Annotated in this window: 51 protein-coding genes (1 of these 51 running past the window's edge); 28 read left to right on the top strand and 23 right to left on the bottom strand. The window is 37.0% G+C overall.

Annotated elements, in window-relative coordinates:
• The 4 genes from HX005_RS15915 to HX005_RS15900 form a co-directional block, all read right to left on the bottom strand.
• Positions 1-1370: the 5' portion of an aromatic/alkene/methane monooxygenase hydroxylase/oxygenase subunit alpha gene (locus HX005_RS15915; protein ID WP_286378107.1), read on the bottom strand. Its footprint begins 178 nt before the window's first position; the window shows 1370 of its 1548 coding nt (coding positions 1-1370); it begins with the start codon at positions 1368-1370; its stop codon lies beyond the left edge, outside the window.
• Between the two features lie 53 nt (positions 1371-1423).
• Positions 1424-1693: an MmoB/DmpM family protein gene (locus HX005_RS15910; RefSeq protein WP_107008820.1), complete on the bottom strand. Its 270-nt coding sequence runs from the start codon at positions 1691-1693 to the stop codon at positions 1424-1426.
• Between the two features lie 11 nt (positions 1694-1704).
• The gene (locus HX005_RS15905) at positions 1705-2706 is read right to left on the bottom strand and encodes an aromatic/alkene monooxygenase hydroxylase subunit beta (RefSeq protein WP_286378106.1); all 1002 of its coding nucleotides are present in this window, start codon (positions 2704-2706) and stop codon (positions 1705-1707) included.
• Between the two features lie 94 nt (positions 2707-2800).
• On the bottom strand, positions 2801-3085 hold the full coding sequence (locus HX005_RS15900) for a phenol hydroxylase subunit (RefSeq protein ID WP_107008818.1): 285 nt from the start codon (positions 3083-3085) through the stop codon (positions 2801-2803).
• Positions 3086-3454: 369 nt separating this feature from the next.
• Between HX005_RS15900 and HX005_RS15895 the strand changes: the two genes are divergently transcribed.
• The 4 genes from HX005_RS15895 to HX005_RS15880 all read left to right on the top strand — a co-directional run bounded on the left by HX005_RS15895 (position 3455) and on the right by HX005_RS15880 (position 7371).
• Entirely contained in the window at positions 3455-4705 is a 1251-nt protein-coding gene (locus tag HX005_RS15895) for a dienelactone hydrolase family protein (protein ID WP_107008817.1), read from the top strand.
• Between the two features lie 12 nt (positions 4706-4717).
• Positions 4718-5503, top strand: a complete 786-nt coding sequence (locus tag HX005_RS15890; protein WP_107008816.1) for an SDR family oxidoreductase — start codon at positions 4718-4720, stop codon at positions 5501-5503.
• Positions 5504-5592: 89 nt separating this feature from the next.
• Positions 5593-6831 (top strand): styrene monooxygenase/indole monooxygenase family protein, encoded by a 1239-nt coding sequence (locus tag HX005_RS15885; RefSeq protein WP_286378105.1) that lies wholly within the window; start codon positions 5593-5595, stop codon positions 6829-6831.
• Between the two features lie 12 nt (positions 6832-6843).
• Positions 6844-7371 (top strand): flavin reductase family protein, encoded by a 528-nt coding sequence (locus tag HX005_RS15880; protein WP_107008814.1) that lies wholly within the window; start codon positions 6844-6846, stop codon positions 7369-7371.
• 80 nt (positions 7372-7451) lie between these two features.
• Here HX005_RS15880 and HX005_RS15875 read toward each other — a convergent pair whose 3' ends face one another.
• The 4 genes from HX005_RS15875 to HX005_RS15860 all read right to left on the bottom strand — a co-directional run bounded on the left by HX005_RS15875 (position 7452) and on the right by HX005_RS15860 (position 11004).
• A complete protein-coding gene (locus tag HX005_RS15875; protein ID WP_174492785.1) occupies positions 7452-8474 on the bottom strand; it encodes an AraC family transcriptional regulator in 1023 nt (340 codons plus the stop codon).
• A gap of 229 nt (positions 8475-8703) precedes the next feature.
• Positions 8704-9777, bottom strand: a complete 1074-nt coding sequence (locus tag HX005_RS15870; RefSeq protein ID WP_286378104.1) for a nitrilase-related carbon-nitrogen hydrolase — start codon at positions 9775-9777, stop codon at positions 8704-8706.
• Between the two features lie 276 nt (positions 9778-10053).
• Entirely contained in the window at positions 10054-10518 is a 465-nt protein-coding gene (locus HX005_RS15865) for a MarR family winged helix-turn-helix transcriptional regulator (protein WP_286378103.1), read from the bottom strand.
• Positions 10519-10584: 66 nt separating this feature from the next.
• On the bottom strand, positions 10585-11004 hold the full coding sequence (locus HX005_RS15860; RefSeq protein WP_107008810.1) for a hypothetical protein: 420 nt from the start codon (positions 11002-11004) through the stop codon (positions 10585-10587).
• A 143-nt stretch (positions 11005-11147) separates the two neighbouring features.
• Here HX005_RS15860 and mobR point away from each other — a divergent pair, with 143 nt between their 5' ends.
• A complete protein-coding gene (gene mobR, locus HX005_RS15855) occupies positions 11148-12818 on the top strand; it encodes a phenol degradation transcriptional regulator MobR (protein ID WP_286378102.1) in 1671 nt (556 codons plus the stop codon).
• Between the two features lie 33 nt (positions 12819-12851).
• Here mobR and ppk1 read toward each other — a convergent pair whose 3' ends face one another.
• Positions 12852-14942, bottom strand: a complete 2091-nt coding sequence (ppk1, locus tag HX005_RS15850) for a polyphosphate kinase 1 (protein ID WP_286378101.1) — start codon at positions 14940-14942, stop codon at positions 12852-12854.
• Between the two features lie 178 nt (positions 14943-15120).
• Positions 15121-16566 (bottom strand): OmpP1/FadL family transporter, encoded by a 1446-nt coding sequence (locus HX005_RS15845; RefSeq protein WP_286378100.1) that lies wholly within the window; start codon positions 16564-16566, stop codon positions 15121-15123.
• 676 nt (positions 16567-17242) lie between these two features.
• Between HX005_RS15845 and HX005_RS15840 the strand changes: the two genes are divergently transcribed.
• Positions 17243-18130: a DMT family transporter gene (locus HX005_RS15840; RefSeq protein WP_286378099.1), complete on the top strand. Its 888-nt coding sequence runs from the start codon at positions 17243-17245 to the stop codon at positions 18128-18130.
• Positions 18131-18214: 84 nt separating this feature from the next.
• Here HX005_RS15840 and HX005_RS15835 read toward each other — a convergent pair whose 3' ends face one another.
• Both HX005_RS15835 and HX005_RS15830 read right to left on the bottom strand, forming a co-directional pair.
• Positions 18215-19573, bottom strand: a complete 1359-nt coding sequence (locus tag HX005_RS15835; protein ID WP_286378098.1) for a sensor histidine kinase — start codon at positions 19571-19573, stop codon at positions 18215-18217.
• Positions 19570-20241, bottom strand: coding sequence for a response regulator transcription factor (locus HX005_RS15830; protein ID WP_286378097.1), 672 nt, complete (start codon positions 20239-20241; stop codon positions 19570-19572). The genes HX005_RS15835 and HX005_RS15830 overlap by 4 nt, the downstream gene beginning before the upstream one ends.
• Before the next feature lie 110 nt (positions 20242-20351).
• Between HX005_RS15830 and dsbD the strand changes: the two genes are divergently transcribed.
• From dsbD to dsbG, 3 genes are read left to right on the top strand one after another with little or no spacing between them, the layout of a single operon-like run.
• Positions 20352-22295, top strand: coding sequence for a protein-disulfide reductase DsbD (gene dsbD / locus HX005_RS15825; RefSeq protein WP_286378096.1), 1944 nt, complete (start codon positions 20352-20354; stop codon positions 22293-22295).
• On the top strand, positions 22292-23134 hold the full coding sequence (locus HX005_RS15820) for a TlpA disulfide reductase family protein (protein ID WP_286378095.1): 843 nt from the start codon (positions 22292-22294) through the stop codon (positions 23132-23134). The genes dsbD and HX005_RS15820 overlap by 4 nt, the downstream gene beginning before the upstream one ends.
• A gap of 9 nt (positions 23135-23143) precedes the next feature.
• Entirely contained in the window at positions 23144-23902 is a 759-nt protein-coding gene (gene dsbG, locus HX005_RS15815) for a thiol:disulfide interchange protein DsbG (RefSeq protein WP_286378094.1), read from the top strand.
• A gap of 84 nt (positions 23903-23986) precedes the next feature.
• Here the strand turns inward: dsbG and HX005_RS15810 are convergent, their stop codons facing one another.
• Entirely contained in the window at positions 23987-24868 is an 882-nt protein-coding gene (locus tag HX005_RS15810; protein WP_286378093.1) for a LysR family transcriptional regulator, read from the bottom strand.
• 194 nt (positions 24869-25062) lie between these two features.
• On the opposite strand from HX005_RS15810, the gene HX005_RS15805 reads away from it, so the two are divergent.
• The 6 genes from HX005_RS15805 to HX005_RS15780 all read left to right on the top strand — a co-directional run bounded on the left by HX005_RS15805 (position 25063) and on the right by HX005_RS15780 (position 32540).
• Positions 25063-26580, top strand: a complete 1518-nt coding sequence (locus HX005_RS15805) for a CoA-acylating methylmalonate-semialdehyde dehydrogenase (protein WP_286378092.1) — start codon at positions 25063-25065, stop codon at positions 26578-26580.
• 38 nt (positions 26581-26618) lie between these two features.
• Positions 26619-27509 carry a 3-hydroxyisobutyrate dehydrogenase gene (mmsB, locus tag HX005_RS15800; protein ID WP_286378091.1) on the top strand — a complete coding sequence of 297 codons (891 nt, stop codon included), beginning with the start codon at positions 26619-26621 and terminating at the stop codon, positions 27507-27509.
• An 81-nt stretch (positions 27510-27590) separates the two neighbouring features.
• Positions 27591-29249, top strand: a complete 1659-nt coding sequence (locus tag HX005_RS15795) for an AMP-binding protein (protein WP_286378090.1) — start codon at positions 27591-27593, stop codon at positions 29247-29249.
• A 90-nt stretch (positions 29250-29339) separates the two neighbouring features.
• Positions 29340-30467, top strand: coding sequence for an acyl-CoA dehydrogenase family protein (locus HX005_RS15790; protein WP_286378089.1), 1128 nt, complete (start codon positions 29340-29342; stop codon positions 30465-30467).
• Between the two features lie 261 nt (positions 30468-30728).
• On the top strand, positions 30729-31502 hold the full coding sequence (locus tag HX005_RS15785; protein WP_286378088.1) for an enoyl-CoA hydratase: 774 nt from the start codon (positions 30729-30731) through the stop codon (positions 31500-31502).
• A gap of 12 nt (positions 31503-31514) precedes the next feature.
• Positions 31515-32540, top strand: a complete 1026-nt coding sequence (locus HX005_RS15780) for an enoyl-CoA hydratase/isomerase family protein (RefSeq protein WP_286378087.1) — start codon at positions 31515-31517, stop codon at positions 32538-32540.
• A gap of 50 nt (positions 32541-32590) precedes the next feature.
• Here HX005_RS15780 and HX005_RS15775 read toward each other — a convergent pair whose 3' ends face one another.
• Both HX005_RS15775 and HX005_RS15770 read right to left on the bottom strand, forming a co-directional pair.
• Positions 32591-33622: an LD-carboxypeptidase gene (locus tag HX005_RS15775; protein ID WP_286378086.1), complete on the bottom strand. Its 1032-nt coding sequence runs from the start codon at positions 33620-33622 to the stop codon at positions 32591-32593.
• A gap of 138 nt (positions 33623-33760) precedes the next feature.
• The gene (locus HX005_RS15770) at positions 33761-34198 is read right to left on the bottom strand and encodes a DUF2147 domain-containing protein (RefSeq protein WP_286378085.1); all 438 of its coding nucleotides are present in this window, start codon (positions 34196-34198) and stop codon (positions 33761-33763) included.
• Between the two features lie 495 nt (positions 34199-34693).
• On the opposite strand from HX005_RS15770, the gene HX005_RS15765 reads away from it, so the two are divergent.
• Together HX005_RS15765 and HX005_RS15760 are read left to right on the top strand one after the other, a co-directional pair.
• The gene (locus HX005_RS15765) at positions 34694-35605 is read left to right on the top strand and encodes a LysR family transcriptional regulator (protein WP_107008834.1); all 912 of its coding nucleotides are present in this window, start codon (positions 34694-34696) and stop codon (positions 35603-35605) included.
• Positions 35606-35876: 271 nt separating this feature from the next.
• The gene (locus tag HX005_RS15760; RefSeq protein ID WP_286378084.1) at positions 35877-36860 is read left to right on the top strand and encodes an AraC family transcriptional regulator; all 984 of its coding nucleotides are present in this window, start codon (positions 35877-35879) and stop codon (positions 36858-36860) included.
• 68 nt (positions 36861-36928) lie between these two features.
• Here the strand turns inward: HX005_RS15760 and HX005_RS15755 are convergent, their stop codons facing one another.
• The 4 genes from HX005_RS15755 to antA all read right to left on the bottom strand — a co-directional run bounded on the left by HX005_RS15755 (position 36929) and on the right by antA (position 41614).
• The gene (locus tag HX005_RS15755) at positions 36929-38275 is read right to left on the bottom strand and encodes an MFS transporter (RefSeq protein WP_286378083.1); all 1347 of its coding nucleotides are present in this window, start codon (positions 38273-38275) and stop codon (positions 36929-36931) included.
• Between the two features lie 393 nt (positions 38276-38668).
• Positions 38669-39700 (bottom strand): anthranilate 1,2-dioxygenase electron transfer component AntC, encoded by a 1032-nt coding sequence (gene antC / locus HX005_RS15750; protein WP_107008791.1) that lies wholly within the window; start codon positions 39698-39700, stop codon positions 38669-38671.
• A 10-nt stretch (positions 39701-39710) separates the two neighbouring features.
• Positions 39711-40202 (bottom strand): anthranilate 1,2-dioxygenase small subunit, encoded by a 492-nt coding sequence (antB, locus tag HX005_RS15745; RefSeq protein WP_107008790.1) that lies wholly within the window; start codon positions 40200-40202, stop codon positions 39711-39713.
• A gap of 2 nt (positions 40203-40204) precedes the next feature.
• Complete coding sequence (gene antA, locus HX005_RS15740; protein ID WP_107008789.1) at positions 40205-41614, bottom strand: anthranilate 1,2-dioxygenase large subunit; 1410 nt, start codon at positions 41612-41614, stop codon at positions 40205-40207.
• A gap of 242 nt (positions 41615-41856) precedes the next feature.
• On the opposite strand from antA, the gene HX005_RS15735 reads away from it, so the two are divergent.
• On the top strand, positions 41857-42243 hold the full coding sequence (locus HX005_RS15735) for a hypothetical protein (protein WP_107008788.1): 387 nt from the start codon (positions 41857-41859) through the stop codon (positions 42241-42243).
• A 207-nt stretch (positions 42244-42450) separates the two neighbouring features.
• Positions 42451-44643, top strand: a complete 2193-nt coding sequence (locus tag HX005_RS15730) for an OsmC domain/YcaO domain-containing protein (protein WP_286378082.1) — start codon at positions 42451-42453, stop codon at positions 44641-44643.
• Positions 44644-44729: 86 nt separating this feature from the next.
• Here HX005_RS15730 and HX005_RS15725 read toward each other — a convergent pair whose 3' ends face one another.
• On the bottom strand, positions 44730-45209 hold the full coding sequence (locus tag HX005_RS15725; RefSeq protein ID WP_107008786.1) for a MarR family winged helix-turn-helix transcriptional regulator: 480 nt from the start codon (positions 45207-45209) through the stop codon (positions 44730-44732).
• A 207-nt stretch (positions 45210-45416) separates the two neighbouring features.
• Here HX005_RS15725 and HX005_RS15720 point away from each other — a divergent pair, with 207 nt between their 5' ends.
• On the top strand, positions 45417-46469 hold the full coding sequence (locus tag HX005_RS15720; RefSeq protein ID WP_286378081.1) for a Rieske 2Fe-2S domain-containing protein: 1053 nt from the start codon (positions 45417-45419) through the stop codon (positions 46467-46469).
• A gap of 129 nt (positions 46470-46598) precedes the next feature.
• Complete coding sequence (locus HX005_RS15715) at positions 46599-47756, top strand: hypothetical protein (protein WP_286378080.1); 1158 nt, start codon at positions 46599-46601, stop codon at positions 47754-47756.
• Between the two features lie 36 nt (positions 47757-47792).
• On the opposite strand, the gene HX005_RS15710 is transcribed toward HX005_RS15715, so the two are convergent.
• Complete coding sequence (locus HX005_RS15710; RefSeq protein WP_286378079.1) at positions 47793-48572, bottom strand: AraC family transcriptional regulator; 780 nt, start codon at positions 48570-48572, stop codon at positions 47793-47795.
• A 97-nt stretch (positions 48573-48669) separates the two neighbouring features.
• Between HX005_RS15710 and HX005_RS15705 the strand changes: the two genes are divergently transcribed.
• Positions 48670-49884: an MFS transporter gene (locus tag HX005_RS15705; RefSeq protein ID WP_286378078.1), complete on the top strand. Its 1215-nt coding sequence runs from the start codon at positions 48670-48672 to the stop codon at positions 49882-49884.
• A 183-nt stretch (positions 49885-50067) separates the two neighbouring features.
• Here the strand turns inward: HX005_RS15705 and HX005_RS15700 are convergent, their stop codons facing one another.
• A complete protein-coding gene (locus HX005_RS15700; RefSeq protein WP_286378077.1) occupies positions 50068-50808 on the bottom strand; it encodes an SDR family NAD(P)-dependent oxidoreductase in 741 nt (246 codons plus the stop codon).
• Between the two features lie 179 nt (positions 50809-50987).
• Between HX005_RS15700 and HX005_RS15695 the strand changes: the two genes are divergently transcribed.
• The 5 genes from HX005_RS15695 to HX005_RS15675 all read left to right on the top strand — a co-directional run bounded on the left by HX005_RS15695 (position 50988) and on the right by HX005_RS15675 (position 56390).
• On the top strand, positions 50988-51797 hold the full coding sequence (locus tag HX005_RS15695) for an IclR family transcriptional regulator domain-containing protein (RefSeq protein ID WP_286378130.1): 810 nt from the start codon (positions 50988-50990) through the stop codon (positions 51795-51797).
• Between the two features lie 237 nt (positions 51798-52034).
• Complete coding sequence (locus HX005_RS15690; RefSeq protein WP_286378076.1) at positions 52035-53792, top strand: FAD-dependent oxidoreductase; 1758 nt, start codon at positions 52035-52037, stop codon at positions 53790-53792.
• Positions 53782-54111 (top strand): NIPSNAP family protein, encoded by a 330-nt coding sequence (locus HX005_RS15685; RefSeq protein WP_286378075.1) that lies wholly within the window; start codon positions 53782-53784, stop codon positions 54109-54111. The genes HX005_RS15690 and HX005_RS15685 overlap by 11 nt, the downstream gene beginning before the upstream one ends.
• A gap of 124 nt (positions 54112-54235) precedes the next feature.
• Positions 54236-55579: an MFS transporter gene (locus HX005_RS15680; RefSeq protein ID WP_286378074.1), complete on the top strand. Its 1344-nt coding sequence runs from the start codon at positions 54236-54238 to the stop codon at positions 55577-55579.
• A gap of 70 nt (positions 55580-55649) precedes the next feature.
• Complete coding sequence (locus HX005_RS15675; protein ID WP_286378073.1) at positions 55650-56390, top strand: SDR family NAD(P)-dependent oxidoreductase; 741 nt, start codon at positions 55650-55652, stop codon at positions 56388-56390.
• Between the two features lie 21 nt (positions 56391-56411).
• On the opposite strand, the gene pcaU is transcribed toward HX005_RS15675, so the two are convergent.
• A complete protein-coding gene (gene pcaU, locus HX005_RS15670; protein WP_286378072.1) occupies positions 56412-57236 on the bottom strand; it encodes an IclR family transcriptional regulator PcaU in 825 nt (274 codons plus the stop codon).
• Positions 57237-57530: 294 nt separating this feature from the next.
• On the opposite strand from pcaU, the gene HX005_RS15665 reads away from it, so the two are divergent.
• On the top strand, positions 57531-57671 hold a 141-nt coding region (locus HX005_RS15665; RefSeq protein WP_286378129.1), incomplete at its 3' end, for a CoA-transferase.

The raw sequence follows: 57671 nt of genomic DNA, 5'->3' as shown, positions 1-57671 counted from the left end.
TCAGGTTCACGTTCAAAAATGTCATGACAGCCATCTGAACAGGTGTGATAACGCTCACCTTTATAAATAGAATCACGGTAGCTAAATTGAGTTTGATCGCCATCCATTTCAGTAAAGGTCATTGGAACCTGACAGATCTGACACAGTTGTGGTAAGCCATCGCTATAGAAACGCTTGCCTTCGGCTTCCATTTTGCGTGCCAATTCCCACTTTGGACGGTAGTATTTGTCGAATGTGTCAGGGTATTTTTCAGAAAGCCAATCCATTTCTTCATCGGTTGGAATCCACGTATGGAAACCTGCTGCATGACCGAAGTTATAGAAAATCCACCATGCTTGATGTGAAACGTGTTCTTTCTCTTTTTCAATCACTTCTGAGTATTTCGGCATGCGGATACCGTAACGACTCAAGTCTTTGAACAATGCGCCGCCTGCTTCTTCAAAATAAGTTTCCCAAGCTTCTTTCCATGACATCACTTTGTTTGGCAACATGTAGTCCATCATCATGCCAACAATTGAAAGTAAACGCGTACCACGCCAGAACCATTTATCAATCCATTCCTGCACGATTGGTACGTTATCTTCATGTTGTTCAAGTAAGAATTTGACGATTTCCAAACCAAGCGTCATGTGACGCGCTTCGTCTGACTGCGCAGAGAAACCGAAAGTCACGGTTGCCATATCGCCGTTGTAAGCTGCTCCCGACATGAAGGGAACGAACAATAAGTTAGTCAGGACATATTCAAAGGCAAAGCTGATTGCCAATAAAAACTCAAATGGTCCTGCTGAACGTGCATCTTCAAAGAATGATTTTGGTACAGACAAATACCAAACACGGTCATGCATATGCGCCCAATCTTGGAAGCCATCAAAGAACTTGTTGTAATGGCTCATGGCATGGATTTGGGTTTGCACATGGCGCAATTCATCAATCGATTGCATTTGTGATGCAATACGTGCACCGATACCGCTAAACTGACGACCTACATGTGCATAGCCTTGATAAGCTTGATATTCGAGCGGTGTGACTGCGGTTAAAAAAAGTTTAATCGCATTTAAATAACGCTCATTGGAAACGTTTAATTGCCCATTATTTTGTGCAAAAGCATCAAAAATGGCATAGAGTTTTTTCTCTTTTTCCGCTTGGTATTTCCAGTAAGAATCCATGGTTAAGCGGAACGGATCTTCCCACTTTGACCAATCGGTGATCTTAATGCCTTCAAATTCTTCATAAGGAAAGGCATCTTTGCGGTCTGCATAGGAAAAATCCCAGTCCAGATCACGGGTCAGCATGCGATAGCGGTCTTTGGCATTGAGTTTTTTTGTTGCTGTTTTTGCAGCAGTTTTAGTATTTTTAACATCAGTATTCATGTTGATCATCCTGTTCAATATCGAAATTCAGTGGCGTATGGCTGCCTAAATTCTTAATTCCATTTCAGTGTAAAGGTGTCATCATCTTCATCGACGTTGCCACCCAATGTGATCATGTTGAGTTGTAATTCCTGAATGTCCCAGTCCTGTCCAAGTTTTTCAGAAACCGTTTCAGCACGAATCACCAATTCACCAACACTTTCCACACGGATCATGGCAGGGAGGTACTGAATGGTCGCTTCAGGGTTGTCTTGTTCAATCGCTTCAATGATGTAGCGTGAAGTGTCGTTGTCTTGTAGTGCTAAATAAACTTTTGATGTCATGGTGCAATTCCTTATGCAAGATTGAAAATGTCAGCTAAACCCGCTTTTTTACTGCGTTCAGCAATCACAGCCAGTCCTTGTTCGATTTCAGCATCATTCAAGGCTAAAGTTGCCCATGCACCGAAAGCTTCTTGGACTTGTGGTAACAGTTCAGCAACCCAGTTTTGAATCAGGGCTTTGTTTTCTTCTGATTCAGCAATTGCCAGTTTGAATACAGGGTCTGACCATTTGCGTAAATCGGTTAAACAGTCCTGCATAAACTCAGTCAGCATTGCCACATCACGTGCGCCATTTTCAACCAAGAGTTGGTCAAATGTTCCGTAAACTAGACTTTGCATTAAGCTATCAATCAGTAAATTTTGCAGCACAAACAGTTTGAACCAGTCTTGTTCAGTCAGGCTGAGTTCACACAGTTTGCGCAGGGGTTGCCAAGCGGCATCATTCATCCAAGCATTTTTTGCTTGTTGCAAAGACTCACCTGTATTGCCATCCAGCAATAGACCAATACGGGAAATGTACTGTGCCATACCAAGGCGATCCATGGCTGCAAACATACAGGCTTGGGTAATGACTGTGCCATAACCATAGGCACTGCCTGACATCATGTGCAGATTTGCCGTTTGTTCAACGTAGCGGAAAGGCAGTAGGCAAGTGATGATTTTTTGTTTGATTTCATCACTGATATTTTCCACCAAATGACGCTTTTCAAAGAATGCATAATTGCTTTCAGCCACATCCTGTAAACGCGCACGGTGTTGTACATAAGCCCCATAATAAAATTGGCGTGGGTCTTTAAATACATACCAGTCTTGCATGTGTAGCGCAGTATAGCTTGGGTCATTTAAGGTTTTTGACGGATTCCATAAAGGACGATAATGGAAGTTGGCTGCACCTTGAATATCAAAGCTGACTTCTTGATAACGTGTCGCAGGCTTAGTACCAAAACGGCGTTCGATATACGCATAAGTTTGGCGAATTGGCGCGACATTGGACGTTTTAATTTCTAAAGTCATCGTGATCTCCTTATAGATAAAACTCAGATCTTCTTGATCTGCATCATTACGGCTTAAATGGTTTTGAAACTGAATTTTCGAAGTCGAAAATGGCTTATTGGTCTTGCTTCAGTGCGTGTTGCGCAATCGGATTTAACACATCGGGTTCTTCGCCATAACGCCATTTGTCTTCTTGGGCGTCATTCCATGCTTTTTGTGCTTCGGTCATTTCAACCACTTGGTTAATTTCACAAAAATGTTGAAATGCTTGTTGCGGTAAAACCAATTCGACAAAAAGCGTCGGGTCTTGAATAGCAAAATCAAATTCAACAAATTTGGCATTGCGGTCACCTGTAACACGAATGTATTTGGTGAGTTGATCCTGAGTGGTCTGATTCATAACGATCATCCTTTTGTCTTTTACACTGAAATCATTTCAGTGGTGCAAGTGTGCATTTACTCTATACATTTCAAGAACTGTGCCAACTTTTATATTTATATATATTTCAATGGTTTAAAATTATATTGAATAAACTTGAGTATTTTGATCAAGATGAATTCATGATTTAATGAAATGAATTTTGCTGAATTTTAATGATTTGATGAAATTCTGAAAATGGTTTGAATAAATATCGCAATCGCTTAAAAATAAGATAAATTTTCAAAAAAATAAAAGCTGCAATTTTTGGATAGTGATTGCAGTTCTTGTCCTATCTGATTGTTTGGAATCTTTGCATGATGTGGAAAACAACAAGCAAGGATGAAGGAAATGTCAGGAAAATATATTCAAGTGACAACTGCAACAGGGAACCAATACAAAGCTTACTTAGCAACTTCTGTAGATGGTAAAGGTCCGGGTGTTGTGCTGTGCCAAGAAATTTTTGGCGTTAATCAAGCCATGCGTGACAAGGCAGATTTACTTGCAGAAGAAGGTTATAGCGTTTTAGTACCAGATTTATATTGGCGAATCGCACCTGAAACAGAGTTAGGTTATGGTGCTGAAGATTTTCAACGTGCATTTGAGTTGTATCAACAATTTGATGAAGATCTCGGTGTACAAGATATTGAAGAAAGTTTGGCTTTTTTAAAAAGTTTAGATGTATGTGATGATCAAGCACAGCAAGCGGTGGTTGGCTTTTGCTTAGGTGGAAAATTGGCATATTTAGCAGCGTGTCGTATTCCAAATCTGGCGTGTTCTGTAGCATATTATGGTGTTGGGATCGAAAAATCACTTGCTGAAAGTCAAAATATCCAAGGCAAATTGTTATTACATATGGCGGAACTGGATCAATTCTGTCCTGAAAATATTCGCCAAGACATTCAACAGGGTTTAGCGCAGATCAAAGGTACAGAAGTCTATGTTTATCCGCAGGTAGATCATGCTTTTGCTCGTCCAAGAAGTGAACATTTTGATAAAACTGCCGCACAAATTGCTCATGAAAGAACAGTTGCTGCATTACGTAAAACCATCGGTCCTGATTATGATTTAGCAGCTCTGTGGGAGGAACACATTCGCCATGAGTTTGATACACGAGATGTCCCTGCAACCATGGCAACCATGGTGGCTGAGCCTTATGTGAATCATATCCCAACCATGACGGGCGGTGTTGGTTATAAGCAACTGTCACGTTTTTATCAGCATCATTTTGTTCATCAAAACCCTAAAGATATGAGTCTGATTCCAATTTCTCGTACAGTGGGAGCAACCCAAGTTGTAGACGAGTTCATTATGAGTTTTACCCATGATGAAGAAATTGATTGGCTGATTCCGGGGATTGCACCTACAGGTAAAAAAGTACAAATCCCAATGTTAGGTGTAATCAAATTCCGTGGTCCAAAACTATGTCATGAACATATTTATTGGGATCAAGCAAGTGTGCTTGTTCAGTTAGGTGTTCTCAATCCACAAGGTCTACCTGTTGCAGGTGTAGAAACCGCACAAAAATTGATAGACGAATCTTTGCCTTCAAATACCTTAATGCCATCTTGGTCATCAAGTGAAAAGAAATCAGTCGCTTAATAGGAGTTGGTAATGAAGATTGAATTTAAAGAAAAAACAGTCATTGTGAGTGGTGGTGCAACGCTGATTGGTCAAGCTGTGGTTGATGCCTTTATACAAGCAGGTGCAAATGTTGCGATTTTAGATATAGATCCAGCAGGGCAAAAAATTGCAGATGCTTATACAGACCAAGCTTTATTTATTGAAACAGATTTAACCCATGATACGCAACTTAAGGATGCAATTTCCCAAGTTCAGCAAAAGTTTGGGCAAGTTCATGTTTTAGTCAATTTAGCATGTACATATTTAGATGACGGATTTCAGTCGAGTCGTCAAGATTGGCTCAAGGCTTTAGATATTAATTTAGTTTCAGCTGTAGAGTTAACTCGTGCTGTGTATACGGACTTAAAAGCAACACAAGGTTCAATTGTTAATTTTACCTCTATTTCAGCGCAATGTGCACAAACAGGTCGCTGGTTATATCCCGTATCTAAAGCTGCAATGCAAGCATTAACCAAAAGTATGGCAATGGATTTTGCAGCCGATGGTATCCGAGTCAATTCAGTTTCACCAGGTTGGACATGGTCACGTGTGATTGCGGAAGTGAGTGGACAAGACCGAGCAAAAGCAGACCGTGTGGCGGCAGATTATCATCTTTTAGGGCGTTTAGGTCACCCTGAAGAAGTGGCAAATGTGGTGCTGTTCTTAAGTTCTCAAGCTGCGAGTTTTGTGACAGGGGCAGATTATGCTGTAGATGGTGGTTATAGCGTGATGGGACCAGAGCAAAATCAACCCGCAATTCCACGTTTAGCAGATTAATTATTTTTTAGATAACGACAGCTTTTAGGTAAATACAGCTTAATTTTACCCAAAACAAAAATTTCATGGATTGAATAAGGAAATATCAAATGCGCAAAATAGCAATCGTAGGTGCAGGTCAGGCAGGCTTACAACTTGGTTTAGGGCTTTTAGATAAAGGCTATGAGGTTAGTATGTATACCAACCGTACTGCTGAGCAGGTTAAACATGGCAAAGTCATGTCGAGTCAATGTATGTTTCATAATGCATTACAAACCGAACGTGATTTAGGTCTAAATCAGTGGGAAGAGCAATGCCCTGCAGTAGAAGGGATCAGTGTCACGTTGGTAGAACCAGAGAAAAAAGAGAAAGTTTTTAGTTGGAGCGCACGTTTACAACGCTATGCTCAATCTGTGGATCAGCGTGTCAAAATGCCAGAATGGATGGGTGAGTTTGAGCGTCGTGGCGGAAAGTTAGTGATTCAAGATGTAGGTTTAGCTGAATTAGAACAACTCGCTGAACAATATGAGCTTGTTTTATTGGCAGCGGGTAAGGGTGAAATTGTCAATCAATTTGGTCGTGATGATACACGTAGTCCATTTCAACAACCACAACGTGCATTAGCTTTGACTTATGTTAAAGGCATGCGTCCAATGTCACCTTATTCACGTGTCGCTTTTAACCTGATTCCTAATATTGGTGAATATTTCTGTTTTCCTGCACTCACAACCAGTGGACCATGTGAAATCATGGTCTTTGAAGGGATTCCAAATGGTCCAATGGATTGTTGGCAAGAGGTTAAAACACCAGAACAACATTTGGCAAAAAGCTTAGAAATTTTAGAAAAATATATACCGTGGGAGGCTGACCGTTGCCAAAATGTCGAATTAACAGATGATGGTGGTTATATTGCAGGGCGTTTTACTCCGACAGTACGTCATCCTGTTTTAACTTTGGCATCAGGTAAAAAAGTCTTTGGTATGGCAGATGCTTTAGTGGTCAATGATCCTATTACTGGTCAAGGTTCAAACAATGCAGCCAAATGTTGCAAGGTTTATTATGATGCGATTTTAGCGCATGCAGACCAAGCATTTGATGAAGCATGGATGCAGCAAACCTTTGATCGTTATTGGGATTATGCACAGTATGTTGTGGACTGGACCAATAGTATGCTACGTCCACCTGAGCCACAAATGATAGATGCTTTGGTCGCAGCTTCTCAAAACCAACACATTGCTGCACAAATTGCTAACAACTTTGATGATCCACGAGGGTTTTCTCCGTGGTGGTTTGATGCAGAAGCGAGTCAGCAGTTTTTACAAGGCACTGATTTAAATCGTGTGGCATAAAGGAGTATGGCTATGAATCATTCAGTATCATCTTTAGGTTTAGCTGCAATTAATGTCAATGAACCACGCCACATTCGTAATTTGTTAGGGCAATTTGCGACGGGTGTTACGGTCATTACGACTACAGGACAAGATGGACGTAAAATTGGTATGACCGCAAATTCATTTTCATCTTTATCTTTAGAGCCGCCTTTAATTTTATGGAGTTTGTCTAAAACTGCACCGAGTTTACCCGATTTTGTTGCTGCACCACATTTTGCGATACATGTCTTAGGTCATCATCAGCATGAGGTTTCTGGGCATTTTGCGCGTGGTGCTGAAGATAAATTTGCCAATATTGATCATCAGATGTGTGATCTGGGTTTACCGATATTACAAGATAGTTTGGCTACTTTAGTTTGTCGAAATGTCAACCAATATGAAGGTGGAGATCATCTGATTTTTATTGGAGAAATTGAGCATTATCAGCAAAATGATGGTGATCCATTGGTTTTTCATGCTGGAAAATATCGTATAGCCGCACAGCATCCAAACTCATGATAATAAATGTTTAAAATGCCATAAAGGAGCTGATCAATCAGTTCCTTTTTTTATCTATAAAAAATAGAAAACTCAAATGATTAACGCAAAAATTTAACTTTAGTTTCTGATGGGCTATAGCCATAACGTTTTTTATATTCTTGGGAGAAACGTCCTAAATGCGTAAATCCCCATTTCAGTGCAACTTCAGTAATTGCTTGATTTCCTTGAATGAGTTCCTCATGAACTTGTTTAAAACGTAACTCTTTTAGATATTGCATAGGTGTCATATTGAGATACTTTTGAAAACCCAAAAATAAACTACGAACACTAATACCTGCGTGTTGTGCCAAGATTTCAATTGTTAAATTTTCATGTAAATGAGCATGAATATAGTCTTGAGTGCTTTTAATAAAATGCGGTGAAATCTGTCGTTGTTGGGTCTGCGATAATTGAGCTTGATAACTGTGTGTTTGACCATAGAGTAAAGCATTATAAATATTTGCTTCAAATTGTTGTAAAGCTAAAGGATGCTTCAATGGATGATGATCTGTATGAATTGCCTGTAAAAGTTGTTGGAAAAGTTGTAGAAAATATTGCCCACTGACCTGTGAAAAGTCGAGTTTTGGATCAAAAATAGGATGAGTTAAATTAAAATTTGCTAAATGTTGTTGGCAATGTAGCAATAAGCGATCTTTACTGATTTTTAAAATCATTTGTGGGGCGCGCGCTTTCCATTTCATTCTTAAAGGCATATCTGGAGATAAAAGCGCAGCAATTTGTGAATAGGAAATAAATTTTTGTTGTTGAAATTCAATTTCAGCATAACCTTCACAAGGAATTTGAATGAGATAAAAATCTGTTAAACAGTCGGGTTCAATATAAACGTCTAGACCATATTCCAAACGGCTCACTGATAAATGACCACAACGAATATGATGCATTGAAGAAAGCGTTGATGAAGACGAACAGGCTTTTAAACGATGAGGTTTAAGTACATGTGCGACATTGTGTTGAGTTTCAGCAAGATCTGAGTTTTTAAAAATAAGTGATTGTTGTGAAAACAAGGTATTCGAAAATGGCGATACAAATGCTGAATGTTCAGTCTGAGTAGGTGTAGACATAGCTGATTCCTTTAGCTAAGTACATTATTTTATTAAAATATAAAGATATAGCTCCTGCCAAAACCTCGATATTTTTGTACAAATGAATAGGGTAAAACATGAATAAATAAGAAGTTGACTGAATTAGTCAGAAAAATCAAGTGAATTTAGATAAAATAATCACATGAAGAAGTGCTATTGAATGGATAGCACTTCGAGTCATTATGATGTAGGTTTTGTCAGTCAAAACTTAGAGATCATAACTACTTTTTTTCCAAATACCCAAATCAATCATTTTTTGAATTTGTGGCTCAAGCACTTGCTCTTTATACGTTGCATGGTTGCTTTGTACACCATCAAGGTACAAATTTTTAGGATAAATATTGTTTTGATAAATTAATTGAGCACATTCAGAACGAATATCTTTCATCCAGTTTGACACTTGAGAATGCGTACGATGATAACGTAAAGCTTCAATGTCAATCACACCTGAAACATAAGTTGAGCCATTAGTATCACTTTGTTTTCCAATGATTCGACCTTTATAATCAATAACTTGTGATAATCCGCCGCCACAATCAATAGGTGCTAAAGTATTTTCATCTAAATACATTCCGCCAATATTCGGTGCAACAACATACATATTGTTTTCAAGAGCACGTGCGCGATTCGAAATTTCGAAAATATCATTTTGGGTAAAAGGTGTCGGTAGAGAAGCGCGATAAACCACTTCAGCACCATTCATGGCAAGCCCACGACCATTTTCAGGGAAGTTACCTTCCATTGCCATCATAATACCTAAGCGACCAATTTCAGTATCAACTACAGGCCAAAACGATTGTAAGTTATAACCGTATTTTTCTACCCAAGCATCAAATAAGTCATGAGGAGAAGCTGAACGTTCACAAGGCAGTAGAGCAGACATTTTGTGATGTTTTAGAATAATCTCACCTTGTGGATTAATAATAAAACCCACATTAAACATAATGCCTGACCAGTCTGGATCTTTGACTTTTGCTTGCGCCATAATAAAAACATTATGGCGTTTTGCGAGTTCACCTAAACGATCAGTTTCAGGACCCGGAATTTCCATCGCACCATCTGCAAGAAAATCTGCAATGGGTGTATCAAGTGCTTCATCGTTAAATCCTTGTAAAGCACCTTCAGGTAGTACTAATAGTCTTACAGGCAAATCTAGGGAACTTAACCATAATGCTCCTGCGGTCAGTTCCTCTAAATGAGAAATATTTTTCATAATGTCAGCACGACTTTTAATTCCCCAAATGGTTGGAACTAAACCAACAACTCCATAAGGTTTAACCATAATAAATATCCTTTTTAAAATAAAAGTGAAAAGACTGACAAAGCATTGTCATCAGCTTGCCTATTTAAGTTATCAGTATGCTGATAATATTTCAAATATTATCTGAGGAAAATCTAAAAAATGATCATCTGGCAGAAAAATGATGAAAATGAGAGAGCAAATAAAATTTGATATTTTAAAAAGCTAAAAAACCCCTGTCTTTTTCAAAAGATCAGGAGTTTTTAGGCAAATTTAAAAAAGTAAAACGATCATCACCTTAAAATGATGATGAGTTGACTATGATGACGGTGTTTCAATGTTTGGAATATAAGCAAGCCATTTACGTAAAGTTGCTATTTCTTGTTCAGAAAAGTCTTGCTCAAGTTTGTCTTCTAGCTGTTCAATGGCTTCGGTAGCATCCAACAAAACTTTTGAAGCATTTTCTGTGATTTCAATACATTGAACTTTTTTATTATGTGGATGGGCATTTTTGGTGACCAAATCCATTTTTTCCAATTTATTGATCATTAAGTTAACGGTTTGTGGTGTTAACGATGCATAACGAGCAATGTCTGCATTTGAACAACTTGGGTAAACAGAAACAATTTTTAAAATCGTAAATTGGGGCGGAGTAATGGCATATTCTAATAAGACTTTTTCCATTTTGAGATGGTAGGCATGAGCCGCTTGTCTGAGTAAAAAACCGAGATAACCCTGTTCAGGGCTAAACATATCTGTTGCTTGGTGAAATTGTTTTACCATAGTGCTAAAGTGCTTTCTCTTTAAAAATAATCATATAAAAATATAAAGCTATCTTAAATCATCTTTTTATAGACTTAGATAGGATTGTTGTAAGGCTTTCGCATCCGCTAAAGCATAATGAGGCTGTTCAGATAAAACCGCAGTTGTTCGTTGTTCTAGCCATAATTGCATGGTCAATGGTGGTGTGATCATACAACGACCCGCAGCTAAAATAAGACTACGGCTAAAAAGAGCAAGGTCTTCTGGCCAGTCTGCAATGATATTGATCTGTTCATATTGTAATAAATAATCATGTAAGCGCTGCTGAAAAACTGAATAAGAAACAGGGGCTTTTTGAGTAATAGGCAAAACATTTTGCTTGACCCATTCTACAGGTGTGGGGCATTCTAAAACTTCATAGAAAAATAGCCCGTGTTCGTCCACCAATGCCATGGAAATCAGTTCACCACCGAAACCATTAAACTCACAATCTAAAAATAAATTCATTTTTCTGCCTTATATTTTGAAAATTTAAATCAATATGTGAGTAAATACTCAAAAGGTATACTGATATGCTTCTAAGGTCATACAGTTTTATACACTAAAACCAGTATCATTATATATGGACATTGACCAAGGAATGGGATGCCATGCGAACAAAAGATGAAAAATCTTATAAACAATATTTTGAACAGAGTAAAGAAATTCAAGATTTACTCGAAAAAATCCATTTTGATACTGAGCATGGGCAAATTTGGTTCGATGAAAACCGTATGTTGCTGATGCATACCAGTATGATGGGATATTTACGCAAAGACTTATATGAAATGTTGGGTTGGGAGCGTACAAAACATTTTTTTATTCGTTGTGGCTATCAGTCAGGTATGCGTGATGCTGAAGTTACCTCTAAATTACGTCCAAATTTAAATGAAATAGAAGCTTTTATGGCAGGTCCACAAATGCACGGCATACGAGGCATGGTGCATGTGGAAGTCAATGAACTGAATTTAAGTCATGATTTAAAGCAATTTTATGCCGATTTTAACTGGAAAAACTCATTTGAAGCGGAGGTACATTTAAGTGAGTTTGGCATGGCTGAAGAGCCATCATGTTGGATGCTGTTAGGTTATGCTTGCGGCTATACAAGTTTTGTCATGGGGCAAACGATTATTTATCAAGAAACGCATTGTGTTGCTCAAGGAGATGAGTGCTGTCGAATTATTGGTAAGCCATTAGCAGAATGGGAAAATTCAGAGGAACTCATCCGCTTTATGTCACCCGATCCTGTATCAGATGAATTAATTGCTTTACAGGCTGAGCTGAATAAACTTAAGAAAAATATTTATACGGATGCAGAGTCTGATTACACCATGTTTAAAGCAGTAGGTGAATCAGCAGTCTACCGCAAGGTTTGTGATTTATTAAAAAAAGCAGCAGGAAGTAAAGTTGCAATTTTATTGCAAGGTGAAACAGGGGTTGGTAAAGAAGCTTTTGCACGTGGCGTACATGATGGCAGTCAGCGTCGAAATGAACCTTTTGTTGCTGTGAACTGTGCTTGTATTCCACCAGATTTAATTGAAGCTGAATTATTTGGTGTAGAAAAAGGAGCATTTACAGGTGCATCACAAACTCGAATGGGTAAATTTGAGCGTGCGCATGGCGGTACGATTTTCCTTGATGAAGTGATTGAACTCTCTCCTCGTGCGCAAGCTGCACTATTACGAATGTTACAAGAAGGTGAATTTGAACGTGTTGGTGATCAGCAAACCCGAAAAGTAGATGTCAGAATTGTGGCAGCTACGAATGAAGATCTAGAACAAGCTGTTAAGGATGGGCGTTTCCGAGCAGATTTATATTATCGTTTAAATATTTTTCCAGTGCGTATTCCTGCGCTACGGGAACGTCGTGAAGATATTCCTTTATTGGTCGAATATTTTATCAAGCGTTTTGAAAATTTATATGGCAAAACCTTAAAAGGCTTGTCTGATAAGGCTTATAGCTTTGTGATGAAATATGATTGGCCGGGAAATATTCGAGAATTAGAAAATTTACTGGAACGAGCAACACTCCTGACAGACCATCAACAAGACATTAAACTGAGTAGCTTATTTCCACAGCTTGATGAGCAGGAACACAAGCAAAAAACGGTTGTAAATCGTTTAGATGACTTGCTGGCAGATGGTTTTTCTCTGGATCAATATGAACAAGAAATTATTATGACCGCGATGAATAAGTGCAAACAAAATGTCTCAGAAGCTGCACGAGTATTAGGCATTAGCCGTGCAACTTTAGATTATCGTTTAAAGAAAATGGTATCTTAAAAGCGCATTTTAAAATAAAACTTTCATATAACATCAAGCAATGGTCTTTATAACACGCTGTTCCATTAAGTATTGCTGTGCAATAAATGGTGTTTCATGTTCTGCTGCTTGCAGTGCTGTCCACTGCCCATTGGCTGCAAGCTCCCAAGCCCGAACATTGTCTTTAAGATAGTTCAGTAATCCATCTTCAATGATTTGCTTACGCAGTTTAGGCGCTTCAATCGGGAAACAGGTTTCCACACGAGAAAATAAATTACGTCCCATCCAGTCAGCACTTGAACAATAAAGCTTCGCATCATCATTATTTTGAAAATAATACACACGAGTATGTTCTAAAAAACGTCCCACGATAGAGCGAACCGTAATATTGTCTGATAATCCTGCAACTTTTGGTCTTAGACAGCAAATAGAGCGAATAAGTAAGTCTACTTTTACACCTGCTTGTGAGGCTTTATATAAGGCAGCAATGAGTTTTGGTTCTGTTAGGGCATTGACTTTAATAATAATATGCGCTGAAAGACCTGCTTGAGCATGCTGAATTTCTTGATCAATTAAATTTAACAACTGTGCATGTAAAGTAAATGGCGCATGAAATAACTTTTGTGATTTTGCCATACGTCCCATGCCTGTAAGCTCTTGGAAAATTTTATGAACATCTTCACAAATATCTAAATCAGTCGTCATCAAGCCATAATCTGTATACATTTTGGCATTACCTGCATGATAATTTCCTGTGCCTAAATGTACATAGCGTTTCAATTTATCTGCTTCACGACGCACAATTAAAATCATTTTGGCATGCGTTTTATAGCCAACGATTCCATAAACGACAACAGCACCAGCTTCTTGTAAAATATTGGCGACGATGATATTTGACTCTTCATCGAAGCGAGCGCGTAATTCAATGATTGCAGTGACTTCTTTGCCATTTCTGGCTGCTTCTGCTAAAACTTGGACAATTTCCGAGTCTGGTCCGCTACGATACAACGTTTGTTTAATAGCGAGAACATTGGGATCTTTGGCTGCTTCTTTTAATAAACTAATGACAGGTGTAAAAGAGTCAAATGGATGATGCAATAAAACATCACGTTTACTTAAGACTTCAAATATTTGTGCGGTATTACGCACTACTTTAGGAATAACAGGTTGAAAAGGTTTAAAACGTAAGGCAGGAATATCAAAATTTGCCACGAGACGCGCTAAATTTACAGGACCATCGACTTGATACAAATGCATTGGGTCTAAATCGAACTGTTCCAGTAAATAATGGCTAATCGGTTTTGGGCAGTTTTTTGTCACCTCTAAACGTACTGCACGTCCAAAACGTCGAGAAGATAATTCATCTTTTAAGGCTACGGCTAAGTCATCTATATCTTCAGCAAGTGTTAAATCTGCATTACGAGTGACACGGAATTGATAGCAACCTGTTGCCACCATGCCCGGAAATAAATCACTGATATGTTGTTGAATAATCGCAGAAAGCAAAATGTAATGTTCTTCGCCATCAGTGAGTTCTGCTGGAAGTCTCACTAGTCGTGGTAGAGAGCGGGGAGCAGGGACAATCGCCAGTTCAATATGTCGTCCAAAAGCATCTTTGCCTTCAAGTGTCACGATAAAGTTCAGACTTTTATTGACTAATCGAGGAAAAGGATGCGCAGGGTCAAGACTAATCGGGGTAACTACAGGTTGAACTTGTTTGAAAAAGTAGTCTTTAATCCAATCTTTATGTTTTTCTAAAATATCTGCAAATTGAATATAACGTATGCCAAAATTTTGCAATTGTGGCAAAAGATCATCATTTAATATTTTATATTGTTCTTCTAGGGCTTGGTGAGCAAGTTCAGAAATCTGCTGAATAATAATTTCATTGGGAATACCATCAGGAGAGGTGGTAATGGTGTTCATATCTAATTGTTTAATTAGACCTGCTACACGGATTTCAAAAAATTCATCTAAGTTTCTTGAAAAGATAATCAAAAAGTTTAATCGCTCTAATAAAGGATGATTTTGATCGTTTGCTTGAGCGAGTACACGTTTGTGGAATTCTAAAAGAGAAATTTCACGATTAATATAAGTATCTGAACTGTGTTGAAAATTTTCTAAATCAGGCATGATCTTCGTCATTTTTAAAGGTCTGTGTAAGCTTGCATGGCATACTAAGATTTATATATGACAGTTATGTTACATTCTCCCCTGAATAAAAATTTATTTTTTTTCAAGGCTTAACAGAAGATCAAACTTGAGCATCATACAGACATATTCAAAGGAAAATATCTGTATGATTTTTTATCATTGTGCTGACTTAAAAACGATGATTTAACTGTAAACCAACGGTATGAGCCGTATTTTTATATTCAGCAGAATAGTTTGCGTTACTTTTTTCTTGATGAACACGTGCTGTATTTTCGAAAATATACATATAACCTGCATCAATTGAAGTATTTGCTGTTGCTTGATAGTTTGCGCCTAGGCTGACAATATTACGATTGCCTAACGGAAGACGTACTGTACGATGCTCAGTATCTACAGGGCTTTGGTCGTAGGCATAACCTGCACGAACTTTCCAATGCGGATTAACACGATATTCAGCCCCCACATTGAACATCCAATTATCTTTAAACTTTAACACTTCATCATGGTTGCCTGCCAGTTGAGCATCGACCATTTTTTTGATTTGATTGATTTCTTCAGGACTCAGTTTGCCAGAAGCAAGCATTTGCCCCAATAACCCAGCCAATTGTGCATTTTGTGCTAATAATAAATCGGCATTAAAACCTGTTTCTGGACTGAGTGTGCCTAAGCGACTCCAACGTGTCCAAGTCGCGCTACCTAGCAGGTTTAAGTTTGGTGTAACTTGATAAGAAACTGATAACTCAGCACTTTCAGGTGTTGTTACTTTTAAAGATGCATCTTGTGATGTCATATTTAAAGCATTTAATGGCGGTAATGCAGCAAGGTCAATCCCTTTTTGTGCCAACAACGCTGCTGCTTGTGGATTTGCCAACAAAGCCATTGGGTTTAGCCCTTTAAGATAAGCTGTATCTTTTAATTTATATTCAACTTTTGAATGATATGTTAAACCAACATGCGTTTTTTCAGTGGGATGTAATAATAGTCCGAGATTATAACCTCCTGCAAAATCCTCACCTTTTAAACCTGTACGGTCTGTTTGACCTGTTAAGCTTTGGTTAATTTCACCGTCCATACGGTTGATGGTCGCACCAAGACCTACAGAAATTTTAGGGTTAATTTCATAAGCAACAGTAGGTTGAATAGTCACCACTTTAACTTTGGTTTTATCGCCAAAAACAGAACCTTGGAAGTTGGTTTCATAATTACTCGAAATCCCAAAAGGAACGTAAATACCGAGACCTGCCGATAAACCATCAAGTAAATGATTGAGTGGAACAGAGGCATAGCTTGAACCTAAAATCACTTCAGGTACAAAGTCGCCATCATTGCTTCCTTGACTGGCTAAGCCTGAACCTTGTGTATTTTTTAGATCAGAATAGGCTTTTACAAAAGTAAGATTTTGGCTGATTTCAGCATGTTCTAATTGTGTAATCCCAGCAGGGTTGCCATAAAGAATAGAGGCATCTTGGACATTTGCCCCACGTCCTGCATAAGCTGAGCCCATTGCAGAAATACTTTGTTCATTTACAGCATAACCTTGCGCAAATGTTTGTGTTATAGAACCTACACTGATGAGCGAGATTGCAATAGTGATCAACTTAGGTTGCATACGCATGTATTTTTCATCCAAGACATTATCATTACAGAGGAGTAAAATCTAAAAAACAGATTAATTACTCTAAAATCAGCAGGCGTTGTAACATAATGAAATATATTGAACAATTCTCATAAAATAAGAAAATGTTGTTTTATTCTTCGATTTTTAGATAAATGAATACTGAATCAATAAGTTGTATTCCTTGAATAAAATCACATAAAAATAACCAAATGTTCGAAAAATAGTAGAGTAATTATTCTATTTTTATTGAAAGTGATATTTTTTAAAAAAACAAAGTCTGGAATTAATATCAATCTGTTAAATTAAATTTATATAACTTAGTCGCTTTTGCTTTTCTGCATAAATTGATTTAAACGTGGTGATGTTATCGTGAGGCGACATGGATGTCGCCGTTGAGCACAGGTACAGGGACTTACCTTGTGCTCAGCAAAGGATTTTTGTCACTTTTCATCCTTGAAAAGAGAGGTATTGACTACACAAAGCAATTTAAACTTTTCAAAGTATGTTGTGTCTGTGCAAACCCATAATTTATATTATCTAACTTTAATTAAATGGTATAAATTTTAAATTTAGTCAAAGTTATAAAAAGAAAGTAGATAAAATATTCAAAAATAAGGATTTCAATAAGATCAGGTGTATATTTGATAAACTGATTTTGACCAACCACATTTACATGTCTTCAATTTGGATTTTTTTTACTTTAATGGCTGCATTTATGCAGGCATGGCGTAATGCATTTCAAAAACAACTCAGCTTAACTGTTGATGTTTATGGCGTAACTTTAGCGCGATTTATTTTTGGTTTTCCATTTGCAATTTTATATGTATCTCTATTATCTCGGTATCAAATTGAATCAACACATGTTGTATTTACCCCAAGATATTGGCTGTATATTGTGATCGCAGGAACGAGCCAGATTGCAGCAACAGCTTTAATGGTACAGCTTTTTAAACAAAAAAATTATGCAATTGGCGTGGGATTAGCCAAAAGCGAAGCCATTTTAGCTGCCATGATTGCGGTGATGTTTTTAAGTGAACGGTTAACATTTTTGGGTTGGATTGGAGTTGCTTTAGGCGGTGTCGCTGTTTTTTTATTGAGTCAGGGCAGTCAAAAACAACCACTTTCTTTACAAACTTTGTTGATTGGAATAGGAAGTGGATTATGTTTCGCCATTACTTCATTGTTGGTGCGTGAGGCAAGTTTAGAGCTGACAAATTTATCTTATATGTACCGTGCTGCATGGGTTTTGTTGAGTATTATTACTTTTCAATGTTTAACAATGCTGTTTGTTTTAGCAGTTTGTCGCCCTAAAACTTTATTGGCAATGTGGCAGCAAAAAGGGCTAACTTTTAAAGTGAGTGTATGCAGCTTTTTGGCTTCTTTGGGTTGGTTTACGGCAATGAGTATGCAATCTGTTGCAATTGTAAAAACGCTAGGTCAAATTGAAATTTTATTTAGTTTATTGATTTCATTATTTTTCTTTAAAGAAAAATTAGCAAGAACAGAGCATTTAGGACTGATTTTGGTGGTGATTGCAGCAATTTTAGTCATCTGGGCTTGATTTTATGAATGGTAAATAGCCTAAGTGTTATATGTAATGGTAATTTAAAATTTATTTCTTAAATCACCATTGAACATAAATTTTTTAAATCTTGGAAATGACCACTTTCAAACCTGTGGGAATATTATGCATAAATTCAATTTGATAAGCGTGTTTATTTAACAATACACTGACTAAAGAAAGACCTAAACCATGCCCAGTATTTTGTGCCGATTTTCGCCAAAAACGTTTGGTTAATAAGTTTAATTCTACATCATTTAAACCTACACCTTGATCTTGAATAATCAAAGTTTCGTATTGCATAAAAATCTGAATGACTGTGTTTGAATGTGCATGTAAATAAGCATTTTCAATTAAATTTTTCAATACCATATAAATAGTTGAAGCGGGAAGTTGTAGAGATGTCAAACTTTCCCAGTCAATTTGAAGAAGTTGCGTTTGTGCAGCAGGGTGATGTGCTAACTCTGTGATCACCTGTTGTAAAATACGACCAATAGCACTATGTTCTAAATGTTGTTGTGTGTGTAATTCTGTTTTGCTCAATAATAATAATTGCTCTAACAATTGTTGATAACGCTGAATACTAGACTCTGCTTGCTCAAGGTTTTGAGTCAGTTTATCTGCTTTGAGATGGGGCTGTTTGAGCATGAGCAAACTTAGTTGTACATTGGTTTTAATGGCAGTGAGCGGACTGCGCAACTCATGTGCAGCAAAGGCACTAAAACTTTTTTCATTTTCTAAACTGTGATGTAAGTTTTGAATTAATGCAATTAAGCTTTCAACAAAAGGTTGAATTTCATGAGGAATATTTTGTGTTTCTAAACTACGTAAATAAGTCGTTGCATCTGATAAATGTTGTTTTTTTTCAGTAATATGTTGAGCAATCTGATCAAGCGGTTCAAATTCAATTTTGATGATCCACAAAATCAAAAACACGCATAAAATAAGTGTAAAAATCAATGGTATGAGCACTGATTTTAAAATTTGTGTGAGTAATGAAGCACGTAATTCTAGTTTTTCAGCAGAAACAACCTGTATTTGCCCCTTTTTTAAGGTATAGCTGCGCCATTCAACGCCGTGATATTGCCACGTGCTAAAGCCTGTATTTTGTGTACTCAGATTTTCAGGAGCATCTTGTGTTCGAGCAATCACTTTTTGATGGCTTGAAATTTGCGAACTAAAAAATGAGACTTCACAGGCAATTAGATTTTGTGCTGCTGTTTCAGCATTGACCGATTCCAACATATTCGGTAAATCTTCTACAGGTAAATGTTGGATTAAGCGCGCGACCATATGTGCTGATGCTGAAAGACGTTCATCAAGTGTGTGTTGTAAACGTTTTTGTAGATCATAATACAACCAAAAAAACACCATTGACCAAAGTAAAATAAAAACGATCAATAATGTTGAGACTAAACGCCATTTTAGACTATAACTTTTCATAGCTGATGAGCAGCAATTTTTAAAATATAACCCACACCACGAACCGTTTGAATCAAGTCAGGGTGTGTTTTATGGCGTAAATGATGAATATGGACATTGATGGCATTACTTTCGATACTATCTTGAAAACCATAAGTTTTATCAATTAATTGGTCGGTTTTTAAGACCTGATTCGGATATAACATAAATGTTTCGAGTAGGCTGTATTCTCGGCGTGACAGACTCAGTGCTTGCTGTTGATAATAAGCTTGTTGTGTTTCCTGATGAATTTCTAAATCACCTATAGATAAAATATTAGAAGAATAACCACGATGACGACGTGAAAGTGAGTGGATTCTTGCAATTAATTCTTCTAAATCAAAAGGTTTAGTCAGATAGTCATCTGCACCTGCATTTAAGGCTTCTACACATTGTTGTGTTTGATTACGTGCAGTCAGTACCAAGACAGGAACATGAAGTTGATCTTTACGCCAACTTGATAATAACTCCAGACCATCTTGATCAGGTAAGCCTAAATCTAATAAACATAAATCTACGGCACTTTGACGAATAAAATAATCCGCAGCTTGGGCAGTACTCACATGTTCAATTGAAATATTTAAATAATCCAAGGCGGCAACGATACTTTGTGCAATATAGGGATCATCTTCAACCAAGACTACAAACATGAATATTCCTCTCATAAAGTATATATTTTACAAAGAAAAACAAGTCTTAATGTTCTCTTAACTTTATTTCTACGATAATGCCATACATCAGATTATTTAGATGAGTTGATATGTTCATCAAAACCTTGACAGGTATGGTACTGAGCTTAGCCTCAGTTTCATTATTTGCAAATGAAGATTTTTTAGCGCCTGATCAAGCTTTCAAATTTCAGGCGAGTTCTATTTCTACACAAAAAGCTGAACTGAATTGGCAAATTGCTCCACATTATTATTTATATCATGAGCAATTTAAAGTCAGTGTGGGGCAAAAACCCGTCGCTTTAAAACTGCCCAAAGGTGAAGAAAAAGATGATCCAACCTTTGGTAAAACCAATGTGCATTATCACCAAGTCACAGCACAGATTGCCGTACAACCCAACAGCAAGTATCAGGTGGAGTGGCAAGGTTGCTCAGCAGATGGTTTATGCTATCCATTACAAAGTACAACGATTGAAACGGATGCTACAGGTTTATTGCCTCAGCAAAATTTTGCAAAAAAATTAGTAACAGCGGCTGAACCGACACTGACCGAAGAAAAAAATCAACTTACACAAAATAAAGACGTTGAAAATAGCCTAAATACAGAAAAGCAGATAAAAACCATACCAGAGGTTGACAATAAAACGACTGAAAAGCCAATAGATTCAACACATGAGTTGGGTAATGCAAGCACAGCACAAGCTTTAGAGCTTATACCTGAAGAGCAGCCCAAAACCACATCTGCACAAACTGCAACCACAACACAGCTCCAACCTGAATGGAACAATGACCAATTTTTCTTAGCTTTACTTTCACAACAAAATATTTTTTTTAATATTCTAGTTTTTATTGGTTTGGGTATTTTATTGGCATTTTTGCCTTGCTCTTTACCACTCATTCCAATTTTATCTGGCATTTTAATTCAGCATAGTAAAGGTTATCGAGCTGCAGCAATCGCTACGACGTTTGTACTTTGTATGGCATTGGTCTATGGCTTGATGGGCGTTGTTGTTTCACAGCTTGGTTTTGGTTTACAGCGTTGGTTCCAAAACCCAATTTTTATTGGCGTTTTTGCCTTATTGTTTGTGGTTTTTGCACTCAATTTATTTGGTTTATATCAATTATCATTACCACAAGGCTTGATGCAGCGTTTAGACCGTCTTCAGCAACGTCAAAAAGGTGGAACTTTAGTGGGTGCAGGCATGATGGGTGCGATTTCAGCACTCATTGTTGGACCATGTATGAGTGCGCCATTGGCAGGAGCATTGTTATATGTTTCTCACCTTGATCAGCCTTTGCTTAGTGGGTTTTATCTATTTTTATTGGGTATCGGCATCGGTTTACCTTTATTTATCGCCAGTGTTTTTGGTGCAAAATATCTACCTAAACCCGGTTTATGGATGGACAGACTGAAGTTTGGCTTTGGCTTTGTGATGTTAGCAATGGCGATTTATTTTGCACGCCCATTATTGCCATTAACTGCTTATTCAGTAGCATTTGTGATTTTATTTTTAGCAGCGCTTATTTATTTATTGAATATTTTACGCCATATTAAAAAATTTTCTTATAAAATCATTGTGTTAATATTGGTTGCTGTCATGGCTGTAGCAACAATTTGGCAAATGAATCAAGTTTATCAAAATATCAATGCAACAGAAAATACAACTTTACATTCATGGATTAAAGTCACCACCAAACAAGAGCTGACTCAGGCTTTGGCGCAAAATAGTCAGAAAAATGTAGTGATTGATGTTTATGCAGACTGGTGTGTCGCATGTCAACCCATTGAGCGTGAAGTTCTTCCTCGTGCTGATGTACAAGATGCGTTAACTGATGTTGTACGGATTAAATTAGATTTAACTCAATCAAATGCATCACAAAGTGAGTTGTTAAAAGAGTGGCAAATATTGGGTCCACCTACCATGATTTTCCTCAATGCACAGCACCAAGAAGTGCGTGATTTGCGTTTGACAGGAACATTTAAAGCCGCAGAATTACAACAACAACTTAAAACTTTGACTGAGGGCACAAAATGATGCTCTCCGCTGAGGCCATACATGTGGGACCATTTATGCTTCCTTTTGCTTTGGCTCTGGTCATTTTGGGTTTGATAATTGTTTATGGTGCTGGAAAAGTGTTGCAAAAAAAGCAGCAATGGTCGGCTGAAACTTGGCAAATTTTTTCTGATTCTTTATGGACAACATTGTGGGTGGGTTTGATCACAGCACGATTGGTTTTTGTGCTGTTAAATCTAGATGTGTATTTAGCATCTCCCATCGACATGTTTAAGGTTCAAGATAAAGGCTTTCATTTATATGGTGGTGTATGTGCAGGTGTGGCGTGGTTTTTATGGAAAAATCGTGCATTTAAAATTGAAAATAAAATTATTTTCGTCACCATTTTTAGCTTACTCTGTGCTGTAAGTTTGGGCTTAAAACAGTGGCAAAAGCCACACAGTTTTTATCCTAAAATGCAATTTTCTAGCCTTGAACAGCAACAAATTCCGTTAAAACAATTTGTAGGTAAGCCGACCGTTGTGAATCTCTGGGCGAGTTGGTGCCCACTATGTCATCGTGAGATGCCTGTTTTGGCACAAGCGCAAACTCAATTTAAAAATGTCAATTTTGTCATGCTGAATCAAGGTGAAAATGTGGTGACAATTCAGCAATATTTAAATAAACATCACTTTTCTTTTCAATATGTTTTGATGGATTCCAAAGGGCAACTTGCCAAAGAAATGAAGATGTTTGGTTTGCCTAGTACACTATTTTTTAACTCACAAGGACAATTGATTGATCGACATATGGGCGAACTGAGTCCTGCCATGCTGCAACAGTATTTAAAGAAAATTTCGAATTCTGATCATTTAAAATAGGTGGAAATTATGCAAAATATTCGTTATTTATCACAAAAAATTGCTTTAACTTTATGTGTATTTGGTAGTGCAAGTACAAGTTTTGCACTCACGCCATTGCAACAACAAATTGCAAATGAAGGCTTTGAATTTGTGAAGGAAATTCCTGCACCTGCAAATATGACAGGTTGGGCAGGGCATAGAGACCAATATCCTGCGACAGTGTTCATTTCAAATGATCAAAAATATTATATCGTGGGAGATTTATATAATGCCAAAGGAGAAAATCTATCCGTTGAAGCATTAGAAAAGCATGTCAAAGGCGCTGTTTTAGATGATGTATGGCAGTCATTGGAAAAATCAACGTATATTCAAGATGGTAAAAAAGATGCACCACGTGTTGTTTATGTTTTTTCTGACCCGAATTGCCCTTATTGTCATCAGTTTTGGCAAAAGGCACGTCCTTGGGTAAATTCAGGAAAAGTTCAATTACGTCACATTCAAGTGGCTGTGATCCGCAAAGAAAGTCGTGGGCAAGTGGCAACTTTATTAACATCGAAAAATCCTGAGCAAGTTTTTAGCCAACTTAATTTAAAATCAGGTGATCAATCCTTAAAACCAATGCAAAATATTCCTGCTGAAATTGCCAAAAAAATTGATGCTAATCAAGAACTCATGGATAAATATGGTTTCTTTGCAACGCCTGCGGTGATTTGGAAAGACAGTAAAGGGGAGTTTAAGTCTGCTCAAGGGATGCCGAAAGACTTAAAAGAAGTGTTTGAACAGTGATTTTAAAATCGTCACTTTTTGCAAGTATGTGAAATATAAGACCCTGAATTTAGGGTCTTATGCGAGTTGTTTAAAAATAAAAAATTAGTCCATCAATAAATGTTGATATTCATCTGCTTGCGCTCTTAGAAAATCCCAGACCAATTTAATGCGTGGTTCATGTTGTAAATCGACTAAAGTCAACATCCAAAAAGTATGTACAAAGCGCACTTCGTCATGCAAAACTTGTTCAAGTTCAGGCTGATCATTGGCTAAAAATTTGGGCAATATTGCCAATCCTGCGCCTGCATTGACAGCAATTTGCTGTGCCAAAATGCTACTGCTTCTAAAGTTGGCAGTGAGCTGTAACGGTAGCCGTTCTAAACAATATAATTCTGGGCTGTAGACCAAATCATCAATATAATTAACAAAGCGATGCTGCTTTAAATCTTCAAGTTTATGAATGGGTTGGGTTTGTGAGAGATAGTCTTTACTGCCATAAATTTTTAAACAATAGTCGGTCAAACGGGTGATGATATAAGGTCCAGATTTAGGGCGATCAATCGAAATAACAATATCAGCTTCACGATGTGAGAGCTTAATCATTTTTGGTACAGGGATTAAATCAATGGTGAGTAAAGGATATTTTTTGGACAATTCTGCCAATAATTTAGCTAAAAATGCAGTGCCAAAACCTTCAGGTGTGCCAATACGCACACGACCTTGTAAAGGTTGATGTGGTTTTTCGATTTGTAAAAAAGCGTGTTCCATTTGTTCTACACGTGGCACAAGTGCTAAACCTTCTATAGTCAGTTCATAACCTGTTGCTTCACGTTTAAATAATGGCGTTCCTAAAGCCAGCTCCAAAGCCTGTATTCTTCGAGAAACAGTACTATGTTCAACACCAATCATGCGTGCTGCATTGGTCAGTGTTTTTGCACGTGCCAAGACTAAAAAATACTGTAAATGATCCCAATCCACTTTCATTGTTGCTGTTCTTCCATGTGCATTTTTGCACAGCAATCGTGCGTGAATTTCTATTGGTCGTCAAATTTTTCTTTGTTAGTCTCAAATGAAACAGCAATACAGAAAATAGACTGAGTTAAGTTTCAAGTTATTTTCAAACAATGAAACAACTTTCAAAAGACGAAACAACAAAAAATAGTACCTATGGAGAGGTTATGAACAGCATCACAAATATTCAGTCAACGACGGCTAAATTATTAATTAACGGACAGTTTGTAGAATCACAAACTTCGGATTGGCAAGACATTGTTAACCCTGCAACACAGGAAGTGTTAGGTCGTGTGCCGATGGCAACACTGGATGAAGTTGATGCTGCCATTGCTGCTGCTCAAGAGGCTTTTAAAACATGGCGTTTAACACCAATACAAGCACGTATGCGTATCATGTTGAAGTTACAGGACTTGATCCGTGACAACATGAAAGACATTGCAAAAGTATTAACGGCTGAACAAGGCAAAACCTTGGCAGATGCTGAAGGCGATATCCAACGTGGTTTAGAAGTCGTTGAGCATGCGTGTTCAATTGGTACGTTGCAAATGGGTGAATATGTCGAAGGTGTCGCACGTGGTGTAGACACGTATACGTTGCAGCAACCGCTTGGCGTGTGTGCAGGTATTACACCATTTAATTTTCCTGCGATGATTCCTTTGTGGATGTTCCCAATGGCGATTGTCTGCGGAAATACTTTTGTGTTGAAACCCTCTGAACAAGATCCATTATCGACCATGATGTTGGTTGAACTTGCTGTACAAGCGGGTGTACCTGCAGGTGTATTAAACGTTGTACACGGTGGTAAAGAAGTGGTTGATCGTTTATGTACCCATCAAGATATTAAAGCGATTTCTTTTGTCGGTTCAACGGCTGTCGGAACGCATGTATATAACCTTGCAGGACAGCATGGTAAACGTGTTCAGTCGATGATGGGTGCAAAAAACCATGTCGTGGTCATGCCTGATGCCAATAAAGAACAAACTTTAAATGCACTTGTCGGGGCGGCATTTGGTGCGGCAGGTCAACGTTGTATGGCGCTTTCTGTTGCAGTGATGGTCGGTGAAAGTAAAAACTGGGTAGATGAACTGGTCGAAAAAGCCAAAACTTTAAAAGTCAATGCAGGACATGAGCCGAATACCGACATTGGTCCAGTGATTTCTCCTCGTGCCAAAGCTCGTGTGATGGACTTAATCAATAGCGGTGTAGAGCAAGGTGCAGAGTTGTTACTTGATGGTCGTGATGTGCAGGTTGTGGGCTATGAAAATGGCAACTTTGTTGGTGCGACTATTTTCAATGATGTCAAAACAGATATGCGCATTTATAAAGAAGAAATCTTTGGTCCTGTGCTTGCCATTATCAATGTAGACACTTTAGATGAAGCAATCGAACTGATTAATGCCAATCCATTTGGTAATGGTGTGGGCTTATTTACCCAAAGTGGAGCAATTGCACGTACATTCCAAAACGAAATTGATATCGGTCAAGTCGGTATTAACATTCCAATTCCTGTACCTGTACCATTTTTTAGCTTCACAGGTTCGCGTGGTTCAAAACTTGGCGACTTAGGTCCTTATGGTAAGCAAGCGGTACAGTTCTATACCCAAACCAAAACCATTACTAGCCGTTGGTTTGAAGATACTCAAGAAAAAGGTGAAGTCAACACCACCATTAGCCTACGTTAAAACCTGCGTGTAAATACACAAAATTTAGGAGTTCAAGGATGAATATTGCTTTTATTGGTTTAGGGAATATGGGCGGTAAAATGGCTCAAAACCTCCTCAAAGCAGGTTTAACAGTGTACGGTTTTGACCTCAGTGAAGTGGCAATTCAGCACTTCACTGAAGCAGGTGGGATTGTGTGTGACAGTCCTCAGACTGCGGCACAACATGCTGATGTGGTGATCAGCATGTTACCTGCGGCAAAACATGTAAAAGAGGTCTATTTGGGTGAAAATGGTGTGTTGTCAGCACTTAAAGCAGGTAGCTTATGTATTGATAGCAGTACCATTGATCCACAAACGATCAAAGATATCGCAACCGTAGGTGCTGAAAAAGGCATAAAAATCTGTGATGCGCCTGTATCAGGCGGTACGATTGGTGCGCAAGCAGGTACATTGACCTTTATGGTCGGTAGCGATGATGCGGTATTTGAACAAGCGAAGACTGTTTTGCAACACATGGGTAAAAACATTGTGCATTGCGGTGATGTTGGTGCAGGGCAAATTGCTAAAATTTGTAATAATTTGATTTTAGGCATTTCAATGGCTGCGGTTGCTGAAGGAATGGCATTGGGTGCAAAACTCGGTATTGACCCACAAGCGCTTGCAGGCGTAGTCAACAGTTCAAGTGGTCGCTGTTGGAGTTCAGAAGTGTGTAATCCTTGGGCTGGTATTTCAGCCAATGCACCCGCAGGTCGTGGTTATACGGATGGTTTTGCCACGCAACTCATGCTGAAAGATTTAGGTCTAGCCATCGAAGCGGCAGGGCAAGTCAAACAACCGATTTTATTGGGCGGTTTGGTGCAACAAATGTATCAACAGTTGTGTTTGCAAGGTAATGCGCACTTAGATTTTTCAAGCATTATTCAGCAATATTTACCACCACAAGCTTAATAGTTGCATGCCAAAGGATGGCATAACGATAAATATTCACTCATGTCATGAATAAGAACAAATCTAGACGGAGCTTAAACGATGTTGAATTATCAAGATGTAGCGGCAGCATTTGATTTAAATCAAGCTGCTAAAGAAATGCTTTCGGGTTCATTAGATCAAGTTAATGCTTGCTATGAATGCTGTGACCGTCATGCAGAAGCCGATGCTCATAAAATTGCGTTATATTGGCAAGGAAAAGATGGACGCAAAGAACAATATACCTTTAGTCAACTAAAAACATGGTCAAGCCAATTTGCAAACTTTTTAAAATCGCAAGGTGTGCAAAAAGGTGATCGAGTTTCAGGTTTATTACCCCGAACACCTGAACTTTTAGTGGTGATTTTAGGGGCTTGGCGCATTGGGGCAGTGTATCAACCGTTATTTACCGCTTTTGGACCGAAGGCGATTGAGCATCGTGTGCAGTTAGCACAAAGTAAATTGGTGATTTCTGATGTAGGCAACCGTAGCAAATTGGATGAAATTGCCCATTGCCCACAAATCGTGACAGTTGCGGATCGTGACGGTCATGGTGTTGAACAAGGTGATTTAAACTTTTGGGATATGGTCAATGCGCAGTCTGATCAATGTGAATTGGTCATGCAAACGATCCAAGACCCATTTTTGCTGATGTTTACCTCAGGTACCACAGGTCCTGCAAAACCGCTAGAAGTACCATTAAAAGCTTTAATCGCTTTTGGCAACTATATGAAAGATGCCATTGGTTTAAAAGCAGATGATTCATTTTGGAATATTGCTGACCCTGGTTGGGCGTATGGTTTGTACTATGGCATCACAGGACCATTATTGTTAGGTCATGCAACTTTATTCTACGAAGGTGGTTTTAGTATCGACAGTTTGTGTCAGATTGTTGATGATTATCAAGTGACCAATTTGGCAGGTGCACCAACAGCCTACCGTATGATGATGGCGGCTGATCCTCAGCAAATGGCAAAACTCAAAGGTAAATTTCGTGTGGTGAGTAGCGCAGGTGAGCCATTAAATCCAGAAGTGTTTAGATGGTTTAAGCAAGTTCTAGATGCTCCTATTTTTGACCACTATGGGCAAACTGAAACAGGTATGGTGGTCTGTAATCATCATGCACTCAGTCATGATGTTCGAGCAGGTGTCGCAGGCTATGCAAGTCCGGGGTATCGGGTGGCGGTTGTAGATGAGCAAGGCAATGAACTACCAACAGATACGGCGGGAATCCTTGCAGTTGATATCGAACAATCCCCGATGATGTGGTTTGGTGGCTATAAAGAAAGCCGTAAATCACCATTTTTAAAGCATTATTATTTAACTGGCGATACCGCAGAATTACATGCAGATGGCAGTATGAGTTTTGTTGGACGTAGTGACGATGTCATTACAACGTCAGGCTATCGTATCGGTCCTTTTGATGTAGAAAGTGCTTTGCTTGAGCATGATGCGGTAATTGAAGCTGCTGTAGTGGGTGTGCCTGATCCTGAGCGAACTGAAATAGTGAAAGCTTTCGTGATTTTGGCAGACGGCAAAACAGCATGTGATGAACTCGCAGAGCAACTTGGACAATTTGTCAAAAAACGCTTATCTGCACATGCTTATCCGCGTCAAGTTGAGTTTGTTTTGGAGCTACCTAAAACCCCAAGCGGTAAAATTCAGCGCTTTTTATTACGCAATCAAGAGATTGCCAAACAAGCCGCAAAGCAAGCAGGTTAATGAATATAAGACTTTCATCGAGTATTCAGCATAAAAAATAATGTGTTAAAACTTGATGAAAGTTAAGGAATTTTTGTAAAGGAAAACAAGATGCAATTTACCGAAGAACAATTGTTAATTCAGGATATGGCGAGAAATTTCGCACAAGAGCAAATTAAGCCAAATGCAGCAGATTGGGATCGTCATGGTACATTCCCGAAAAATGCATTGTCACAAATGGGACAATTGGGCTTTTTAGGTATGTTGATCTCGGATGAATGGGGTGGCTCAGCAACTGGAAATTTAGCCTATGTTTTAGCGCTAGAAGAAATTGCCGCAGCAGATGGCGCAACCTCAACCATTATGAGCGTACACAATTCAGTTGGTTGTGTGCCGATTGCTAAGTTTGGTACAGATGAGCAAAAAGAAAAATACTTAAAACCTTTGGCACAAGGTGAAATGATCGGTGCTTTTGCCTTGACTGAACCACATACTGGATCAGATGCGGCTGCGATTAAAACTCGTGCTGTCAAAGATGGTGAGTATTGGATCATTAATGGTGCAAAACAGTTTATTACCTCAGGTCATAACGCGGGTGTGATTATTGTTTTTGCTGTGACAGATCCAAGTGCAGGAAAAAAAGGCATTAGTGCTTTTATCGTTCCGCGTGAAACAGCAGGTTATGAAGTCATTCGTACTGAAGAAAAATTGGGCTTACATGCATCTGATACTTGTCAAATTGCGCTGACTGATGTACGCATTCATGAAAGTTTGATGTTAGGCAAAGAAGGTGAAGGTTTAAAAATCGCCTTGTCAAATCTTGAAGGTGGACGTATCGGGATTGCAGCGCAAGCGGTAGGTTTGGCACGTGCCGCACTTGAAGAAGCAACGCAATACGCCAAAGACCGTATTACTTTTGGAAAACCTATTTTTGAGCATCAAGCTGTTGCATTTCGCTTAGCCAGTATGGCAACGGAAATCGAAGCAGCACGTCAGCTGGTACATCATGCAGCGCGCTTAAAAGAAGCAGGACAGCCATGTCTAAATGAAGCTTCGATGGCAAAGTTATTTTCTTCGGAAATGGTTGAACGTGTTTGCTCCGCAGCTTTGCAAATTCATGGTGGATATGGCTATCTCAAGGATTTTCCAATCGAGCGAATTTACCGTGATGCACGTATTTGTCAGATTTATGAAGGTACAAGCGACATTCAACGTTTAGTGATTGCACGTAGTTTATGATTTTAATCTGTTTAACGGTGTCTTATGTCAAAGGTTCTAATTGAGTAATTAGCCTTCGGCTCGACCTACTTTTCTTTCGGGAAAAGTAGGCAAAACCATTGTCATTCGCAAAACTCGGCATAAATTAGCAAATCGTTTATTTATCGCAGAAACATTAATTTTTTAATGAAGTCTTGCCTCAAACAATTGCGAATGACCTAGTCGCGTATCAAAATATTTGAATATTCTAAAGTTTAGTCTTAAAAAATCAAGGAATGAAAAATGCAGTTCGAAACGATTTTATTAGAAAAGAAAAATGGTGTAGGTTTAATCACGTTAAACCGTCCAAAAGCACTCAATGCGTTAAATACTGAACTGATCCGTGAAGTCAATTTAGCATTGGATGATTTAGAACAAGATCGTGAAATTGGATGTATCGTACTTGCAGGTTCAGAAAAAGCTTTTGCTGCGGGTGCAGATATTAAAGAAATGGCGAATCTCACATTCCCTAATATTTATTTTGATGATTTCTTTAATTTGGCTGATCGCATTGCACAACGTCGTAAGCCATTGATTGCTGCGGTGAGTGGCTATGCCTTAGGTGGTGGCTGTGAATTGGCATTGATGTGTGATTTTATTTACTGCGCAGATAATGCCAAGTTTGCCTTACCTGAAGTAACCTTAGGCGTTATTCCTGGAATTGGGGGGACACAACGTTTGACACTTGCTATTGGCAAAGCGAAAACTATGGAAATGTGCTTAACCGCACGTCAAATGGGTGCAGTAGAAGCAGAGCAAAGTGGTTTAGTGGCGCGTGTTTTTGCGAAAGAAGAATTATTGCAAGAAACTTTGCAAGCGGCTGAAAAAATTGCTGAAAAATCACTTGTAGCCACGATGATGATCAAAGAATCCATTAACCGCGCTTTTGAAGTCAGTTTGGCTGAAGGTTTACGTTTCGAACGCCGTACTTTCCATTCTATTTTCGCTACACTTGACCAAAAAGAAGGCATGCAAGCCTTTGTTGAAAAACGTCAAGCGCAGTTTAAAAATCAATAAGAGAATGCTGACATGAATACAGAAAATCACTTAATTATCGAACAACAAAGTGCATTGGGCATGATCACTTTGGATCGTGTACCGAGTTTAAATGCTTTATCTTTAGAGATGATCAATAGCATTCGCAGCCAAGTCGAAAACTGGCAAAATGAAGACAGCATCCAAGCGATTTTAATCAAGTCGAATAGTCCTAAAGCCTTTTGTGCAGGTGGTGATATTCGCTATCTTTATGATAGTTATAAAAATGGTACTGAAGACCATAAAGGTTATTTTAGTGCCGAATATGACATGCTAAATAGCATTCGAGCATCTAAAAAGCCTGTTGTCGTTTTACTTGATGGCTATGTTTTGGGTGGTGGTTTTGGTTTGGCTCAAGCATGTCATATTATTGTCAGCAGTGAAAAATCACGTTTTGCTATGCCTGAAACTGCAATTGGTTTTTTCCCTGATGTGGCTGCAACACACTTTTTATCTCGTTTAGATGATATAGGTGTTTATTTGGCAACGACGGGTGATCAAATCAGCAGTAGTGATGCTTTATATTTAGATTTGATTGATTACCATGTGCCAAGCGAGCAACTTGAAGCTTTACAACAGGCTTTGGTTCAAGCTGAACATTTAACGAAAGAAAGTATTGGTCAAATTATTGCGAAGTTTATTACCCATCCAACAGAGAGCGAATTAAGTTTATTGGCTGAAAATATTCGTAAGCATTTTGGTTTTGAAAGTCTAGCAGAAATTGAAAATAGTCTAGAAAATGAAAGTGATACAGAATATCAAGCATGGGCAAATAAAGTCCTAAGCACTTTGCAGCAACGTTCCTTAATTGCTAAACAAGCGAGTTTAAAGCTGCAACATCTTGGACGGAGTTTGTCTCTACAGCAGTGTATGCAAATCGAGCGTGATTTACAGGATATTTGGTTCGAACATGGCGACATCGTGGAAGGCGTTCGTGCTTTGATCGTCGATAAAGACAAACAGCCGAAATGGCAACAAAGTAATCCGACACTGGATAAAATTTTAGCTGAGTTGGGTTAATGTCTGTAAAACCGAGTTGATCTAACTCGGTTTTTTATTTTAAAAGTTATTTAAAATTTTTCTTGAAAGATGGAACAATAATCTGAATCCTGAGGACAAGCAATATGTGCTTTTCCACCTAAAATAAAAGGTTTATTGATTTTCCCATGTCCAAAATAAGGATAATAATACACAGAAATTTGACTTTTTTCGGCAAATTTTCGGATCACTTCTTTGTAAATTAAACGTTCACCATCATTGGTTTTACTAGGATAAAACTGCCCAAACACGATGGCTTTAGGGTGAAAATCTTTCTTAAATAAAATTTGATGTAATAAACGGTCAAGTTGTTTATAGGTTACGCTAATATCTTCAAGTAAAAGAATTTGATCTTGCCAACGACGTTCATATTTGGTTGAAAATAACGTTTGCACGAGCGTTAAATTTCCTCCTGTTAATATGCCCTGATCAAAGTGGTTTTTTGCTGCCTGATTTAACGGTAAAAGTCCTTGATAATGCACACCATTTTGTAAGGTCGAAAAAATTTCATTGACCACATCATTTTGATTTTCATCAGTATCATTTATATTTTTGCTGAATGCTGTCGTTTCAGTCGGAGGGACAAGAGGTGCATTGATAATTTTGCCTGTTGCGGCGGTGGTTCCATGAATACTTTTCCAACCCAATTCGTGATTAACAAAATAATGAATGGCTGTTACATCACTAAAGCCAATGAGAACTTTCGGTGTGCTTTTTTTGATCTGGTTAATTTCTGCATGTAATTCAGGTAATAAATTTAAAGCGCCTGAACCACCACGTACAAACCAAAGATATTTCACGTGATCATTTTTTAAAGCAGCAATGAGATTTTTAGCGCGTTCATGGTCAGTATTTACATAACCAAAGTCTGAAAGCTGTTGTTTTAAATATTGTGTATTTACACTAAAGCCTTTATTTTCAAAAGCCTGAACAATTTTTGGGATATAAGTTTCATCATAAGCAGAGGAGCTTGAAATCAGATAAATAGTTTCTTTAGCAGCATGAGCAAGAGAAAAATAGAATGAAATTGACAATATTAATAATAATTTCAAACTTTTCATCATGACTAAAAAACTCAATTTTTAAAATAAAACGAAGATTGTATGCAAATTATTGACGTCTAAGGTATTAAATTTGCATAAACTAAACAATTTCATTTACTTGAGTATATGTCTTTAAAATTTAAACCACTTTAAAAGTGTTTAATTGACACGTAACCATGTTTGCGAACGTCCTAATGCTGAAACCCCAATAAAACCACGACCTTTGAGAATTTGACCATTTTCTGAAAGATGTGCATTAAATTTATAGGTTTTTCCTGTTTGTGGGTCGGTAATACTTCCTCCTGTATATTTATGATGACTTGTACTTTTTAAATTTGAGATAATATTTACACCAATAAGTGGTTGATTTTGATATTTTCCAAGACATTTTGTACAGCTTTGGGCTTGTGTGGGATCAAAAACTTTTTGGATTGAAGCCGATAAAGTACCATTATTATTTTCTTTAAACTTGACAATGGACATGGTTTTTTGGGTTTTATCATCAATCGTTTTCCATGATGTATCAGCCAATGGGTCACGGGCGTAGCTCTGCATACACAGCATAAAAAGAGCAATAGAGCCTAAAATTTTCTGCATATTTACCTCTAAAATGTTGGAATAAGACTAAAGTACAATATTTTAATGAGTGAATATCAATATTTCATATTTTTATGAAAGTTTTGTATGGATCAATGATGTGCTGTGTTGTTTTTATTGATTTTAAATGTTGATTTTTTTAATTATTTTTAATTCATAATGATTTTAAAAGATTTTTTAAGTTTATGTTTTATAGGTTTTATATTCAATATTTTTGTGTGTGTAAAATATGCCCATGATTGGTTTTAAAATAGACATTCTGTTATTTGAAATTTTATATTGATTAATTTAAATAAATAATTACTAAAATAAAAAATGTATGAATAAAAACATAGATTTAATTTATTTATCATTTATGTCAGTTGTAGAGGCTATAAATATGCAATGCTGTACGAAAGAATATTTTTTTAAAGTTTAATTTAAGTTATTATTCTCTTGAGAGTAAATATAAGAGAAATGATTTACTCAATTGCTGAAAGTCAAGGGAATGCACGCATGGAGCTTAGACATTTAAAATATTTTGTTGCTGTTGTAGAGGAACAAAGTTTTACTAAGGCGGCAGAAAAGCTATTTATTGCTCAACCTCCTTTAAGTCGTCAAATCCAAAATTTAGAAAGTGAACTTGGAGTTCAACTTTTTGAAAGAGGTAGTCGTCCTTTGGTGACCACTGAAGCAGGTGGTTTTTTTTATAATCACGCACTTCAGTTATTAAGTCAGGCTGAAGAATTAAAATCGATGACCAAAAAAATAGGCGTGATTGATCGAACCATTACTTTAAGTTTTGTCGGATCATTATTATTTGGTTATTTATCTAAAGTTATTTTTTTATTTAAACAAAGAAATGCTCATTTAAAAATAGAATTAGTCGAATTATCTTCTATGGATCAAATTCAGGCGTTAAAAATGAAACGTATTGATATTGGTTTTGGTCGAGTGGATATTTCAGACCCAGAAGTTAAAAGAACAAAATTAAGAGATGAACGATTAGTTCTTGCAGTTCATGCAGGTCATCCTTTGGCATTACAAGAGGGTGTATTTTTAAAAGAATTGGTGAAAGAGGAATTATTATTTTATCCTAAAAATGATCAACCTAATTTTTCACATCATATTCAAGCATTATTTGCTGAACAAAATTTAAAACCTGAAAAAGTACGTTATGTACGTGAGTTAGCATTAGCATGTGGTTTTGCCGCAGCAGGAGATGGAATGGTTATTGTACCTGCAAGCGCACAAAACATTCATTTGACTAACTTGAAGTTTGTACCTATTTTGGATCAAAGTGCGATCAGTAATGTTATGGTTTCTATCCGTAATACAGGATGTACAGAGGATATTCAGTCTTTCTTTGATTGTGTTTATCAAGTTTATGATTTAGAAGGTGTTTCTTATCATAAGTATGAGTTTTAAAGGCTAAAATACAATTTTAAAGGTTGGAAAATAAGTGAAGTGTTTAAGCGTCATGATATTGGAAAATTATACTTTTTTGGTATAACTTTATGTCATAAAATCTATTAACTTTTATTATATTTTCAGCTTTAATAAAGTAGACTATTTTTATCAGGAATTTTATTTTAAATTATAAGTTATTCGCCAAAATGATGTGGAAATTGTTCATATTAAAAGGAAATTTTAAAACGGACAATTTTGGAATAAAACACCTCAGCGAGGTACAAGGAAGATGCAATCATTTAGCCAACACTCAGATTTAAAACATAATACAAAACAAGCTGATTTTGCTCAAAATTTGATGTCGAGTATTTGTGGTGATCATCGTTTAGAAACCACATATCGTGATACTTTAGATTTTCAGTATGACGGCTTACGTTTACCCAAAAAACATATGACCATTGGCTGTATTCAATATGGTGCAAATGTTGCTATCAATATTTCGCAGCTTAAAGCCTATAGTATTAGTTTACCTTTGCATGGTAAACAATCATTAAATATTCGAGGTGAACATTATCAGTCTGACCAAAGCAGTGGTTTAATTGTTTCAAATAATGATTTTCAAGATTTATTTATTGATAAAGACTGTAAAAAATTACAAGTGGTCATTCCCGAAAAAAGTATGCAATTGGTGTTATCGGATTTACTGAACCAACCCATCCGCGACAGTATTGTTTTTAATCCAACGATGAATTTAGCATTAGATCAAATGATTGCTGCTTGGTGGTCAAATATTCAAAATTTTATGTTGGTTAAGGCACAATATACAGGTTTTTATGGTTTACAAATGTTTTCTGAAGATTATGAAAATTTCTTGATTAAGGCATTATTACTTTCCCAAGAAAATAATTTTTCCGCAGCTTTACGAGAGGGTTCATGTCAAGATATTCCATTATTTATTAGAAATGTAAAACAATTTATGATGGATCATGCACATGAAATGATTACTGTAGAAATGATTTTACACGTTGCTGGCGTCTCAAAAAGTAAACTTTATGAACAATTTCAATATTATTATGGCATGAGCCCTTTGGCTTTTTTAAAAAAATATCGTTTACAGAAAGTTTATAAAACTTTAAGTAGCCGTAAGCAGCAAGAGATTTCAATTTCAAAAGTGGCTTATGATTGGGGGTTTAGTCATTTAAGTCGTTTTTCACAAGAATATCGGGAAGAATTTGGTGAAAATCCAAGTGAGACCAAAGCCAAATTTCAATAATTTTGATATTTAATTTTACATAGAAAAATAAATTAAGCGCCTAAGATTCAGTCATAGGCGCTTAATATTTAAGCCAATTCTTGCGATTTAATCTGCTGTTTGCTTTTTGATTTTTCAACCATAACTTTTAGACTTAAAGCGATAAAAGAAATGAGTGTTGGAATGGCTAAAACATAGAAAATTCCACTTAAACTCAATTCAAATGTAAAAATCAATGAGCCAAAAAATGCCCCTAAAATTGCGCCAACTCGTCCAATACCATGCATCCAAGACACACCAACTGCACGACAAGTAGAAGGGTAGAACATTGCTGAAAGTGGCAGTAAAGAAGACTGTGCACCCGCAAGTAAAGCTCCAATCATAAAAATACTAATGCCAAAAAGTAAAATATTTGAGCTAACAAAACCCGTTAAAATAAACAATAAAAAGGCAATAAAATATGAATACTTAATGACATTGGTTGGGTTAGTTCTATCCATATAATAACCCATGACTGTCGCACCGATCACGCCACCAAATGGGAAAATTGCTGCAATTAAGCTAAATTGTTGTGTCGTAAAACCTGCAGTTTTAAGAATGGTCGGCATCCAACTGGTTAACAGATAGAACACCAATAAACTCATAAAGCAGCAAAGCCATAGCATACTTGAGCCCCAGAGATATTTCCCTAAAACTTGTTTTACAGGGCTTTCATCGCTCAGGTTATTTTCTGTTGTCGCAAGTTTAAATTGTACATTTTCAGAAAATGCCTGACCTTGTATTTTTTCTAAAATATGGCGTGCTTGCTGATGCTGATTTTTCTTCACTAAATATTGAGTAGACTCGGGTAGTTTTAGCATTAAAATTACCGCTAAAAGTACAGGAATAACACCACCAATAATGATAACTTTTGCCCAACCTAAATTTTCTAAAAGAAAAGCTGAAAGCACACCACCACAAGAAATACCCAACATAAAACCGCAGCCTGCAAGACCTGTTAAAAAGGCTTTACGTTTGTTCGGCATATATTCAGAGACGATAGTACTAATGTTTGGCATTGCTGCGCCTAAACCAATACCTGTAATAAAGCGATAAATCGTTAAATCTTGAGTAGATGTTGCGAAACCACATAGAACAGTAAAAATAGCAAAAATTAATGTGGTCGTTACAATGACTTTTTTACGTCCAAATTTATCCGCAAGTGGACCTGAAACAATTGCGCCGATGGACATCCCGACCAATGCTGCACTGAGTACAGGCGCAAGTTGTGGTTTAGTAATTCCCCAGTCGTCAAGTAAAGAGGGTGCAACAAAGCCAATGATTCCTGTGTCTAATCCATCACAGAAAAAGACTAAAAAACCAAGTAAAAAGACCAGCCATTGTAATGGTGAAAGTTTGTCACGATCTATGACACGATTAATATCGATTGTTTGCATAATTATTCCCTTAATGATTGAAAATCGATTGTGTTACCTTGCAAGAGTGTCTGTTAAATATTTTTAACCCTTTAAAATGATTGTATTTAATCCAAATTATTCATTTATTTTTTAGCAAGTTGTGTGATGGTTGAAAATATTTTTAGTGAACTTTCCATTGATTTTTCTAGGAAAGTATAGGGTTGGTACCGATGACACAATTAAAAAATAATGAGTGTTGAAATCAGGGTTTAGGATTTAACACACAAGGCTTTCGAGAAAATAAGCATTGAAAATGTACATGTTATTTATCTTGTGAAATGTCGCTTTTCATTGCAAATACTTGTCCGTATTGCTCAAATTGTTCAATACATTTTAGAAATATTTTCTTTTAAACCTTGTGTTATGTTTGGTTTATGCCTTAACCGTATTACTTGATAAGAACTTTTCACTGTAAATTTTAAAATTACTCAATGATTCAGTATCTAACCAAGTTTTGACGGCTTCAATCATGGGCGGTGGACCACATAAATACATATCAAATGCTTGTTCTGCAAGTTGAGATTTATTTAAATGTTCATGAATAAATCCAGTTTTTCCAGACCATGTTTCTGTTGCTTGGGTCACGATTGGATGATAACTAAAGTTGTTTATTTTATGAGAATAGTCATGTAAACGTTGCTGTTCACATAAATCTACTTCTTTATTTACCCCATAAAAAAGTTCAATTTTAGGCGGGTTTTTTTGTTCAGCGAGATGATCTAACATACCTAAAAATGCGGAAAGACCCGTCCCACCTGCAATAAACACCAAAGGCTTTTCAACTTCACGTAAATAGAAACTGCCCAATGGTGCTTCCATGACAATACTTTGACCAACTTGACAGCGTTCACGTAAATAATTACTCATGACACCGTCAGGCAATAAGCGAATTAAAAATTGCAGTTGGTTCGTGGCATTAGGACGATTTGCAAATGAATATGAACGCCACTCATCTGTATCAGGAATTTGTAAACGTGCGTATTGACCTGCTAAATATTGCAATTGCTCAGAATAATGACTGGCATCAACATGTAAAATAGCGGTCGTTTCTGAAACTAACTCAACATGTTTGACGATGGTGTTAATTTTTAAGGTATCGCCTGTATTACAAATACTTGAATCATGATCGAAGAAAAAAGCAGCATCCGATTGTACTCGTGTTTGGCAAGCTAACATTTTACGTTCAGCTAAATCACGTGGACTGAGTGCTTCTTCATCGACATATTCTTGCTCATAAATGCCTGTTTCACATTGCCCTTGACAGGTTCCACAAACACCTTCACGGCAGTCTAAAGGCAAGTTTATGCCCTGACGAATTGCTGCATCAAGCAACAATTCATCATTATTTACTGCGATAAAAAAGGTTTTACCATCTGCAAAATTCAGCGCCACAGAATGTCCCATTTTAGACTCCTTAAACGTGATAGAAGTCTAAAACTGAATCAATTTTGTCATTCAGTAAGATCGTATGCTGTTTACGAATACGGAAACTGTTTTCTGTTTTACGTAAAGTATAGGTCGCATGACCATAGAAGCAGCCCTCTAAGCCTTGGCGGTTATAAAGCGTTTGCCAAACGACTTTTGCTTCAACTAAACCATCTGCAAGTTCTTTGACACGAACATTACTAATAAAATGTGCTGTACGTGGTAAAGGTGTTGCTGAAGCAGCTTTTCCTGTTTCAATACGAAACACGCGATCTTCTAAGCCTGTGCGGTCTTCATAGTAAATATAAGACATGCCTTGATTTGGGTCAGTGACATAATGATGATCATCAATCCATTGTGGAATATGATAAACGCTATCTTCATCATACAGTTCTAAATATTCATTCCATTGAAAATTATCACAATATTCTGACTTTTGGTTTAAAAATTGAGTCACTGCAAACGTTAATTCCATGTTCATGATTAAACCTCCGCTGTTTCATTTTGGAATGTAATATCGTGCATTTTCAGTGCGTCTTTCTTTAAACCATTAAGGAGTAATTGTCTCCAATGTCCGTGTTGGTTGACATATAAACCTTCATGGGTAATTTCACGCCCTGTGATGACAGGTTGAATACCTAAAATTTCTGCATTTTTACTAGAACCATAATTCCAGTTATGATGACCACGTGAAATGTCACTCCAACGCTCTAAACGTGCTTGGAAGCCTTTTTGTTGTTCTCTAAATTCAACCAAATCGTCTGGTGTACCTAAGCCTGATACATTAAAGAAATCTTCAAACTGGCGAATACGGTTGCGACGTGCTTGTGCAGACTCGCCCTTGACTCCGATACATTGGCTAATCACTTCAGTTTTATTCCAAGCCACAGGACGCACAATACGTAATTGTGAACTGATTTGATCCATAAAGAACAGGCTTGGATATAAATTTAAGTTACGTAAACGGTGCATTGCCCATTTCGCACGATCTTCACCAAACTTTTCAACCAATTGTGGCATGACAACGTCATAACCTGGACGGACTGTTGGGTTAGGCATATCACTAAATAATACGCTGTGACCATTTTTAAAGCTAAACCAACCATCATCAGTGTCGCCATCACCTGCGCCAAGTTTACTGTAGTCCAAGGTATCTAAATCCTGACCATTGGCTGCATTAACTTGTTGGCGATGTTGCACAGTAGAAACATAATTATAATGAACTGTACTTACATGGTAGCCATCTAAACCATTTTCATCTTGTAACTTCCAGTTCCCTGCAAATGTATAGGCTGATTTTCCTTGTAGAACTTCCAGCTCACCTGTAGGAGATTGGTCAACCATTAAGTCTAAAAATACTTTTGCATCACCTAGAAAATCTTCTAGTGTATCTGTTGCTTGTGTATCTAAACTCACAAAAACGAAACCACGATAGCTTGCAATACGTCCTTGTTTTAAACCACGTGCAGATTTATCAAAGTCTTCACAATATTCGCTTGGACCTTTCACTTTGAGTAAACGACCATCCGATTTATAACACCATGCATGGAATGGGCAAGTGAATGTTGATTTATTACCTTTTGCAACACGCGTCAATGTTGCACCACGATGTTGGCAAGCATTAACAAGGGCGTGTAATTGTCCATTGCCATCACGGTTAATAATCATCGGTTGACGACCAATTTGCACCGTTAAAAAGTCGTTATTATTTGCAATTTCGCTTTCATGACAAGCATAGATCCATACTTTTTCAAAGATATGTTCCATTTCCAAGTCAAATAATTCTGCTTCGGTAAACATTTCACGTGCAATACGATATACACCATCTTCAGGACGGAAATCTAAACAATTATTGATAAAGTCTTGCCACTCGGCTGTGCTACGTGTTTCCATTCTGCTTTTCTCCATATTTAAACATCTCTAAGGTGATTGAAACCCGAAAGAGAAATTCGCTCTATCCACTTTTTCCGTTTCTTTATCCTATAAGTGCATTTTGTTTTAAAATTGAAAAAAATAACGTGATTGGAAAATCGCAATAAGATGCTGCTGCAATCTAAATGTGAAAAAATGCTGCTTGATATCTAAAAATATATTTAGAAATAAAATGATGAACTTGAAAGAAGAAAGGCAAAACAATGATCGTACAACGTATTAGTAAATATTCATTACATGTTTATTTTGACGCAGCAGACGTTCAAAATTTGAGTGCATTGCTCCATCAAAAGCTTTTATCTATCCAAATTCAATATTTAAAACAAGACAAAATAACGAGTAAAATTTTAAGTTGTGTTATAGATGAAAATGAACTGCTGCAAATTGAAAGCAGTAAAATTGTGTTTCAGATCGATGGTGATACTCAGCAATATATGTTGTATTTATTAAGCGAGTTTATGGCAACAGGAGATTTTCCAGTCAATGAGTGTTGCGAGTTAGCCATAGCGAAATTGAAATATAATGTGCAAATTTATTTTCTCAATATCGCGAATTTTTCCAAAAATATCAAAAATCCTTGTGAAATTTAGGCAAAATCATGAGGAATGACAGACAAACATTATCAAGTGTATAAAATCTCTTTATAATGCAGCTATTCTTTTAGGAGTAAGTTATTTAAGTTTAAGATTTAAATAAATTTACTTCTGTTCTCTTTAAAGTCAATTCTTTTCATCGACTTGTTTTAATATTTTTCAAATTTATGTGCTGATTTATACACATAAAATTTAGGTGCTTACATGGAAATCAAAGTCAATTATCTCGACAATCTTCGCCAAGAAGCCAAGTTTGATGACTTTACGGTGATTGCAGATCAACCGATTCGTTACAAAGGCGATGGCTCTGCACCAGGACCGTTTGATTATTTCCTTGCATCTTCGGCTTTATGTGCAGCATATTTTGTAAAAGTCTATTGTGCGGCACGTGACATTCCCACCGACAATATTCGCCTGTCACAAAATAATATTGTTGACCCTGAAAACCGTTATAAGCAAATTTTTAAAATTCAGGTTGAATTACCTGCGGATATTTCAGACAAAGACCGTCAGGGTATTTTACGTTCCATTGACCGTTGTACCGTCAAAAAAGTGATCCAGACGGGTCCAGAGTTTGTGATTGAAGAAGTGGAAAGCATTGATGCAGATGCTCAAGCTTTGCTGATGCCAGACCTCGCCAAAGAAAGCACCACATTTATTGCGGGTAAAGACTTACCTTTAGAAGAAACCATTGCCAATATGTCGGGAATTCTGGCGGGTTTGGGCATGAAAATTGAGATTTCTTCATGGCGCAATATTGTCCCGAATGTATGGTCTTTGCATATTCGTGATGCACAATCGCCAATGTGTTTTACCAATGGTAAAGGCTCAAGCAAAGAAAGTGCTTTGGCATCAGCTTTGGGCGAGTTTATTGAGCGTTTAAACTGTAATTTCTTTTATAACGATCAGTTTTGGGGTGAAGAAATTGCCAATGCTGCATTTGTGCATTATCCAGATGAAAAATGGTTTCAACCACAAGCCAATGGGGCTTTGCCAACTGAAATTTTAGATGATTATACCCGTGAAATTTATGACCCTGAAAATGAGTTATTAGGTACACATTTGTATGACACCAACTCAGGCAATAAAGCACGTGGCATTTGTTCATTGCCATTTGTACGTCAGTCGGATGGTGAAACGGTGTATTTCCCATCCAATTTAATTGAAAATCTTTATCTTTCCAATGGGATGAGTGCAGGCAATACCTTAGCTGAAGCACAAGTACAATGTTTGTCTGAGATTTTTGAACGCGCCGTGAAACGTGACATTATTCAGGGTGAAATTGCCTTGCCTGATGTACCTGATGAGGTTTTGGCGAAATATCCAAAAATTGTTGCAGGTATTCAAGGATTGGAAGAACAAGGTTTCCCTGTATTAGTTAAAGATGCCTCGCTCGGTGGGCAATTCCCAGTCATGTGTGTGACGTTGATGAATCCACGTACAGGTGGGGTTTTTGCCTCGTTTGGTGCGCATCCTAAACTGGAAGTGGCACTTGAGCGCAGTTTAACTGAGTTGTTACAAGGGCGTAGTTTTGAAGGGTTAAATGATCTACCAAAACCGACATTTAGCAGCAATGCAGTGACTGAGCCGAATAACTATGTTGAGCATTTTATTGACTCAAGTGGTGTGGTGTCGTGGAAATTCTTTAGCGCACAGTCAGATTATGACTTTGTCGAGTGGGACTTTACAGGCAATGGTGATAATGCTGCAGAAGCTGAAACATTATTTGCGATTCTCGAAGACATGGGCAAAGACGTTTATATGGCGGTTTATCAGCATTTAGGTGCAACGGCATGTCGTATTTTAGTGCCTGATTATTCTGAAATTTACTTAGTAGAAGACTTGATTTGGGACAATACCAATAAAGCTTTAGATTTCCGTGAAGACATCTTAAATATTCATCGTTTAGATGAAGAACAACTCGAAGCATTGGTTGAGCGCTTAGAGGAAGTTGAAGTCGATGACTATACGGATATCGTGACGTTGATCGGGATTGAATTCGATGATAATACAGTATGGGGGCAACTCACTGTTCTAGAGCTTAAATTGCTGATTTATATTGCACTGCAAGCATTTGAAGAAGCAAAAGAATTGGTTGAACAATTCCTGCAATACAACACCAACACAGTAGAACGTGGTTTGTTCTATCAGTGTATGAATGTGGTCCTTGAAGTTGAACTGGACGATGAGCTTGATTTAAATGATTATGAGCATAATTTCCGCCGTATGTTTGGTGATGAACGAATGGATGCAGTGATTGGTTCAATGGATGGCAGCATTCGTTTCTACGGTTTGACTGAAACCAATATGCAACTTGAAGGTTTGGATCGTCATTTGCGCTTGATTGACAGTTATAAAAAGTTACATGCAGCACGTGCAAAATTTGTCAGTGCATGAATCTAAATCAATCATCTAAATAATAGTATGAAGAACGATAAAAGCGTGGTGTAGTGCCACGCTTTTATTTTGTAGAATCGTAGTCGCTACGGGTTTAGATATTTTTCATTGAGTTGTTCATTTGCATCAATAATATGTGCATTCAGTTGGGTCATAATACGAATCAAATGTTCTTTATCTTCCGTAGATAAAATATCAAAAATAACCTTTTCACGATCCATTGCCACTTTAAATACTTCATCATGTAGATGCGCTCCTTGTATTGTCAGGCAAATTTTTGTTGCTCTTGCATCTCGTTTATCTTCTTTAATTTCAACATATTCTTGGGTTTTAAGTTTAGCAATTGCACGACTTACAGCACCTTTATCTAAGCCAATCACTTGACTGATCCGACGAGCAGAGATATTAGGTTCAACCGCTAGCATTGACAAAATACGCCATTCGATAATATTGATTTGAAAGAGCTGAGCATAAATTTGTGAAGAACCAAGAGACATTTTATTTGAAAAAAAAGTAATCAATGCAGGTATATAGCGTTCAAGCTCTAAAGTTGATTGTGTTTTCATTTCATCTTAAAAATTAGTTTTTCATCATCATAGCATAGATGATTGTGTAAATATGGTTGTTTTAGCAACTATAAAGTTGACTTTGCAACTATATTGCTTTAATTTTAAACTAAATCACAAGGATTTAAATATCATTGCTGGTGAGCATTAAAGTATTATGAAAATTGAATTTCATAATATAAGGTATTGAAAAATAAGGATATGAAAATGAATAATAAGCTAAAAATTGATCTGGTAGAGGAAAGCCAACAAAACTCTTTTCCTAAAAATCAATGGTTTGTGGTGGCACTGTCTAAGGAGTTGAAAGATGACTTTATTGCAAGAAAAGTACTCAATATTCCAATGATTTTATTTCGAGATCCTCAAGGAAAAGTTACAGCTTTAGAGGATCGTTGTTGTCACCGTGGTATGCCACTTTCAAGTGGTCATTTAGAAAATGGGCAAATACGTTGCGGTTATCATGGCTTACTTTATAATGCAACAGGGCAGTGTGTTGAAGTTCCCGGACAAGATAAAGTACCTAATAAAGCAAAAGTAAAACATTATCATGTTGTTGAAAAACAAGGCTTAATTTGGCTTTGGTATAGTTTTGAATATGAAACTCCCAATAGTGAAGTTCCAGACTATCCTTATCATGAACATGAAGACTATCTCTACGATGGTGATGTTTATCACTATGATGCACCTTATCAACTTATTCATGATAATTTGATGGATTTAAGTCATTTAGCCTATGTGCATTTAAAAACCATTGGTGGCAATGCTAAGATTCACATGAATGCTGAAATGAAAGTGACACAAGGGGACAATCAAGTGGTGGTCAAACGCCATATGCTTGCTTCAGATCCACCGCCAACATATAGCATGGCATATCCATTCCAAGCTAAAGTTGATCGGTGGCAAGAAATTGATTTTCGCGTTTCTCATATTCGTATTTGGACTGGTGCGATTGATACAGGCACAGATAGCCTAGATAATCCTGAACGTAATGGTTTTAATATGCGAGGTTTCCACGCAATTACACCTGAAACAGAAAATACTTGTCATTATTTTTGGACAATGTCAACCAACCCACAGCATGATCGTGAGCGTATCGCCAAGGTTGTGATCGAACAAACACGCCTTACTTTTGATGAAGATAAAGTCGTGATCGAAGCGCAATTTAAAAACTTAAAGCAATTTGAACACAAGGAAATGGTGGGTATTCATATTGATGTTGGCTTAGTCCGTGCTCGACGTATTATTGCAGATTTGATTTGATGTGTTTAAGCCTTTCTTTGTTGATGATGTTCTTCTGAGAAAGGCATGGATTATTTTGTTAAATATTTCTGTAAAACCACAAAAAGCCTTATAATCTGTAAGAATTAAATTTTAAATTTATCTTTATTTATGTCGCAATATCTCGATATTTCGCTCCAACAAGATCAGCCGAATCTTTCTGCAACACAGAAAAAGTTTAATCAATTGTTAAAAAAGCTTGATCAACAAAAAAACTTACTGGCTGAATGGCAACATGCTCAACAAGATATTCAGCACCAAGCGGCTAAAGAATTACTGCCAGCTTATGCACAATTACATCAATTATATTTTCAACAGCTTGAAATGTTGTGGCAGCATAAATTAAAAAATAAACTGACCAAAAGATACAAAGAAATACTCGATGATAGAATCGCTCATATTTCAGCGCAACTTATGCGAGTGAATACACTGACTGAGTTACAATGTGACGAGGTAAGTAGAATATTTCATTATTTTCAGCCTGATAGCAGTGCTTCAACAGAAAACAACTCTAATACAGATGTTCCTGAATTTGCTGAGGAAATGATCATAAATCTACAAAAAGAAATGATCAAAAAAATGGTATGTCAAGAAATGAGTGTTGATGTAACAGTGGTTGATTTTGACTTTGATGTAGAAGATATAGACGGTTTAGTTGCGAAAATTAATGAGAAAATAGAACAAGAATTTTTACAAAGCTTAGATGAAGCAGAAAAAATTTCTATTGAAAAACAAATGCAACGTGAACGTGCAAAAGAACAAAAAAAACTGGAAAAACAAGAGTATGCCAAAAAAATGGCAAACCAATCTTTAAAATCAATTTACTCAAAAATTGCAGCAGCGATACACCCAGATCGTGAATTAGATGAAGTAAAAAAAGTTGAAAAAACTGAAATTTTTCAGATGACCAACCAAGCATATGAAAAGAAAGATTTATTTACTTTATTAAAGTTACAACAATATATTGACAAGGATGTATCTACAGCACAAAAATCTTATGCAGATGAACAGCTTAAATTTTATAATACTGCACTTGAAACACAAATTGAAGAATTAGATATTGAGATCAAAGAGATTATTGATAGTTTTGATTGGGGAAATCATATTGCATTATTTTCATCGCGCAAAATTAAAACTAAAGATTTATATAAAAAATACAAAACAGATCTGAAAAATGTGCAAGAAAGTATTCAACATTCAGAGTTTATTGTAAAACATCTTCAAGATCCTACGAATTTAAAATCTTTGTTGCTTGATGCTTATTTCTAATTTTTCTGATGAAATACAATGATTGAACCAAGCTGATTATTTGCGGAAATGACTCGGTGGAGCACCTAGCAGTTTTTTAAACATGGCTGTAAATGCACTACTACTTTGGTAGCCGAGTTTTCCTGCAATTTGTGATATTGAAAGATGCTCCGATAAATATCCCAAAGCCAACACGACATGCATGCGTTGCAGCCAGTGCCGAAAATTCAATCCCATTTCTTTTTGAAATAGTCGAATTAAAGTACGTGAACTGGTACCAATTTGATCTGCCCATGCATCCAGATCTTTTTGACTGTCGGGATGATCAATCAATTCTGAACAGATCTGGATCAAACGTGGGTCGCGTGACCATGGAATGTCTAAAGAAAAATTATGAGACTGTTGAATCTCATTGAAAATAAGCAGTTGCAGGGCTTGATCTAGAGCCTGACGTTGGTCATTGTTGGATTGATTTGTCAGATCATCATCAGTTTTAGGGTGATTTAAACGTAAAACTAATTCACGTAATAAATTACTCATACGAACCAAAAAACAGTGCTGACCCAAGGCCTGTGCTGCAGTTTCTTCAACCATAGCTGAGTTTAGACAAACTTGCCCATAAGATAAAACACTATGTTCATAATAAGCAGGAATCCATAACGCACAGTGCGGTGGAATAATCCAAATGTGATCTGATGTATAGACACGGATATGACCTTCAACAGCATATAACAGTTGACCACGACAATGAAAATGCTGAGGAATAATACTGCCATGTTCACGTGATGATGACATTGAGGTCACTAAAGCAGCAGATTTCCTAGTAGAATGTGTCATAATTCAACTCAATTGTCACTTAAACGATGATTGTTGGAATATAAGCTTTGATATGACGAATTATAATGCATCTTCCTACCTCTGATCTAGGATATATATGATGCCGAATCCTCAATCTAGTGAAATTGGCACTACAACTGTTTCAAATCAACCGACTCAAATGGTCACATCGATGATTGCCGCAGTGGCGATTGCACATTTACTTAACGATTTGATTCAGGCGGTACTTCCTGCAATTTATCCTATGCTGAAAGTCAATTTCCAACTCAGTTTTACCCAGATTGGTCTGATTTCATTGGTCTATCAAGTGACAGCATCATTGTTACAACCTTGGATTGGATTATATACAGACAAACATCCTAAACCCTATTTATTACCAATGGGGATGGGTGTGACTTTGATCGGGATTGCAGGTTTGGCATTTTCAGCAAATTTTGGCATGTTATTGCTTTCATCTGCACTGATTGGCGTCGGTTCTTCAACTTTTCATCCTGAAGCGTCACGTGTGGCACGAATGGCATCGGGTGGTAAATTTGGTACAGCACAATCTGCGTTTCAGGTGGGCGGAAATTCAGGTTCAGCGATTGGTCCATTATTGGCAGCAGCGATTATTATCCCCAATGGTCAGGCGGCAACAGCATGGTTTATGTTATTTGCATTATTGGCGATTTGGGTGCTGTATCAAGTCAGTCGATGGACGATTAAACATAAAAAAAGCACTGTTAATACAGCTTCTCAGGCAATTCAGAACAAATTGCATGGCAAGACTTTGTATCGGGCTTTGGGGTTGATTGCGATTTTGATGTTGGCAAAATTTACTTATATTGTCAGTCTAAGCAATTATTACACCTTCTATTTAATGGAAAAGTTTGATCTTTCTTTAAAAACAGCACAATTTTATTTATTTGGCTTTTTGGCTGCTGTCGCTTTGGGAACCTTTGTTGGAGGACCGATAGGCGATAAAATTGGACGTAAAGCGGTCATCATTATTTCCTTTGTCGGTATGGCACCTTTTGCGCTGATTTTGCCTCATGCAGATCTGACTTGGACATTGATTTTATCTGTGATTTCAGGCTTGGTGATGTCTTCTGCTTTTTCAGCCATGGTGGTTTATGCACAGGAAGCGGTGCCAGGGCGTGTTGGCATGATTGCAGGCATGATGTTTGGTTTAATGTTTGGCATCAGTGGGATTGCGGCAGCAGCCTTAGGTTATCTTGCAGACCATCAAGGGATTCAATGGGTATTTATGCTGTGTTCATTCTTACCTTTATTAGGAATTGGTTCATTATTTTTACCTAATACAAAAAAGTAAGATCACTGTTAAATAATAAATAGCCTAAGCATGAATATAAATCATGACCTTTTTTATATTCATGCTTATTTTTTAATATAATTTTTAAATATCATCTCAAATTCAATTGTATCATCATGATTTATATTAAAAATGCTAGACGTAAATGAGATAATTAAACGCATTTATTTTATAAATAAAAATTTAAATACTGGTAAATCCTCCATCAATCGTAATACATGCACCTGACATAAACTGAGCTTCATCCGATGCTAAAAATATCGCTAAGTCAGCAACTTCATTGACTTCACCAAAACGATCTAAAGGAATTTTGTCTGTAGGGCGAGTTTTTAACATCTCAGCAGTCATAGGCGTGCGAATTGTTCCCGGGCAAATAGCATTGATTTTAATCCCAAATTTTCCATATTCGGCAGCAAGATGCTTGGTATAACCCAGTACAGCATGTTTGGATGCGGTATAAGATGCGCCCCCCATTTTTGCAACAAGTCCAGCAATTGAGCCAATATTGATAATCGCGCCAGATTTTTGTTCAATCATATGTGGCAAGACTAAATTACTTAAATTAAAAATAGATTTCACGTTAATATTAAAAACTAAATCCCAAAGTTGTTCACTGGTGTCTAAGCTATTTATATATTTATCAAAAATACCTGCATTATTCAGCAAAACATCAATTCTGCCAAAGTGTTGTAGTGTGGTCTGAACTAAGTTTTCTAATTGAGCCTTTTCAGTAATATCAACCTGTACAACAAGTACTTCATTGCCCATTTGTCTAATTTTATCTGCAACCTGTTGAGCAGATTCAATATTCAGATCTGCAATCACAAGTTTTGCCCCTTGTGTGGCAAAAGCAAAAGCTTCAGCTTCCCCCATACCTGATGCTGCGCCTGTGATTATGCATACTTTGTCTTTCAGTCTAGACATTTTTCGTTCCTTGATTCAATAATAAATAAGCAGCCTAAATGCTAAAAATTTGGCATTGATTAATGACCTAAATTTAAATTAGCCACTAAAAAATAATTTGAGTAGTTTACAAATATGCTTTTGAACGGTATTCATATCAAGTGGACGATGATCGTGCAAAACAACAAAGAGAGAATGATATGCGTGATGAATTAATTCAGGATGAATTATCAGGTGAGCAGATAAAATATGATGATTATATTGCAGGTCTAGCAAAAGGACTCAGTATTTTAGAAGCGTTTGGCTCAGACCGACAGCGCCTCAATGTCACACAAACAGCAGAACGTACAGGTCTAACCAGAACGGCAGCAAGACGTTATCTAAAAACATTGAAGTTTTTAGGGTATTTAGATACAGATGATTATTATTACTGGCTAACACATAAAGTTTTAAAATTCTCTGGTGCATATTTGCATACAGCACATTTACCTAAAATAGCTCAACCTGTACTGAATATTTTAGCGGCAAAAACTTCTTTGGTTTTTTCTGTTGTTGTTTTAGACCATCATGAATTGGTTCCTGTGGCACGTAGTATTTCACCGCAGCATGAGGAATTTCGAGTCAGCCCTTTTGGCATTCATCTCGGCAATAGAATACCAGCACATACTGCATCTACAGGTAAAGTATTACTTTCACAAAGAAGTCTTGAAGAGCAAAAACAATGGCTTGAGCATTATGAATTACGTCGCTTTACCCATTATACAATGACTGAGCAGGACGTTTTTTTACAAGAATTACAGAGGATTAGAGCGCAGGCTTATTGTATTTCTAGTGAGGAATATGAACTTGGGGTTGTTGCAGTTGCAGTCCCTATTATTAATCAAAAGGGAGAACTCATTGCCGCGATGAACGCTGTGGCATCAGTCAATAAAGTCAATGATTTTTATTTGGTGAATACCATTGTGCCTATGCTAAGACAGGCTGCAAAGGAAATACGCGATATGATTTAAAACCCCTCATGATCTTGAATATTGGGATGATTGATCACAGTCACGATATTCGTTTCATAGTATTTGTACGAATATTATCTGATATGTACGATCATCGCGCATTGATTGAATTTTGCACTTTGCGAATGACTTTTTCATCATTAGTTTAAAAAACAAAGGAAAAGTCAAAACATCATTCTGAGTGTGTTTCGATAATAACGAAGCATGGATGAAGAGTTATTTGCATGGAGTGAAGATATGCATGATGCATTAGATCAACAAAATGATTGGGATTTGATTGTAATAGGTTCAGGTGCAGGAGGATTATCGACGGCAATTACCGCGAAAAAGCAGGGGCTAAAGGTGATTGTCTTAGAAAAGGATGCAGTTTTTGGTGGTACAACTGCATTTTCTGGTGGAGTGCTTTGGATTCCCAATAATCCACACGCTAAAAAAAATGGTATTCAAGATTCAAAACAAGCAGCAATTAACTATCTAAAACACGAAACTCAAAATTTTTATAATGCTCAAGCAGTCGATGCCTTTTTAGACTATGGACCTAAAATGATCGATTTTTTTGAGAAAGAAACCACAGTCAAATTTATTCCTACTTTGTATCCAGATTATCATCCTGATGTATCGGGTGGGGTTGAGGTTGGACGTTCTATTTTAGCTGCACCGTTTGATATTCGTAGTTTAGGCGAAAATATGAAACGTTTACGTCCACCCTTAAAAACCATTACTTTTATGGGCATGATGTTTAATTCGTCAAATGCAGATTTAAAACATTTTTTTAATGCAACTAAATCATTTACTTCATTTATGTATGTAGCAAAGCGTTTAGCCATTCATATGAAAGAGTTGGCTTTTTATGGTCGAGGAACCAATGTGACCAGTGGAAATGCTTTGGCAGCACGCTTGGCAAAATCAGCTTTTGATTTAGATATTCCGATTTATACATCAACACCCGTACAAAAATTGCTACAAGAATCGGGGAAAATTGTAGGTGTAGAAATTTTACAAGAAGGTAAAAAATTAAAGCTTAAATCAAAGCATGGTGTTGTGTTGGCATGTGGTGGTTTTTCACATGATATTGCACGTTTAAAAACAACTTATGCACATTTAAAAACAGGTGGAGAACATATCTCCCCAGTTCCAAGCAGCAATACAGGTGATGGTTGCCGCATGGCAGAACAAGTCGGCGGTGCAGTCGATATTCAATATCAAGATGCTGCCGCATGGATGCCTGTTTCAAAAGTGCCACAAACTGAGGGTTATGGTGTATTTCCACATTTATTAGATCGTTATAAGCCTGGCATTATTGGCGTTTTAAAAAATGGGCAACGTTTTACCAACGAGTCAAACTCTTATCATGATGTTGGTGCTGCTTTATTTCGAGCATGTCAAGGGATGTCCGAAACTGCAATGTGGTTGATTTGCGACCAAAAAACCATTGCTAAATATGGTCTAGGCTATGCAAAACCTGCACCAATGCCATTATCAGGTTTAGTGAAAAATGGCTATTTAATGAAAGGAAATACCATAGAAGAGTTAGCAAAAAATGTAGGAATTGATGCTAAAAATTTAAGTGATACGATTATTGAATACAACAAACATGCGGTAAATGGTGAAGATCCTGCATTTCAACGTGGTTCAACAGCATTTAATCGTTATTTAGCAGACCCCGAACATATGCCAAATCCGTGTATTGCACCTGTTTCAGTAGGACCTTTTTATGCAGTAAAAGTCTTTATGGGAGATCTGGGCACATTTGATGGACTTAGAACAGCGGTCACTGGAGAAGTGCTTAACTCGAAAAATCAAAAAATTGTCGGCTTATATGCGGTAGGAAATGATCGTGCCAGTATGATGGGCGGAAATTATCCAGGTGCAGGCATTACATTGGGACCCATCATGACTTTTGGTTATTTGACAGGGTTACATATTGCAAATTTAGCCAAAGGCGGTAAAGGCTTAGCACAACAAAACCAAGAGGAGATGCAAAATGTTTCATAAAGCAATTGTTGACCATCGAATTTATACCATTACGCCACGTATGTTGCCAAAATTTTTAGCATTATTTGATAATTTAGCAATGCCTGTATTGAAAAAACATCTTGGGCAGCCTTTAGGATTTTATGTCACGACCATTGGTTCATTAAATCAGGTGGTGCATTTGTGGGGTTACGATAGTTTAGATGATTATGAAAAGCGTAGTTTAGCGCGAGATACTGACCCTGATTTTCAAGTCTATTTACAACAAACTGAAGGACTTGTGCAGTCGCAAACAAACCAATTGGTGCGACCAGTACATTTAAAGTCATTTAATTTATGATTCATTTTTAAATCATTTTATGAATCGATTTAATTCATAAATCAATCAATCCCTGTGTTTTGGAAACGGTACTGTCATTGCAGTGCTACAGGGGCTTCGTGCTTTTTTATAAGGAGAATGAAAAATGAGCACAAGTAGGCAAAGGATGGATATTAAGAAAATACTGAATGAAAATAAAGTGGGAAATTTTCAAAAACTCATTTTATTTTTCTGTTTCGCTATTATTGCACTTGATGGTATTGATGTGGTGGTCATGGGCTTAATTGCACCGCAGATTATACAAGAGTGGGGCATTACTGCACAGCAAATCGCGCCTGTGCTGAGCGCTGCACTGGTCGGTTTAGCGATTGGAGCTTTGGTTTCAGGACCATTATCCGATAAGTTTGGGCGTAAACCAGTCCTGATTTTGAGTTTGATTGGTTTTGGTATTTTTACTTTATTGACTGCTTTTTCAACAGATATTACGCATTTGATTATTTATCGTTTTTTAACGGGACTCGGTGCAGGTGCTGCTGCACCCAACGCGGCAACATTGGCAGCAGAATATGCACCAGATCGTCGTCGATCCTTTACAGTAAATACTGTTTATTGTGGTTTTTCTTTAGGTGCGGCGGCTGCAGGCTTTTTAGCTGCATGGATGATTCCTGAATTTGGTTGGCGCAGTATGTTGGTTTTGGGTGGAATTTTACCTTTAATTTTAGCGCCATTTTTATATTGGAAAATGCCAGAGTCGATTACATATTTAGTTAAAAAGGGTAATGCACAAGATAAAATCCAATTGATTTTACATCGTTTATATCCTCAACAAAAATTTGAACATTATCAGTTTTATTTAAATGAAATCCCAACCGAAAAAGCGGGATTAAAGCTTATTCTTTCACGTGAATATTTGTATGGTACGGTCATGTTATGGATTGCTTATTTCATGGCATTGTTCTTGATTTATTTATGTAGTAGTTGGTTGCCTACACTGATTAAAATGAATCAATTTAGTATTTCTCAAGCGGCTATAGTCACATCATTTTTTCAATTGGGTGGACCTTTAGGTTGTATGGTTTTAGGTTGGCTGATGGATCAATATCGTCCACGAGTGGTTCTATTTATTGCAATGTTGGTGGGTACATTTGCCACTTATGCTTTAGGTCAGTTTAGTCAGAACTTTAATTTAATGTGTGTGATGGCATTGATTTTAGGCTTTACCTTTAATGGTGGTTCTACAGGTTTAACCTCGGTTGCAATGGGCTATTATCCAACGAGTGCGCGAGCAACAGGGGCAACGTGGATGAATGGCATCGGACGTTTAGGTGCGATTTTAAGTGCTTTTGCAGGAGCGGCGATGATTAATGCAAAAATTCCACTAGAGACGATGTTTACTTTATTAATGATCCCTGCATTTTTATCAGGTTTAGCAATTTTATTGCAATCGCCAAGAAAGAAAATTACCAGTGTGAAAAGCTTAAATTATTAATATTTAACAAAGTGTTGTTGGTATTTATGAATCAATAACAACAACACTTAGTATAAAACAAGGAAGATTTATGCAATATCATTTTGAAAATAAAGTTGCCATGGTGACAGGTGCTGGCTCTGGAATCGGGCAAGCTGCGAGTATTTTGTTAGCAAAATATGGTTGCAAGTTATGTTTAATTGATATTAATCAAAACCATTTAGCTGAAACTGTCCGTTTAATCGGATCACATGTTGATATTTTGCTACAGGTGGGTGATGTTTCCAATGTTGAGTTTATGCAGTCTTGTATTGAGCAAATTGATCAACACTTTTCAGGTTTAGATTTCGCCTTTAATAATGCTGGAATTGCAAGTCCAGTCAAAAGTATTGCTGATTTATCTATTGAAACATGGCATAAGCAAATAGATGTAAATTTAAACAGTATTTTTTATTGTTTACATTTTCAAATCCCATTAATGTTGAAAAATGGCGGTGGCAGTATTGTGAATACCTCTTCTATTTTAGGTACTGTTGCGACTAAAAATCGGGCAGCTTATATCACAGCAAAGCATGGTGTGACTGGACTAAGCAAAGCTGCTGCTCTAGATTATGCACAGCAGAATATTCGTGTGAATTCTATTCATCCAGGTTATGTCGAAACGCCATTAATCCGCAAAGTTCAAACCGAAGAAATACAGATTAAACATCCTATTCAAAGGTTAGGTACAGTGGATGAAGTTGCAAATTTGGTCATCTTTTTACTTTCAGATCAGGCTTCATTTATCACTGGGGCAAATTATGCAATTGATGGTGGATATACCACGCAATAATCAACTTTTGCCCGATACAATTTAAATTACATTTCTTAAATCACGTGCAGTTTCTTGTAATAAAGGGAGTATTTGCTGAATTAAATATTCTTTTGTGGTGCGCATCGTGGGCGATACAATATTCAGTGCAGCAACAACATTACCTTTAGGTCCATAAATAGGAACAGCAAGAGCATGCACCCCAAGTTCATGTTCTTCACTAGAATAGCACCAATCTTGTTCTTTAATTTCATCTAAAATATGTAAAAAATGCTGATTATCCATACAGCTATATTTGGTCAGTCGCTTTAATGGATATTTTTCTAACCATTCTTGTTGTTGTTCCAAACTTAAATGTGCCAATAAAATTTTCCCTGCGGATGTGGCATGTGCAGGTAAACGATTACCTAAATGCAAACCATAAGGATTGACTCGATCTGTCTGTTGATGCGCTGCGCTTCGAGCAATGGTAATTGCTTCAAAACCATCTAAAACCATCACTGAAAAGATGAGAGAAGTTTGTGTGGTTAATAAATTTAATAAAGGCTGACAGATTTTTGGCAGTTGCGACCCACTGAGGTAAGCACCTGAAAACTTTAAAACTTTAGGAGCTAAATAATAATAATGCCCATCAAATTCCAAATAACCTAAATATTCTAAAGTGAGTAAATGTCGTCTTGCGGCTGCACGTGTTAAGCCTGTTTTCTCTGCGGCAATACTAATATTTAAACGATGACGTTCAGAACCAAAACATTCCAAGATCGCCATACCTTTGCTGATACCAGCTACAAAATCTTCATGTCGAATCAGTTTTTTATTTTCTGAGTTTTCTAAAATCTTTTTTTCGAGTTCATTTTCTACAGTCATTTTTTAATACATTCCTTGTTGATTTACCATAAATACTTATCGTATTAGGTTAATTTAAAATTGACATAAACGTGAACAAAAAACGAATAATTGTTCGATCATCGAACAATTATACTGTTTATCGAACAATTTTGCTATTTTATGCTAGAACAAAATCCAAAAAACAATAAAAATGAATATGCGAAATCTACACAAAAACACTCGGGATTGGGTGTGATTTTTTCCTTATGAATATTCAGCACAATCCTGAGCTAGATTTATTTTTTTTATTTTTATAGCAAATGGAGTTGTCTAATGATTGATAAAAGTGCTTTCTCACTTCACGATGCGCTTTCACAAATCAAGGACGGTTCGACCATCATGATTGGCGGTTTTGGTACGGCTGGACAACCTGCAGAACTGATCGATGGTTTGATTGAGCTCGGCATCAAAGAC

Source organism: Acinetobacter sp. R933-2, assembly GCF_030325485.1.
GTDB lineage: Bacteria > Pseudomonadota > Gammaproteobacteria > Pseudomonadales > Moraxellaceae > Acinetobacter > Acinetobacter sichuanensis.
This window is presented reverse-complemented; position numbering and strand designations above follow the sequence as displayed.

What these genes read in the sequence shown, in the direction of transcription:
- HX005_RS15865 (WP_286378103.1), bottom strand. Translation starts at nt 10,518, where the DNA reads ATGGTAAAACAATTTCACCAAGCAACAGATATGTTTAGCCCTGAACAG.
- antB (WP_107008790.1), bottom strand. Translation starts at nt 40,202, where the DNA reads ATGAACATGGAATTAACGTTTGCAGTGACTCAATTTTTAAACCAAAAG.
- HX005_RS15790 (WP_286378089.1), top strand. Translation starts at nt 29,340, where the DNA reads ATGCAATTTACCGAAGAACAATTGTTAATTCAGGATATGGCGAGAAAT.
- mobR (WP_286378102.1), top strand. Translation starts at nt 11,148, where the DNA reads ATGCGAACAAAAGATGAAAAATCTTATAAACAATATTTTGAACAGAGT.
- HX005_RS15680 (WP_286378074.1), top strand. Translation starts at nt 54,236, where the DNA reads ATGAGCACAAGTAGGCAAAGGATGGATATTAAGAAAATACTGAATGAA.
- HX005_RS15705 (WP_286378078.1), top strand. Translation starts at nt 48,670, where the DNA reads ATGATGCCGAATCCTCAATCTAGTGAAATTGGCACTACAACTGTTTCA.
- dsbG (WP_286378094.1), top strand. Translation starts at nt 23,144, where the DNA reads ATGCAAAATATTCGTTATTTATCACAAAAAATTGCTTTAACTTTATGT.
- HX005_RS15905 (WP_286378106.1), bottom strand. Translation starts at nt 2,706, where the DNA reads ATGACTTTAGAAATTAAAACGTCCAATGTCGCGCCAATTCGCCAAACT.
- HX005_RS15875 (WP_174492785.1), bottom strand. Translation starts at nt 8,474, where the DNA reads ATGTCTACACCTACTCAGACTGAACATTCAGCATTTGTATCGCCATTT.
- HX005_RS15885 (WP_286378105.1), top strand. Translation starts at nt 5,593, where the DNA reads ATGCGCAAAATAGCAATCGTAGGTGCAGGTCAGGCAGGCTTACAACTT.
- HX005_RS15685 (WP_286378075.1), top strand. Translation starts at nt 53,782, where the DNA reads ATGTTTCATAAAGCAATTGTTGACCATCGAATTTATACCATTACGCCA.
- dsbD (WP_286378096.1), top strand. Translation starts at nt 20,352, where the DNA reads ATGTTCATCAAAACCTTGACAGGTATGGTACTGAGCTTAGCCTCAGTT.
- HX005_RS15805 (WP_286378092.1), top strand. Translation starts at nt 25,063, where the DNA reads ATGAACAGCATCACAAATATTCAGTCAACGACGGCTAAATTATTAATT.
- HX005_RS15695 (WP_286378130.1), top strand. Translation starts at nt 50,988, where the DNA reads ATGCGTGATGAATTAATTCAGGATGAATTATCAGGTGAGCAGATAAAA.
- HX005_RS15895 (WP_107008817.1), top strand. Translation starts at nt 3,455, where the DNA reads ATGTCAGGAAAATATATTCAAGTGACAACTGCAACAGGGAACCAATAC.
- pcaU (WP_286378072.1), bottom strand. Translation starts at nt 57,236, where the DNA reads ATGACTGTAGAAAATGAACTCGAAAAAAAGATTTTAGAAAACTCAGAA.
- HX005_RS15725 (WP_107008786.1), bottom strand. Translation starts at nt 45,209, where the DNA reads ATGAAAACACAATCAACTTTAGAGCTTGAACGCTATATACCTGCATTG.
- HX005_RS15860 (WP_107008810.1), bottom strand. Translation starts at nt 11,004, where the DNA reads ATGAATTTATTTTTAGATTGTGAGTTTAATGGTTTCGGTGGTGAACTG.
- HX005_RS15735 (WP_107008788.1), top strand. Translation starts at nt 41,857, where the DNA reads ATGATCGTACAACGTATTAGTAAATATTCATTACATGTTTATTTTGAC.
- HX005_RS15720 (WP_286378081.1), top strand. Translation starts at nt 45,417, where the DNA reads ATGAATAATAAGCTAAAAATTGATCTGGTAGAGGAAAGCCAACAAAAC.
- HX005_RS15845 (WP_286378100.1), bottom strand. Translation starts at nt 16,566, where the DNA reads ATGCGTATGCAACCTAAGTTGATCACTATTGCAATCTCGCTCATCAGT.
- HX005_RS15890 (WP_107008816.1), top strand. Translation starts at nt 4,718, where the DNA reads ATGAAGATTGAATTTAAAGAAAAAACAGTCATTGTGAGTGGTGGTGCA.
- HX005_RS15840 (WP_286378099.1), top strand. Translation starts at nt 17,243, where the DNA reads ATGTCTTCAATTTGGATTTTTTTTACTTTAATGGCTGCATTTATGCAG.
- HX005_RS15795 (WP_286378090.1), top strand. Translation starts at nt 27,591, where the DNA reads ATGTTGAATTATCAAGATGTAGCGGCAGCATTTGATTTAAATCAAGCT.
- HX005_RS15690 (WP_286378076.1), top strand. Translation starts at nt 52,035, where the DNA reads ATGCATGATGCATTAGATCAACAAAATGATTGGGATTTGATTGTAATA.
- HX005_RS15785 (WP_286378088.1), top strand. Translation starts at nt 30,729, where the DNA reads ATGCAGTTCGAAACGATTTTATTAGAAAAGAAAAATGGTGTAGGTTTA.
- HX005_RS15775 (WP_286378086.1), bottom strand. Translation starts at nt 33,622, where the DNA reads ATGATGAAAAGTTTGAAATTATTATTAATATTGTCAATTTCATTCTAT.
- HX005_RS15810 (WP_286378093.1), bottom strand. Translation starts at nt 24,868, where the DNA reads ATGAAAGTGGATTGGGATCATTTACAGTATTTTTTAGTCTTGGCACGT.
- HX005_RS15675 (WP_286378073.1), top strand. Translation starts at nt 55,650, where the DNA reads ATGCAATATCATTTTGAAAATAAAGTTGCCATGGTGACAGGTGCTGGC.
- HX005_RS15710 (WP_286378079.1), bottom strand. Translation starts at nt 48,572, where the DNA reads ATGACACATTCTACTAGGAAATCTGCTGCTTTAGTGACCTCAATGTCA.
- HX005_RS15820 (WP_286378095.1), top strand. Translation starts at nt 22,292, where the DNA reads ATGATGCTCTCCGCTGAGGCCATACATGTGGGACCATTTATGCTTCCT.
- HX005_RS15755 (WP_286378083.1), bottom strand. Translation starts at nt 38,275, where the DNA reads ATGCAAACAATCGATATTAATCGTGTCATAGATCGTGACAAACTTTCA.
- HX005_RS15835 (WP_286378098.1), bottom strand. Translation starts at nt 19,573, where the DNA reads ATGAAAAGTTATAGTCTAAAATGGCGTTTAGTCTCAACATTATTGATC.
- HX005_RS15780 (WP_286378087.1), top strand. Translation starts at nt 31,515, where the DNA reads ATGAATACAGAAAATCACTTAATTATCGAACAACAAAGTGCATTGGGC.
- mmsB (WP_286378091.1), top strand. Translation starts at nt 26,619, where the DNA reads ATGAATATTGCTTTTATTGGTTTAGGGAATATGGGCGGTAAAATGGCT.
- HX005_RS15880 (WP_107008814.1), top strand. Translation starts at nt 6,844, where the DNA reads ATGAATCATTCAGTATCATCTTTAGGTTTAGCTGCAATTAATGTCAAT.
- ppk1 (WP_286378101.1), bottom strand. Translation starts at nt 14,942, where the DNA reads ATGACGAAGATCATGCCTGATTTAGAAAATTTTCAACACAGTTCAGAT.
- HX005_RS15715 (WP_286378080.1), top strand. Translation starts at nt 46,599, where the DNA reads ATGTCGCAATATCTCGATATTTCGCTCCAACAAGATCAGCCGAATCTT.
- HX005_RS15830 (WP_286378097.1), bottom strand. Translation starts at nt 20,241, where the DNA reads ATGTTTGTAGTCTTGGTTGAAGATGATCCCTATATTGCACAAAGTATC.
- HX005_RS15700 (WP_286378077.1), bottom strand. Translation starts at nt 50,808, where the DNA reads ATGTCTAGACTGAAAGACAAAGTATGCATAATCACAGGCGCAGCATCA.
- HX005_RS15765 (WP_107008834.1), top strand. Translation starts at nt 34,694, where the DNA reads ATGGAGCTTAGACATTTAAAATATTTTGTTGCTGTTGTAGAGGAACAA.
- HX005_RS15730 (WP_286378082.1), top strand. Translation starts at nt 42,451, where the DNA reads ATGGAAATCAAAGTCAATTATCTCGACAATCTTCGCCAAGAAGCCAAG.
- HX005_RS15760 (WP_286378084.1), top strand. Translation starts at nt 35,877, where the DNA reads ATGCAATCATTTAGCCAACACTCAGATTTAAAACATAATACAAAACAA.
- antA (WP_107008789.1), bottom strand. Translation starts at nt 41,614, where the DNA reads ATGGAAACACGTAGCACAGCCGAGTGGCAAGACTTTATCAATAATTGT.
- HX005_RS15910 (WP_107008820.1), bottom strand. Translation starts at nt 1,693, where the DNA reads ATGACATCAAAAGTTTATTTAGCACTACAAGACAACGACACTTCACGC.
- HX005_RS15900 (WP_107008818.1), bottom strand. Translation starts at nt 3,085, where the DNA reads ATGAATCAGACCACTCAGGATCAACTCACCAAATACATTCGTGTTACA.
- HX005_RS15870 (WP_286378104.1), bottom strand. Translation starts at nt 9,777, where the DNA reads ATGGTTAAACCTTATGGAGTTGTTGGTTTAGTTCCAACCATTTGGGGA.
- antC (WP_107008791.1), bottom strand. Translation starts at nt 39,700, where the DNA reads ATGGGACATTCTGTGGCGCTGAATTTTGCAGATGGTAAAACCTTTTTT.
- HX005_RS15770 (WP_286378085.1), bottom strand. Translation starts at nt 34,198, where the DNA reads ATGCAGAAAATTTTAGGCTCTATTGCTCTTTTTATGCTGTGTATGCAG.